The organism is Pandoraea pneumonica (assembly GCF_902459645.1).
Lineage (GTDB): Bacteria > Pseudomonadota > Gammaproteobacteria > Burkholderiales > Burkholderiaceae > Pandoraea > Pandoraea pneumonica.
Genome location: NZ_CABPSK010000004.1, coordinates 628,392 through 684,760, shown reverse-complemented (window position 1 = coordinate 684,760; position 56,369 = coordinate 628,392). Strand labels below are relative to the sequence as shown.

General features: G+C 62.7%; 54 protein-coding genes and 2 tRNA genes (2 of these 56 cut by a window edge). 32 read left to right on the top strand and 24 right to left on the bottom strand.

The window, feature by feature from the left end:
* Positions 1-51, top strand: the 3' end of a protein-coding gene (locus tag PPN31114_RS22200) for a DegQ family serine endoprotease (RefSeq protein ID WP_150681659.1). It extends 1,506 nt beyond the left edge of the window; only the last 51 of its 1,557 coding nucleotides appear in the window; the start codon falls outside the window, past its left edge; the stop codon is at positions 49-51.
* A gap of 144 nt (positions 52-195) precedes the next feature.
* Positions 196-642, top strand: a complete 447-nt coding sequence (locus tag PPN31114_RS22195; RefSeq protein ID WP_150681658.1) for a carboxypeptidase regulatory-like domain-containing protein — start codon at positions 196-198, stop codon at positions 640-642.
* A 147-nt stretch (positions 643-789) separates the two neighbouring features.
* On the opposite strand, the gene PPN31114_RS22190 is transcribed toward PPN31114_RS22195, so the two are convergent.
* Positions 790-1,812 carry an XdhC family protein gene (locus PPN31114_RS22190; RefSeq protein WP_150681657.1) on the bottom strand — a complete coding sequence of 341 codons (1,023 nt, stop codon included), beginning with the start codon at positions 1,810-1,812 and terminating at the stop codon, positions 790-792.
* Positions 1,813-2,218: 406 nt separating this feature from the next.
* On the opposite strand from PPN31114_RS22190, the gene PPN31114_RS22185 reads away from it, so the two are divergent.
* From PPN31114_RS22185 to PPN31114_RS22165, 5 genes are all read left to right on the top strand, one after another.
* Positions 2,219-2,851 (top strand): SRPBCC family protein, encoded by a 633-nt coding sequence (locus PPN31114_RS22185; RefSeq protein WP_150681656.1) that lies wholly within the window; start codon positions 2,219-2,221, stop codon positions 2,849-2,851.
* A gap of 10 nt (positions 2,852-2,861) precedes the next feature.
* On the top strand, positions 2,862-3,269 hold the full coding sequence (locus PPN31114_RS22180) for a winged helix-turn-helix domain-containing protein (RefSeq protein WP_246182689.1): 408 nt from the start codon (positions 2,862-2,864) through the stop codon (positions 3,267-3,269).
* A 113-nt stretch (positions 3,270-3,382) separates the two neighbouring features.
* Positions 3,383-4,093 (top strand): cytochrome b/b6 domain-containing protein, encoded by a 711-nt coding sequence (locus PPN31114_RS22175; protein WP_150681654.1) that lies wholly within the window; start codon positions 3,383-3,385, stop codon positions 4,091-4,093.
* 53 nt (positions 4,094-4,146) lie between these two features.
* A complete protein-coding gene (locus PPN31114_RS22170; RefSeq protein ID WP_150681653.1) occupies positions 4,147-4,965 on the top strand; it encodes a molybdopterin-dependent oxidoreductase in 819 nt (272 codons plus the stop codon).
* A 30-nt stretch (positions 4,966-4,995) separates the two neighbouring features.
* Positions 4,996-5,301 (top strand): pentapeptide MXKDX repeat protein, encoded by a 306-nt coding sequence (locus tag PPN31114_RS22165; RefSeq protein WP_150681652.1) that lies wholly within the window; start codon positions 4,996-4,998, stop codon positions 5,299-5,301.
* 55 nt (positions 5,302-5,356) lie between these two features.
* Here the strand turns inward: PPN31114_RS22165 and modC are convergent, their stop codons facing one another.
* The 4 genes from modC to PPN31114_RS22145 all read right to left on the bottom strand — a co-directional run bounded on the left by modC (position 5,357) and on the right by PPN31114_RS22145 (position 9,297).
* Positions 5,357-6,454, bottom strand: coding sequence for a molybdenum ABC transporter ATP-binding protein (gene modC / locus PPN31114_RS22160; RefSeq protein ID WP_150681651.1), 1,098 nt, complete (start codon positions 6,452-6,454; stop codon positions 5,357-5,359).
* A complete protein-coding gene (gene modB / locus PPN31114_RS22155; RefSeq protein ID WP_150681650.1) occupies positions 6,444-7,142 on the bottom strand; it encodes a molybdate ABC transporter permease subunit in 699 nt (232 codons plus the stop codon). Before modB ends, modC begins: the two co-directional genes overlap by 11 nt.
* Before the next feature lie 167 nt (positions 7,143-7,309).
* Positions 7,310-8,122 (bottom strand): molybdate ABC transporter substrate-binding protein, encoded by an 813-nt coding sequence (modA, locus tag PPN31114_RS22150; protein WP_246182688.1) that lies wholly within the window; start codon positions 8,120-8,122, stop codon positions 7,310-7,312.
* A 509-nt stretch (positions 8,123-8,631) separates the two neighbouring features.
* On the bottom strand, positions 8,632-9,297 hold the full coding sequence (locus tag PPN31114_RS22145; protein ID WP_150681649.1) for a TetR family transcriptional regulator: 666 nt from the start codon (positions 9,295-9,297) through the stop codon (positions 8,632-8,634).
* A gap of 492 nt (positions 9,298-9,789) precedes the next feature.
* Here PPN31114_RS22145 and PPN31114_RS22140 point away from each other — a divergent pair, with 492 nt between their 5' ends.
* From PPN31114_RS22140 to PPN31114_RS22110, 8 genes are all read left to right on the top strand, one after another.
* Positions 9,790-11,022: an efflux RND transporter periplasmic adaptor subunit gene (locus tag PPN31114_RS22140; protein ID WP_150681648.1), complete on the top strand. Its 1,233-nt coding sequence runs from the start codon at positions 9,790-9,792 to the stop codon at positions 11,020-11,022.
* A 15-nt stretch (positions 11,023-11,037) separates the two neighbouring features.
* Complete coding sequence (locus tag PPN31114_RS22135) at positions 11,038-14,217, top strand: efflux RND transporter permease subunit (protein WP_150681647.1); 3,180 nt, start codon at positions 11,038-11,040, stop codon at positions 14,215-14,217.
* A 3-nt stretch (positions 14,218-14,220) separates the two neighbouring features.
* Positions 14,221-15,711, top strand: coding sequence for an AdeC/AdeK/OprM family multidrug efflux complex outer membrane factor (gene adeC, locus PPN31114_RS22130; RefSeq protein WP_150681646.1), 1,491 nt, complete (start codon positions 14,221-14,223; stop codon positions 15,709-15,711).
* Between the two features lie 397 nt (positions 15,712-16,108).
* A complete protein-coding gene (locus PPN31114_RS22125) occupies positions 16,109-16,369 on the top strand; it encodes an acyl-CoA-binding protein (RefSeq protein WP_150681645.1) in 261 nt (86 codons plus the stop codon).
* Between the two features lie 438 nt (positions 16,370-16,807).
* Entirely contained in the window at positions 16,808-16,984 is a 177-nt protein-coding gene (locus PPN31114_RS26250; protein ID WP_174988344.1) for a hypothetical protein, read from the top strand.
* Positions 16,981-17,934 carry a PilW family protein gene (locus PPN31114_RS22120; RefSeq protein ID WP_150681644.1) on the top strand — a complete coding sequence of 318 codons (954 nt, stop codon included), beginning with the start codon at positions 16,981-16,983 and terminating at the stop codon, positions 17,932-17,934. The genes PPN31114_RS26250 and PPN31114_RS22120 overlap by 4 nt, the downstream gene beginning before the upstream one ends.
* Positions 17,931-18,593, top strand: a complete 663-nt coding sequence (locus tag PPN31114_RS22115) for a pilus assembly PilX family protein (protein WP_150681643.1) — start codon at positions 17,931-17,933, stop codon at positions 18,591-18,593. The genes PPN31114_RS22120 and PPN31114_RS22115 overlap by 4 nt, the downstream gene beginning before the upstream one ends.
* Complete coding sequence (locus PPN31114_RS22110; protein ID WP_150681642.1) at positions 18,577-19,104, top strand: GspH/FimT family pseudopilin; 528 nt, start codon at positions 18,577-18,579, stop codon at positions 19,102-19,104. Before PPN31114_RS22115 ends, PPN31114_RS22110 begins: the two co-directional genes overlap by 17 nt.
* Here the strand turns inward: PPN31114_RS22110 and PPN31114_RS22105 are convergent.
* The 3 genes from PPN31114_RS22105 to PPN31114_RS22095 all read right to left on the bottom strand — a co-directional run bounded on the left by PPN31114_RS22105 (position 19,097) and on the right by PPN31114_RS22095 (position 20,449).
* Entirely contained in the window at positions 19,097-19,606 is a 510-nt protein-coding gene (locus PPN31114_RS22105) for a DUF3318 domain-containing protein (RefSeq protein WP_150681641.1), read from the bottom strand. The genes PPN31114_RS22110 and PPN31114_RS22105 overlap by 8 nt on opposite strands.
* 12 nt (positions 19,607-19,618) lie before the next feature.
* Positions 19,619-20,002 (bottom strand): phage holin family protein, encoded by a 384-nt coding sequence (locus PPN31114_RS22100; RefSeq protein ID WP_150681640.1) that lies wholly within the window; start codon positions 20,000-20,002, stop codon positions 19,619-19,621.
* A 147-nt stretch (positions 20,003-20,149) separates the two neighbouring features.
* A complete protein-coding gene (locus PPN31114_RS22095) occupies positions 20,150-20,449 on the bottom strand; it encodes an ElaB/YgaM/YqjD family protein (protein WP_150681763.1) in 300 nt (99 codons plus the stop codon).
* A 226-nt stretch (positions 20,450-20,675) separates the two neighbouring features.
* Between PPN31114_RS22095 and PPN31114_RS22090 the strand changes: the two genes are divergently transcribed.
* On the top strand, positions 20,676-21,314 hold the full coding sequence (locus tag PPN31114_RS22090; protein WP_150681639.1) for a peroxiredoxin: 639 nt from the start codon (positions 20,676-20,678) through the stop codon (positions 21,312-21,314).
* Between the two features lie 357 nt (positions 21,315-21,671).
* Here PPN31114_RS22090 and PPN31114_RS22085 read toward each other — a convergent pair whose 3' ends face one another.
* Positions 21,672-22,865 (bottom strand): acyl-CoA dehydrogenase, encoded by a 1,194-nt coding sequence (locus PPN31114_RS22085; RefSeq protein ID WP_150681638.1) that lies wholly within the window; start codon positions 22,863-22,865, stop codon positions 21,672-21,674.
* Positions 22,866-23,067: 202 nt separating this feature from the next.
* Between PPN31114_RS22085 and PPN31114_RS22080 the strand changes: the two genes are divergently transcribed.
* Entirely contained in the window at positions 23,068-23,916 is an 849-nt protein-coding gene (locus PPN31114_RS22080) for an IclR family transcriptional regulator (RefSeq protein WP_150681637.1), read from the top strand.
* An 83-nt stretch (positions 23,917-23,999) separates the two neighbouring features.
* Here the strand turns inward: PPN31114_RS22080 and kynA are convergent, their stop codons facing one another.
* From kynA to PPN31114_RS22055, 5 genes are all read right to left on the bottom strand, one after another.
* On the bottom strand, positions 24,000-24,995 hold the full coding sequence (gene kynA / locus PPN31114_RS22075) for a tryptophan 2,3-dioxygenase (protein ID WP_150681636.1): 996 nt from the start codon (positions 24,993-24,995) through the stop codon (positions 24,000-24,002).
* Between the two features lie 15 nt (positions 24,996-25,010).
* Positions 25,011-26,264, bottom strand: coding sequence for a kynureninase (gene kynU, locus PPN31114_RS22070; protein WP_150681635.1), 1,254 nt, complete (start codon positions 26,262-26,264; stop codon positions 25,011-25,013).
* Between the two features lie 250 nt (positions 26,265-26,514).
* On the bottom strand, positions 26,515-27,171 hold the full coding sequence (gene kynB, locus PPN31114_RS22065) for an arylformamidase (RefSeq protein ID WP_150681634.1): 657 nt from the start codon (positions 27,169-27,171) through the stop codon (positions 26,515-26,517).
* A gap of 222 nt (positions 27,172-27,393) precedes the next feature.
* Positions 27,394-27,843 (bottom strand): MarR family winged helix-turn-helix transcriptional regulator, encoded by a 450-nt coding sequence (locus PPN31114_RS22060; protein WP_150681633.1) that lies wholly within the window; start codon positions 27,841-27,843, stop codon positions 27,394-27,396.
* A 9-nt stretch (positions 27,844-27,852) separates the two neighbouring features.
* Entirely contained in the window at positions 27,853-28,371 is a 519-nt protein-coding gene (locus PPN31114_RS22055; protein WP_150681632.1) for a flavin reductase family protein, read from the bottom strand.
* Positions 28,372-28,531: 160 nt separating this feature from the next.
* Here PPN31114_RS22055 and PPN31114_RS22050 point away from each other — a divergent pair, with 160 nt between their 5' ends.
* The 10 genes from PPN31114_RS22050 (at position 28,532) to msrA (ending at position 38,312) form a co-directional block, all read left to right on the top strand.
* Positions 28,532-29,578, top strand: coding sequence for a 2,5-dihydroxypyridine 5,6-dioxygenase NicX family protein (locus PPN31114_RS22050; protein WP_150681631.1), 1,047 nt, complete (start codon positions 28,532-28,534; stop codon positions 29,576-29,578).
* Complete coding sequence (locus tag PPN31114_RS22045) at positions 29,575-30,408, top strand: alpha/beta fold hydrolase (protein ID WP_150681630.1); 834 nt, start codon at positions 29,575-29,577, stop codon at positions 30,406-30,408. Before PPN31114_RS22050 ends, PPN31114_RS22045 begins: the two co-directional genes overlap by 4 nt.
* Positions 30,409-30,424: 16 nt before the next feature.
* Positions 30,425-31,669: an acyl-CoA dehydrogenase family protein gene (locus PPN31114_RS22040; protein ID WP_150681629.1), complete on the top strand. Its 1,245-nt coding sequence runs from the start codon at positions 30,425-30,427 to the stop codon at positions 31,667-31,669.
* Between the two features lie 39 nt (positions 31,670-31,708).
* A complete protein-coding gene (locus PPN31114_RS22035; RefSeq protein ID WP_150681628.1) occupies positions 31,709-33,259 on the top strand; it encodes a class I adenylate-forming enzyme family protein in 1,551 nt (516 codons plus the stop codon).
* Between the two features lie 244 nt (positions 33,260-33,503).
* Positions 33,504-34,250, top strand: a complete 747-nt coding sequence (locus PPN31114_RS22030) for an IclR family transcriptional regulator (protein WP_150681627.1) — start codon at positions 33,504-33,506, stop codon at positions 34,248-34,250.
* A gap of 37 nt (positions 34,251-34,287) precedes the next feature.
* Complete coding sequence (locus tag PPN31114_RS22025) at positions 34,288-35,025, top strand: transporter substrate-binding domain-containing protein (protein ID WP_058377681.1); 738 nt, start codon at positions 34,288-34,290, stop codon at positions 35,023-35,025.
* Between the two features lie 137 nt (positions 35,026-35,162).
* Positions 35,163-35,831 (top strand): amino acid ABC transporter permease, encoded by a 669-nt coding sequence (locus PPN31114_RS22020; protein WP_150681626.1) that lies wholly within the window; start codon positions 35,163-35,165, stop codon positions 35,829-35,831.
* Positions 35,828-36,604, top strand: a complete 777-nt coding sequence (locus tag PPN31114_RS22015) for an amino acid ABC transporter ATP-binding protein (protein WP_150681625.1) — start codon at positions 35,828-35,830, stop codon at positions 36,602-36,604. Before PPN31114_RS22020 ends, PPN31114_RS22015 begins: the two co-directional genes overlap by 4 nt.
* 19 nt (positions 36,605-36,623) lie before the next feature.
* On the top strand, positions 36,624-37,571 hold the full coding sequence (gene hutG, locus PPN31114_RS22010) for a formimidoylglutamase (protein ID WP_150681624.1): 948 nt from the start codon (positions 36,624-36,626) through the stop codon (positions 37,569-37,571).
* Positions 37,572-37,742: 171 nt separating this feature from the next.
* Positions 37,743-38,312 carry a peptide-methionine (S)-S-oxide reductase MsrA gene (gene msrA, locus PPN31114_RS22005; RefSeq protein ID WP_150681623.1) on the top strand — a complete coding sequence of 190 codons (570 nt, stop codon included), beginning with the start codon at positions 37,743-37,745 and terminating at the stop codon, positions 38,310-38,312.
* Between the two features lie 150 nt (positions 38,313-38,462).
* On the opposite strand, the gene PPN31114_RS22000 is transcribed toward msrA, so the two are convergent.
* Both PPN31114_RS22000 and PPN31114_RS21995 read right to left on the bottom strand, forming a co-directional pair.
* On the bottom strand, positions 38,463-39,152 hold the full coding sequence (locus tag PPN31114_RS22000; RefSeq protein ID WP_217426975.1) for a hypothetical protein: 690 nt from the start codon (positions 39,150-39,152) through the stop codon (positions 38,463-38,465).
* A gap of 230 nt (positions 39,153-39,382) precedes the next feature.
* Positions 39,383-39,730 (bottom strand): hypothetical protein, encoded by a 348-nt coding sequence (locus PPN31114_RS21995; RefSeq protein ID WP_150681621.1) that lies wholly within the window; start codon positions 39,728-39,730, stop codon positions 39,383-39,385.
* A gap of 451 nt (positions 39,731-40,181) precedes the next feature.
* On the opposite strand from PPN31114_RS21995, the gene PPN31114_RS21990 reads away from it, so the two are divergent.
* Entirely contained in the window at positions 40,182-41,720 is a 1,539-nt protein-coding gene (locus tag PPN31114_RS21990; protein WP_150681762.1) for an MFS transporter, read from the top strand.
* A gap of 204 nt (positions 41,721-41,924) precedes the next feature.
* Entirely contained in the window at positions 41,925-43,118 is a 1,194-nt protein-coding gene (gene fabV, locus PPN31114_RS21985) for an enoyl-ACP reductase FabV (RefSeq protein ID WP_150681620.1), read from the top strand.
* A 62-nt stretch (positions 43,119-43,180) separates the two neighbouring features.
* Here fabV and PPN31114_RS21980 read toward each other — a convergent pair whose 3' ends face one another.
* The 4 genes from PPN31114_RS21980 to PPN31114_RS21965 form a co-directional block, all read right to left on the bottom strand.
* A complete protein-coding gene (locus tag PPN31114_RS21980; protein WP_150681619.1) occupies positions 43,181-44,356 on the bottom strand; it encodes a DUF72 domain-containing protein in 1,176 nt (391 codons plus the stop codon).
* A gap of 75 nt (positions 44,357-44,431) precedes the next feature.
* Complete coding sequence (locus PPN31114_RS21975; protein ID WP_150681618.1) at positions 44,432-45,649, bottom strand: SAM-dependent methyltransferase; 1,218 nt, start codon at positions 45,647-45,649, stop codon at positions 44,432-44,434.
* A gap of 114 nt (positions 45,650-45,763) precedes the next feature.
* Positions 45,764-46,411: a pyridoxamine 5'-phosphate oxidase gene (gene pdxH, locus PPN31114_RS21970; protein WP_150681617.1), complete on the bottom strand. Its 648-nt coding sequence runs from the start codon at positions 46,409-46,411 to the stop codon at positions 45,764-45,766.
* A gap of 263 nt (positions 46,412-46,674) precedes the next feature.
* Positions 46,675-48,741, bottom strand: coding sequence for an AsmA family protein (locus tag PPN31114_RS21965; protein ID WP_246182687.1), 2,067 nt, complete (start codon positions 48,739-48,741; stop codon positions 46,675-46,677).
* 19 nt (positions 48,742-48,760) lie between these two features.
* Between PPN31114_RS21965 and tcdA the strand changes: the two genes are divergently transcribed.
* The gene (gene tcdA, locus PPN31114_RS21960; protein WP_150681616.1) at positions 48,761-49,618 is read left to right on the top strand and encodes a tRNA cyclic N6-threonylcarbamoyladenosine(37) synthase TcdA; all 858 of its coding nucleotides are present in this window, start codon (positions 48,761-48,763) and stop codon (positions 49,616-49,618) included.
* Positions 49,619-49,822: 204 nt separating this feature from the next.
* On the opposite strand, the gene PPN31114_RS21955 is transcribed toward tcdA, so the two are convergent.
* A complete protein-coding gene (locus PPN31114_RS21955) occupies positions 49,823-51,475 on the bottom strand; it encodes an AMP-binding protein (RefSeq protein WP_150681615.1) in 1,653 nt (550 codons plus the stop codon).
* 418 nt (positions 51,476-51,893) lie between these two features.
* Here PPN31114_RS21955 and PPN31114_RS21950 point away from each other — a divergent pair.
* Positions 51,894-51,970: transfer RNA gene (locus tag PPN31114_RS21950), tRNA-Arg, on the top strand.
* A gap of 120 nt (positions 51,971-52,090) precedes the next feature.
* Positions 52,091-52,167, top strand: a tRNA-Arg gene (locus PPN31114_RS21945).
* Positions 52,168-52,327: 160 nt separating this feature from the next.
* Here PPN31114_RS21945 and PPN31114_RS21940 read toward each other — a convergent pair.
* From PPN31114_RS21940 to PPN31114_RS21930, 3 genes are all read right to left on the bottom strand, one after another.
* Entirely contained in the window at positions 52,328-53,767 is a 1,440-nt protein-coding gene (locus PPN31114_RS21940) for an efflux transporter outer membrane subunit (RefSeq protein ID WP_150681614.1), read from the bottom strand.
* Between the two features lie 2 nt (positions 53,768-53,769).
* A complete protein-coding gene (locus tag PPN31114_RS21935) occupies positions 53,770-55,263 on the bottom strand; it encodes an MDR family MFS transporter (protein WP_150681760.1) in 1,494 nt (497 codons plus the stop codon).
* Positions 55,264-55,354: 91 nt separating this feature from the next.
* Positions 55,355-56,369, bottom strand: the 3' portion of a protein-coding gene (locus tag PPN31114_RS21930) for an HlyD family secretion protein (protein ID WP_150681613.1). 338 nt of this gene lie beyond the right edge of the window; only the last 1,015 of its 1,353 coding nucleotides appear in the window; its start codon lies beyond the right edge, outside the window — the gene reads right to left on this strand; it ends in the stop codon at positions 55,355-55,357.

Genomic DNA, 56,369 nt, shown 5'->3' with positions numbered 1-56,369 from the left:
CTGGTGCAGCGCGACGGGCAACAGATTTTCATCCCGGTCGATCTCGGCTAAGGCGAGTACCTGCCGTCGAGGGCGGCACGCACGGGATGCCACGCACTACCTTGTGTGCTGGCGCGGCTGCGGTGTCATCGCAGAGATATCGCAGTCGTTCCGGCACGATCCGGCATCGTGAAGTCATGAAACGGGAGGTCGAACATGTGGCAACAATGGCAACGCTGGTCAGTGGCAGGTGCCACGGCCGCAGTGCTGGCGGGCAGTCTCGGCGGTATCGGATTGGCGCACGCACAGGGCGGCAATTTGCCCAAGGAGATGCAGCAGGGCGACGTGACGTATGTGTCCGGCGGCATCGATAGCGACGAATCTGGCGCGTTCAAGCGCTCGGCAGGCGGCTGGCCGCTGTCGATCGAGATGGCAGCGCGCGGCGACGGCGCCAACGAATACGTGGCCGATGCGCAAGTGCAGATCATGCGTGGCGGTGCCACGGTGCTCGATGCGCATTCGCGGGGGCCGTTCATGCTGGTGAAGTTGCCTGCGGGCGACTACACCGTGAAGGCGACTTACAACGGCAAGCCCATGACGCGGGAAGTGAAGGTGCCCGCCAAGGGGCATGCGACAGCAACATTCTTGTGGCCGCACGATTGATGTGCCGATCGATCCGCAGCCACGGATGAGGGCGTAACCCAGGTAGTACCCGCAGTACCCGCAGTACTTGTAGTACCCGTAGCAACGAGTGAGCGAGTTGCGCCGCCGAAAGGCGGCGCTTTTTTTATGGGTGAACGAATCCTTCGCTCACGCCGCCGTGCGGCACTCCGACGCAGGCGAGGCGCCGTCCAGATCGTCAGGCGAGCGCACGGCAAACGTTTGCGTGACCGTGATGCCGTTCTTGATGGCGGTCATCTCAGCGAGAATTGCCACGGCAATCTCGGCTGGGGTGCGCGCGCCGAGGTGCATACCGACCGGCCCGTGCAGCCGCTCGATTTCTTCCTGACTCAGATCGAATAGCGACAGCCGCTCGCGCCGCCGCGCATTATTCACGCGCGAGCCAATGGCGCCGATGTAGAACGCCGGCGATTTGAGCGCTTCGAGCAGCGCCATGTCGTCGAGCTTCGGATCGTGCGTGAGCGTCAACACCGCGCTGTGCGAGTCGAGTTGCAGTCGCACGATCAGATCGTCGGGCATTTCGCGCGAGAGTTCGGTGCCCGGCACCTGCCACTCGTCCGCGTACTCCGTGCGCGGGTCGCACACGATCACGTGATAGTCGAGCGCGTTGGCCATGCTCGCCACGTACTTCGACAACTGTCCCGCGCCAATCACCACCAACCGGTGACGCGGACCATGCGACGTGATGAGGTGCTCCCCGTCGAACTCGACGGACGGTGTGCGATGCCCGGGCGCGATTTGCACCGCGCCGGTGGTCATGTCCAACTCGCGCACCACGAGGCGGAACTGCGAGATGGCGTCGAGCAAATCGGGAATGCGCGACGACGCGCGCACCGGCTCGAGCACTAATTGCAGCGTGCCGCCGCACGGCAAACCAAAACGATGGGCTTCTTCGGCCGTCACGCCATAGCTCGTGAGTTGCGGACGGTCTTGCGGCCAGTCACCGGCACGAATACGCGCGATGAGGTCGTCTTCGACGCAACCGCCGGAGACGGAGCCGACCAGATGGCCGTCTTCACGAATTGCGAGCATCGAGCCCACGGGGCGCGGGGCCGAGCCCCACGTACGCACGACAGTGCCCAGCGTGACGAAAAAGCCCGCGCGGGTCCACTGTACGGCGGACTTCAGCACTTCCAGATCGACACTGTCCATTGCACGGTTCCTTCGCCTATACGCGAGCGGCGGCCCGGATGGGCCAAGGCACCGAAGACACGGTCACACGGCAATGCACGCAAGCTGGCGCCATGTCTCGCGCTAGGCGCGGAGGCAGTGCCGATGCAGGCAGCCGAGGGACCGGCTGTTGCCGAAGAGAAACCGCTCGATGTGATGCGGCGAGTATATCGCGCCTGCGCCCGGCTTGCCTTGCGCTGTATTCGAGCGGATATTCGGCACGGCGGCGGCCTCGGACCCAATGTCGCAGGAGACGCTTCGGGCGGTAACTCGTGTCACAATACTTCGATGTTCGAGACGAACCGGAAAGCAGCCGCATCAGACAGATCCGTAGACCCGCAACACCGGCACGTTTTTCGTGTGGCCTGACGGCAAAGGGGAAAGGGCAATGGAACTTCAGAATCGCCGGCAATTGCCGATGGCGCGGGATGTTGCGTGGATTGCGCTGAACGATCCCGGCGTGCTGCGCCAGTGCATTCCCGGGTGCGAATCGCTCGATCGTATCGACGACACCACCTGGTCGATCGTGATGGCGGCTTCGGCCGGGCCCGTCAAAGGGCGCTTCACCGGGCGGATGACGCTCACCGACGTGATCGCGCCCACGTCTTACACACTCCATTTCGACGGGCTGGGCCCGTCTGCCGGGTTCGGGCGCGGCACTGCCGCCATTACGCTCCAACCGCAAGGACCGATGACTACCGTATTGACCTACGACGCGCGCGCCCAGATCGGCGGCGAACTCGCGCATCTCGACAGTTCTCTCATTGACGACGCGGCACGCCGCTTTGCCGACGAATTTCTCACGCGCTTTATTGCCGTTGTTGCGCCGCATCATGCCGTGGGCGAGCCGGTGGCCGCCGACGGTGAGGTGGCCGCGGCAATGGCCGCAGGGGCCGCAGGGGGGGCGACGCGCGTCGCGCCTGGTACGGCGCGTCGCAGCGGACTGGCGCGCTGGTGGCCTTGGGTCGTGGCCGTGGTGATCCTGATACTTATCGTGATGTGGGGCAACCATGCCAGTTGAGGAGCCGTTGTTGGAAACCACCGAAAAAACGCTTGTGCCGCCCGGCGTGGCCGGTTACGACGTGCGGGTGCGCATTCGCGACGGCGAGACGCCCGTGTTCGGCCCCGGGCGTCTGTCGCTGTTGCGCGCCATCGACGCCACAGGTTCGATCTCGGCGGCAGCCCGGCAAATGGGCATGTCGTATCGGCGCGCGTGGCTGCTCGTCGAGGCGATGAATCACGAGTTTCGTGAGCCGCTGGTAACCCGCCACATCGGCGGCGTGTCGGGCGGCGGGGCCCAGCTCACGCCGTTCGCCCAGAACCTCACCGCGCACTACGACACCCTCATCCGGGAGATTCGGTCGCTGCTCGACGCCCACGTCCCCACCTTCGATGCCTACCTCAAAGGGGCCTCCGAACAGGACCCCGACGACGTGTAATTCCGTAAGTCCTGACCAAATCTCACAAAATGCTTATCTTTTTGACAGGACTTTGTGACTGAAAGTGAACAACACTGTCTCCATCGACGCCAACAACAAGCGATGGAGACGTCATGCGAGCCCCTCAAAAATCCGCTGTCTTAGCCGTACCGGCCTCATCCGCTACGGCCGATCCGCGAGCCAAGCGCGCGTCTGATCCGTCGGACCCGTTCGGTGCACCGTCTCCGGTGCGTACCCCCTCCCCAGTCGTTCAGCCGGGCTGGCTGCGCATCACCCACTGGGTGAACGTGGTGGCGGTGCTCGTGATGATCACGAGCGGCTGGCGTATTTACAACGCCTCGCCGCTGTTCGATTTCCGGTTTCCCAACGACATCACCCTCGGCGGCTGGCTGGGCGGCGCACTGCGCTGGCACTTCGCCGCGATGTGGCTGCTGGTGGCCAATGGGCTCGTCTATCTGCTGGTGAATCTGGCGAGCGGGCGCATGGGACGCCGTTTCTTCCCGCTGTCCATCAAAGGCGTGGTGCGCGACGCGCTTGCCGCGCTGCGTGGCCGCCTCACGCATGAGGATCCGCGTCATTACAACTACGTGCAACGCGCCGCGTACCTGTTTGCAGTCCTCGATCTGGTGTTGCTCGTCGCGTCAGGGCTGGCGATCTGGAAACCCGTGCAACTCGGTTGGCTGTGCGACCTCTTCGGCGGTTTCCAAGGCGCGCGCTGGGTGCACTTTCTCGCGATGTCAGGGTTGGTCGCGTTCATCGTGGTGCACGTGGTCATGGTGGCGCTCGTGCCCCGCACGCTGCGCACGATGATTACCGGCCGCTAAGCGTTCCGTCGCTATCCCATCGATACCTCACAGACTCACGACGAGACACTGCCATGGCTCTCTTTAAACGTAGCGGCAACGACGATGGTCAGTCGCTGATCGTGCGCGACGGCGACGCGATTCTCAAGGAGGCGCGCGCGCTGGTGACACGCCGGGTGAGCGAGCCGTCGCGCCGCGCATTTCTCTCGCGCACCTTGACGCTCGGCGGCGTAGCGCTGCTCTCGGGCTGCTCGCTTGACGACAACCCGAGCGTGGAATCGGCGCTCGACAAGATGTCGCGCTGGAACGACCGGGTGCAGGCGGCGCTGTTTCGCGGCGACGTGCTGGCACCGACGTTTAAGGCGTCGCAGATCACGCGGCCGTTTCCGTTCAACGCGTTCTATTCGATGGACGAGGCCCCCGTGGTCGACCCGGCCGAGTATCAACTGGAGTTGTCGGGCCTGATCGCCGACAAAGCCCCGTGGCGGCTCGACACGCTAACCACGTTTGCTCAGGCGCGTGCGGCCGAGCAGATCACGCGCCACGTGTGCGTGGAGGGGTGGAGCGCGATTGGGCGCTGGGGCGGCGTGACGTTTGCCGATTTTCTCAAGCGCATCGGTGCCGACACCACGGCGCGTTACGTCGGCTTCAAGTGCGCCGACGACTACTACACGAGTATCGATATGCCGACGGCACTGCATCCGCAGACGCTGCTCGCGCTGACTTACGACGGCCAGACGCTGCCGAGGGAGTACGGCTTTCCGATGAAGCTGCGCATCCCGACGAAGCTCGGCTACAAGAATCCCAAACATATCCGCGCGATTTTCGTGACGAACACCTACCCGGGCGGGTACTGGGAAGACCAGGGCTACAACTGGTTTGGCGGCAGTTGATTTTTTCACTCACTTCATGGAGCAACGACAATGAAAATGCGATATCTGGCAGTGATGGCGATGGGTCTGGCACTCGGCACCGGCGCAGCGTTTGCGCAGGACGCGATGAGCAAAGGCGATGCCATGGGCAAGGGCGACGCTATGAGCAAGCAAATGGACAAGAGCGGTTCGATGTCCAAGGACGGCATGGCCAAGCACGACGCGATGGGCAAGGGCGACGCCATGAGCAAGGGCGGTGCGATGTCCAAGGGCGATGCCATGAGCAAGGGCGGCGCAATGTCCAAGGGCGATGCCATGGGCAAGGGCGATGCGATGAGCAAGCCGCAGGGGCAGTGAGATGTCGCCGGGCGCGGCGGCTAGCGGTTGCCGCCACGCCCGGGGTATCGGTGCATCAACGCGTGAGCGCCACCGATTTGATCAGCAGGAAAACCTCGCGCTCGGGCGCGAGTTTCAGTTGATCGGCTGAGAAGCGGGTAATACGCGCATGTAACGCGGTGCCGTCGTGCAATGCGGCTTGTACTTCCACCGAATCGCCTAAATCGCGCAACGCCGTCACGCGCGCGGGCAACACATTGAGCACGCTCGTGTCCGTCGGCGGCGCCGTCGCGACAGCCACATCGCGCGCGCGCACCAGAATCCGGCAGGCGTCCCCCGTCTCGCCGCTCACACGCGGCACGCGCAGGCGAATCGTGCCGCCGCCGTTCACCGCAAGCTCCGTCAGCCCATACGCGGCGTCGTGTGCAACCACCTTCGTCTCAAGCACCGTCCCCGGCGCTTCGGCCGTGCCATCCAGCGCATCGCGATGCACGTTGAGCACGTCGGCTGGATTGCCTTGCGAGATCGTGCGGCCTTCACGGAACAACACCACCTGATCGGCCAAACGCATGACCTCGTCGAGCGAGTGCGTGACGTAGAGCACTGGCAGCTTCAACTCGTGTCGGATGCGGTTCAGGTAATCGAGCACTTCCATGCGACGCGAATGATCGAGCGACGCGAGCGGCTCGTCCATGAGCAGCAAACGCGGGCACGACAACAGGGCGCGGCCGATCCCGACACGTTGCTTTTCCCCGCCCGAGAGCGCACCGGGCCGACGGGCGAGCAGATGCCCGAGGTTCAGCACTTCCACCACGTGATCGAAGGCGATGGCCCCGGTGCCTGCCGCGCTGACATCGCGTCGACGCAGCCACCGGCCGAACAACAGGTTCTGGCGCACGGTCAGGTGCGGCAGCAAACGTGCGTCCTGAAACACATAGCCGATGCGCCGCCGCCACGTCGGCAGCGCGATACCCGCGGCGCTGTCGAAGAGTACGTCGTCGCCGACGACGATGCGCCCAGCCTCGGGTTTGAGCAGGCCGGAGACGGCATTGACGACCGTACTTTTACCGCTGCCGGACGGGCCGAAGAGGGCGGTCACGCCCATCCCGGCGGCGAATTCGGCGTCGAGTTCGAACGCGCCGAAACGATGTTGGAGCCGAACTTCAACCGTCATAGCCAAGCGCCTTGCGATTGCCGAAGCGAATCAGAATTTCAGAGAAGATGAGCGTGGCGACCGCCAGCACGACCGAAATCGCGCACATGCGCCAGACCATCGCATCGCCATTGGGCACCTGCGTTGCGGTGTAGATCGCCAACGGCAGCGTTTGCGTTTGTCCCGGAATATTCGAGACGAAGGTAATCGTGGCACCGAACTCGCCGAGCGCCCGGGCGAAGGCCAGCACGAAGCCGTGCAGCACGCCGGTGGCGGTCAGCGGCAGCGTCACGGTCAGAAACGTGAGCCACGGCCCGGCGCCGAGCGTTTGCGCGGCTTGTTCGAGCTTCGTGTCGGAGGCTTCGAGCGCCTGACGGATCGCGCGCACGAGCAGCGGGAAACCCATCACCCCGGCGGCGAGCGCAGCGCCCGTCCAGCGAAAGGCGAGGGTGATGTTGAACCACTCCTTCAGCAGTTTGCCGATAGCGCCCTGCGTGCCGAACAGCACCAGCAGCGCAAAACCGACGACCACCGGCGGCAGCACGAGCGGCAAGTGAAGGATGGCATCGAGCAGCGCCTTGCCGGGGAAGTGACGGCGCGCGAGCAGCCACGCCGCCGCGTAGGCGAAGGGCAGGCTGCACAGCGTGCCCCACAGGCCCACGCGCAGGCTGAGTTCGACGATGCCCCATTCTTCCGGGGTAAGACTCATGGACATACGGCGAGAAAACCTTGAAAGGATCGATGGGCCATCGTGCACGAAGACGGGCGCCCATGGCAAAGCCGGGACTGTCGAGGACAGTCCCGGCCATGTGTGAAGTCATTCGTGACTTCAATCGCGAGGTCAATCGCGACTTCAATCCGTCATGCTATTCGCAATTACGGACGCGTAAAGCCGTAACGCTCGAACGTGGCGAGTGCCGCCGGCGTGGTGATGAATTTGTAGAACGGATCGGCCGCGGCGCGATCGGCCTGCTTGGTCACGGCGACCGGGTAGACGATCGGAGCGTGGCTGTCAGCCGGGAACGTGCCAGCGATACGCACGCGCTTCTCGGCGTTCGCATCGGTCTTGTACACGATGCCGTACGGCGCTTCGCCACGGGCCACCAGCAACAGCGCATTACGCACGTTGTCGGCTGCCGCAACCTTGCCTTGCACCTTCGACCAGACGCCGAGCTTTTCCAGCGCTGCCTTGCCGTAGAGACCGGCCGGCACGTGCGCGGGGTCGCCCATAGCGAGCTTGCCGCCGCCCAACTTGCCGTCGAGGTCGACGCCCGGCTTCAGGTCGACCTTATCCGAGGTGGTGGCCGGTGCGATCAGCACGAGCTCGTTGCCGAGCAGGTTGCGGCGCGATGCGGTGTCGATCAGATCGTGCTTCTGCGCGTAGTCCATCCAGTCCTGATCGGCCGAGATGAAGACGTCGGCGGGCGCGCCTTTCTCGATTTGGCGAGCGAGCGTGGAGCTTGCGCCGTACACGAGCACCGGCTTCTTGCCGGTTTCCTTGGTGTAGGCAGCGGACAGGTCGTCGAGCGCGTCCTTCATGCTCGCGGCGGCAAACACTTGTTGCGCGGCGGCCTGACCGGCAAACAGCAGGCTTGCGCCGATGGCGGCGGCACCGAAAACACGGCGCAGCGTCACGCGCGAACGGGTGGCTTGGGACTTGTTGGGCGTAGCAGTAACGACAGCTTTCACAGGGTGGTCTCCCGCATGTAGTGGCTTGATAGTCTTGCGAAGTCGTGCGAAATCCGCGCGGTGCTCAGAGGCAATCACTTACGCCGCAGCAAGCACGCCCTCATGTCGCAGAATTGCAACGGTTTGTCGGCAAGGGGGCAGTGGTCTTGCTGCGAAACCACGGTGGCGTTGCGGCCAAGCCGCAGCGAAATCGGCGTGATGTTGGTGCGTCGCGTTGTGTAGGATTATATATAACGGTGCGACGCTGTACAGGTATACGAAGTATCACGGCGTCCGAATGGTTTTCGGCGCGGCAACGCCGCATACGGATCGCGAATATTCGGGACGGTGGATGAAACGACGCGGCGGCGCGCGTCTCGTTGCGCGTCACCGACGGGCCACCGACAGTCAGCCGACAGGCAGGCGACAAAAAGCAGGCATCGACGACGATGCCTGCTAATTAATATATGCAGTAATTCGTGAGCGGCGGGATTTCGGCGGCCTTCAGCGGCTGCCAGGTGATCGTTTCGTCACACTGTCGCCGGTGTCGCCGCCGGGGTGCCCGGCCGGAGCATGGCCGGGCTCGTACGCAGCATGTCGAAAAAGCCGTCGACGATGGCGTCGCATTCGGCACCGAGATCGTAGTCGGGCAGGAATAACCAGTCCGACATCATGCCCACGACCAGCGCGTGAAGCATGATGGCCGCGCGCCGCGTATCGAGCCGTGCGGGCAACTGACCGCGTTCAATGGCCCGTTCCATATCGCGCATGATTCGCTGCTTGCCGTCCGCGCAGGCTTCGCGCTGACGCTCGAGCACCGAGAGCATCTCGTTGGTGTATTCGCACTTGTGGAAAAGAATGTCGAGCACGCGGCGGCGGCGCTCGTTGCGCGCCGTTTCCTTGAGCACCAGCTTGCAGATGTCGTGCATGCGCACCATCGGATCGCCGTCTTCGGGCTCGGCGCACTCTTCGTCGATCATGCGCTCCATCGGCAGACGGATACGGTCCGTCATCGCGTTGAAGAGATCGATCTTGTTCTTGAAGTGCCAATAAATTGCGCCGCGGGTGAGGCCGGCGGCTTCGGCGATGTCGGCCAGCGACGTGCGCGACACGCCCTTCTGTGCGAACACCGTCTCTGCGGTGTCGAGCAACAGATTGCGCGTCTCAATCGCTTCCTCTTTGGTTCTGCGGGCCATCGTCGTGTCACGGGAACAGCGAAAAATGTGAAATGTCATGTAAACCGCGTTGCCATATGGTGCGACGCAATGCGATTTACATACATTCATGAATGTATCTATAATAGCAGCCGCTTGCTCTATTGCACAGGGACCATTTAAGCTCCTTCGACTACGGGAAACACCTGAAGGGGCCCGAGGGGCGATTCGACAGAGGAGAGCCGCTCGCGGTTGTTATCTGTCACCCGGTGTCCCGGAGCCTGTTCGACGATCCACACGAGTGCCAGCAGCGGCGGTGTATGCCATGCTGGGGCGCGCTGCCGAAGGCCATCCGGGCTGCTATCCTGCGACCCGTATATCCGCCTTTTCGGTAGCCGGCCTTCCGGTGACCCGTTGCCTGACACTCGCTTGCCCGCTTATGTGCGATGGGATTGCGGACCGGCCTTCGCCGTCGCAATCGTCGCAACGTACTTGTCATTTTGTTTGACCGCATTCCATTTATCGGGGGCGTATATGCACGTCAAGAGAAGTTCACTGGGGATGGTCACTGCCGTCGCACTCGCGGTATTGACCCTGGCCGCGTGCGGCAAGAAGCCGCAGCAGCCGCAGGGCATGGTGCCGGAAGTCGGCGTCGTGACGCTGCAACCCCAGAACGTAACACTGACGACCGACCTGCCCGGACGCACCTCGCCCTATCGCGTCGCCGACGTGCGTGCGCGCGTCGACGGCATCGTGCTCAAGCGCGACTTCACTGAAGGCGGCGAGGTCAAGGCAGGTCAGCGTCTGTACAAGATCGATCCGGCGACCTACCAGGCTGCCTTCGAAAACGCCAAGGCGACGCTCGCCAAGGCTGTCGCGAATCAAGCCTCCACCAAGCTGCTGGCCGACCGGTACAAGTCGCTCGTGGCCGTCGAGGCCGTGTCGAAGCAGGATTACGACAACGCCGTGGCTGCCGCACTGCAAGCCGACGCCGACGTTGCTGCCGGTAAGGCCGCCGTCGACACCGCGCGCATCAACTTGGGCTACACCGATGTGCCGGCGCCGATCACGGGCCGTACGGGTCTGTCGCAGGTGACCGAAGGCGCGTATGTGCAAGCGGGCGCCGCCACGCTGATGACCACGGTGCAGCAGATCGATCCAATGTACGTGGACGTGACGCAATCGGCCGCCGATGGCCTGCGCCTGCGCCGTGCACTGGCCGACGGCAAGCTGCAAAGCGCCGGCCCGAACGCCGCTAAGGTGCAACTGACGCTGGAAGACGGCACGCAGTATCCGCTCGACGGCAAGCTCCAGTTCTCGGACATCACCGTCGACCAGACGACCGGCTCGGTGACCGTGCGCGCGATCTTCCCGAACCCCAATCGCGAGTTGCTGCCGGGCATGTTCGTGCACGCCAAGCTGGCCGAGGGTGTGAAGGAAGGCGGGTTGCTGGTGCCGCAACAAGGCGTTACGCGTGACCAGAAGGGCCAACCGACCGCGCTCGTCGTGAACAAGGAAGGCAAGGTCGAACTGCGTCAGTTGGTGACCGATCGTGCCATCGGCGACAAGTGGCTGGTGACGTCGGGTCTGGCAGCGGGCGATCAGGTGATCGTGCAGGGTCTGCAAAAGATTCGTCCGGGCGCACCGGTGAAGGCTGTGCCGGCGCAACAACCGGGTGCCGCTGCGGCACCGGCGGGTGCCAGCGCACCGGCCGCCGCCGCACCTGCCTCGCAGGCAAGTGCAGCCTCGGCCGCCAAAGCTCAATAACGCGGAGCCTTATTCATGGCAAAGTTTTTTATCGATCGCCCGATTTTTGCGTGGGTGATCGCGATTGTCATCATGCTGGCCGGTGCGCTTTCGATTCTGAAGCTCCCGGTCTCGCAATATCCGCCCATCGCACCGCCTTCGGTGCAGATCACCGCGACCTACCCGGGCGCTTCGGCGCAGACCGTGCAGGATACGGTTACGCAGGTGATCGAGCAGCAGATGAACGGTATCGACAACCTCGAGTACATGTCGTCGACGTCTGACGGCTCGGGTACGGCACAGATCACGCTGACCTTCTCGCAGGGCACGAACCCGGACATCGCACAGGTGCAGGTGCAGAACAAGCTGCAACTCGCCACACCGCTGCTGCCGCAGCAGGTGCAACAGCAGGGTATCAAGGTGGCCAAGGCGACCAAGAACTTCTTGCTGGTGATCGGTGCGTATTCCGACGACGGCACGCTGAGCGACATCGACTTGTCGAACTACATCGCCGCCAACGTGCAGGACCCGATCAGCCGTGTGAACGGTGTCGGTCAGGTGCAGCTCTTCGGTTCGCAGTACGCCATGCGGGTCTGGGTCGATCCGCAGAAGCTCAACGGCTATAACCTGACGGTCCTCGACGTCTCGAACGCCATTCAGGCGCAGAACGTGCAGATCTCGGCGGGTGAATTGGGCGGCGCACCGGCGGTAAAGGGCCAGCAGCTCAATGCCACTGTGACGGCCCAAAGCCGTCTGCAAACGCCGGAGCAGTTCCGCAAGATTCTGCTCAAGGTCAACAAGGACGGCTCGCAAGTTCGTCTGGGCGATGTGGCTCGCGTTGAACTCGGCGGCGAATCGTATCAAGTAGTCGCTCGCTACAACGGCAAGCCCGCCGCCGGTCTGGCCATTACGCTGGCCACCGGTGCCAACGCGCTGCAAACGGCTACCGCCGTGAAGCAGGCCGTCACTGAGCTCGAGCCGTACTTCCCGGCAGGCATGAAGGTCGACTATCCGTACGACACCACGCCGTTCGTGAAGATCTCGATCGAGGAAGTGATCAAGACCCTCATCGAAGGTATCGTGCTGGTGTTCTTGGTGATGTATCTGTTCCTGCAAAACCTGCGGGCAACGATCATCCCGACGATTGCCGTGCCGGTCGTGTTGCTCGGTACGTTCGGCATCATGGGCGCGGCAGGGTTCTCGATCAATACGCTATCGATGTTCGGGTTGGTGCTCGCTATTGGTCTGCTCGTCGACGATGCCATCGTGGTGGTGGAAAACGTCGAGCGGGTGATGGCCGAAGAGGGGCTGAGTCCGAAGGAAGCGACCAAGAAGGCGATGGATCAGATCGTCGGCGCGCTGGTCGGTGTGGCGCTCGTGCTCTCGGCGGTGTTCGTGCCGATGGCGTTCTTCGGTGGCTCGACCGGTGCTATTTATCGCCAGTTCTCGCTGACGATCGTGGCGGCCATGGCGTTGTCGGTGCTTGTGGCTATCGTGCTCACGCCGGCCATGTGCGCGACGATTCTCAAGCCGATCAAGAAGGGCGAAGTGCACGAGAAGCGCGGCTTCTTCGGCTGGTTCAACCGCACGTTCGACAAGGGTTCGAAGAAGTATCAAGGCCAGGTCGAGCGCATTCTCAAGCGCAGCGCGCCGCTGTTGATCGTCTACGTGGTGATCGTCGCTGCGGTGGGCTTCCTGTTCGTGCGCATGCCGACGGCTTTCTTGCCGGATGAAGATCAGGGCTACTTCTTCAACCTGGTGCAGTTGCCGCCGGGCGCGACGCAAGAGCGCACGCTCGAAGTCATGAAGCAGGTCGAGAAGCATTACCTCGAGAAGGAAAAGGACGCTGTGCGTTCGATCTTCACGGTGACGGGCTTCGGCTTTAACGGCCGCGGTCAGAACGTGGGTCTGGCGTTCACGATGCTGCGTCCGTGGGAAGACCGTCAGTCGTCCGATCTCAAGGTGCAGGCGGTGATTGCGCGCTCCTATCAGGCTTTCGCGAGCGTGAAGGACGCCATGATCTTCGCCATCAACCCGCCGTCGGTGCCTGAACTGGGTAACGCGGGCGGTATCGACTTCGAGTTGCAGGATCGCGCAGGCCTCGGCCACGACGCGCTGATTGCAGCACGTAACCAGTTGCTGGCCGCAGCGGCGAAGAACCCGAACCTCGCGAACATGCGTCCGAACGGTCTCGACGATACGCCGCAGTACAAGGTGGACGTCGACGAAGAAAAGGCGTCTGCGCTGGGCCTGTCGATTGCCGACGTGTACGGCACGCTCTCGGCGTCGTGGGGTTCGTCCTACGTGAACGACTTCATCGACCGTGGTCGTGTGAAGAAGGTCTACGTGATGGCGGAAGCGAAGGACCGCATGCTGCCGCAGGACATCAACAAGCTGTTCGTGCGTAATGCCAGCGGGACGATGGTGCCGTTCTCGGCCTTCGCTACCGGCAAGTGGACTTACGGCTCGCCGCGTCTGGAACGCTACAACGGTGTGCCAGCCGTGGAAATTCAGGGCATGCCTGCGCCGGGTAAGTCGAGCGGTGACGCGATGAAGGCGGTCGAGGAAATCGCGAAGGATCTGCCGACGGGTATCGGTCTGGAATGGACGGGGCTGTCGTTCGAAGAGCGCATTTCCGGCTCGCAGGCACCGGCGCTGTACGCGATTTCGATCTTGATCGTGTTCTTGTGTCTGGCCGCGCTGTACGAAAGCTGGTCGATTCCGTTCTCGGTGATTCTGGTGGTGCCGCTGGGCGTGTTGGGTGCACTGCTGGCGGCGACGCTGCGCGGGTTGTCCAACGACGTGTACTTCCAGGTGGGTCTGTTGACGACAGTGGGTCTGTCGGCGAAGAACGCGATTCTTATCGTGGAATTCGCCAAGGATCTGCAAATGCAGGGCCGCACCTTGATGGAAGCGACGATGGAAGCGGTGCGACTGCGTCTGCGCCCGATTCTGATGACGTCGATGGCGTTCATTCTCGGGGTGCTGCCGCTCGCGATTTCGAACGGTGCCGGCTCGGCTTCGCAGCACGCTATCGGTACCGGCGTGATCGGCGGTATGCTGGCGGCGACGTTCCTCGCGATCTACTACGTGCCGGTGTTCTTCGTGCTGGTGCGCAAGCGCTTCGCACACGAGAACCTGGACACCGTGGAACATCCGGAAGCCCGTCATGAGGCACCGGGCGCGCCCGAAGGCCCCGCCAAGGAAGGAAACTGACCTATGAAGCACAAAGCATTGCCGATTGCCTTGGCGGCAGCGTTCCTGGCAGGCTGTACCCTCGCGCCGCACTATGAGCGGCCCGAGGCACCGGTTGCCAATTCGTTCCCCACGGGCCCGGCTTATAAAACGCCTGGTGCAGCCAACCAGAACGGCACGGCTGACCGCAATGCGGTCATCGCCGCCGAACTGGGCTGGCGCGATTTCTTCACCGACCCGCGTTTGCAGAAGCTGATCGAGATCGCGTTGGAGAACAACCGCGATCTGCGCGTCTCGATGCTCAACGTCGATGCTGCGCGTGCGCAGTATCAGATCCAGCGTTCGGCATTGCTGCCGAACATCGGCGTCGCAGGTCAGGGCTCGGTGCAGCGCTCGCCGGCCGACTTGTCGTCGAGCGGACGTGCCGGCATCAGCCGCAGCTATCAAGTGGGCGTGGGTTTCACGTCGTATGAACTCGATCTGTTCGGTCGTATCCAGAGCCTGAGAGATCAGGCGTTGGAATCGTACTTCGCGACCGAAGATAACGCGAAGGCAGCCCAAATCACGCTGGTCTCGGAAGTCGCTTCGGCGTATCTGACGTGGCTGGCCGATCAGGAACTGCTCAAGCTGACGCAAGACACGCTCAAGAGCCAGCAATCGTCCTACGACCTGACCAAGCGCAGCTTCGATGTCGGTACGGCCTCCGGGCTGGATCTGCGTCAGGCGCAAACGCCGGTCGATACGGCGCGCGCGAACTATGCGCAGTACACGCGTCAGGTGGCACAGGACGAGAACGCGCTGGCACTGCTCATCGGCCAGCCGTTGCCGGCCGATCTGCCGGCCGGGCGTCCGCTCGACGGGCAGGGCCTGTTGGCCGATCTGCCCGCTGGGTTGCCGTCCGACCTGCTGCTGCGCCGTCCGGATATCACGGCGGCCGAGCACACGCTCAAGGGTGCTAACGCCAATATCGGCGCAGCGCGTGCGGCGTTCTTCCCGTCGATCTCGCTCACCGCGAGTGCGGGGACGGCGAGCGCGTCGCTGAGCAACTTGTTCAAGGGCGGGCAGGGTGCCTGGTCGTTCGCACCGACCATCACGCTGCCGATCTTCGCGGGCGGGCAGAACATCGCCAACCTCGAATTGGCCAAGGTGCAAAAGCGTATCGACGTCGCGCAGTACGAGAAGTCGATTCAGACGGCATTCCGCGAAGTGTCGGACGGGCTGGCAGCACGCGGCACGCTCGACGATCAGGTGGCCGCGCAAGAGTCGCTCGTCAAGGCGAGCGACGAGAGCTACAAGCTCTCGGATCTGCGCTACCGCAACGGCGTGGACAGCTATCTGAACGCGCTCGTCTCGCAGCGCTCGTTGTACACCGCGCAGCAGTCGCTGATCGCGACGCGTCTGGCACGCTGGACTAACCTCGTGACGCTGTATAAGGCGCTCGGCGGCGGTTGGGAAGAGCGTACGGTGCCGGCGAACGCGAACGCCGCATCGGCACCCGCCGCTTCGTCGTCGTGATGGCTTCGCGAGACATCGCGCCGATGTAAATTCGGTGCGCGATTGTCTTGCGAGCTTGCAAGAAATGCAGTGTGAGACGCCCGGCAAATTGCCGGGCGTTTTTCATTAGGCGACGTGCGATGCACTTGAAAAAGTGCTACCTGTAGCGGTTTTTTCGCGCGGTGCGATGGCGGCTGCGATTGCCGCGTGTTGAAACGGCGTGCGAGAAAATGCTCGTAGTTCCCGAGAGGTTTAGACGCAGGGTTCTACGCTGGCCTCTACCTCGCGCGAGGCTTCGTCGTTATCCTTGCCCCAGTTGTATCCGCAACACACCGAGCGTCGACGCAAAGGCCAATTCGCTTTGCCGATCGCCGCACGGTTCACTTATAAGCTGACCGTTTTTCCAGGGAGAGACACCATGAGCGATCTTCAAGCCCGTTTCGACGAGGCAGTGGCCCAGTCCAAGACGCTGCCCGAACGTCCCGACAATCTCACGCTGCTGCGCATTTATGCGCTGTACAAGCAAGGCACGGAAGGCGACGTGTCGGGTGCACGTCCGGGCGCGATGGATTTCGTCGGCCGCGCCAAGTTCGACGCGTGGGAAATGCTCAAGGGCAAGTCGAAAGAAGACGTGCAACAAGCGTACGTCGAGCTGATCGAGACGCTCAAGCAAGGCTGATCGAAGTTCGATCATGAAGAAACGGCGACCCAGGGTCGCCGTTTTTTTTGCTGTGTTCAAGGAGTGCGGGCGCTTATGGAGTGGTGGGTTTTGCGGTGATGTCCGATTGGCGCGAGGCGTGTGCGGAGCGACGATGAGCTCGTTATCTTTGAGACGAGGAATCGAAGCATGCAACAAGATCGTAGGCATCAAAAACGGCGTTCCGATCGCAAGACGCAACGAGATAGTGCTCGTGGCAACGCTCGCAGGGTGGTCGTGCCGACATTGTTAGAAGCGTCACGGAGTGCGTTGGGGCGGTTGGCGCAAGTCACGCGGCTGGGCCACGCTTCACATGACGGTACCCGTGTTGCCAATCTGTCGCCCACATTGCAGCAGGTATCAGCACCGTCGTTGGCGAAATCTACCCGGCCGCGCCGCTCACCCGGTGGGCGAGGTCGAATGCGTGGTGCCGCGTTGATGGAGATCGTGCTTACCGTCGCGGCGCTGGCGACGGGGGCGCAGGGTTTTGCACACTGGCAGTCGGTCGATGGCGTGTCGCTCAAGAGGCCGCTCATCGCCAACGATGTGCCCACCGATGTGACTCCCGATGTGTTTCTCGATGGGCGGCTGTCATGAGGCGATGGGTTGGCGGCTATCGCCGTGGCTCGCTGGGTGCCCGGCGAGCTCGCGGGTTCACCCTGCTGGAACTGACGCTCGCCATGCCGCTTGGCCTGTTAGTGGTGATGGCGGCCATCGCCATCTATCTTGCGGGCCTGAGGCTCTGGCGCGTTCAAGCGGCACGTCTCGACGTGCAGGAGCGCGCCGTATTCGCCCTCACGCAACTCACGCGGGCGGTCCACATGGCTGGGTATCGAAACTGGGACCCGATGGAGGGCGTTGCAAAAGCGCCATCGCAAGGCAAGCGCGACTGGACATCATTGCGTGCGAGTGCCGAATGTGCGGGCAATGTCGATACGTGCCCTAGCCGGGGCTGGCAAGGGAGTGCACTGATTGAAGTGCAGTACCACGGCGCAGGCGTGATCCAAGGCAACGGGGCCGTACAGAACTGCGGCGGGCGGCGCGTCGGCTCGACCCACTACACCGCAGACACGCATCGCAACGTCTTCTATGTGGGCAAAGGCGAGGATGGCATTCCCTCGTTGTTCTGCCGCTATAGCGAGCTAGGACAAGTGCCGCCGAGGTTGCAGCCTGCGCAGGTGTTGGTGGGCGGCGTGGAGGCGATGTATGTGCGACTCGGCGTTCGCAGCGGCAGCGGCGGGACATTGCGTTGGATCGACCCCGTGAAAAGTGCGCGCGGTAAGCCGCCGGTGTCGCCTGCAGGTGTACGTGATTGGGAGAACGTGGCGGCAGTGGCCTTCTCGCTCGTACTGCGCGGAGCGCCCCGAGCGGGGGGCAAGCCTGGCATGGCGCGCGTGGTCGAAGTGTTCGATGCGGCATCGGGCGGGAGAGCGTACCAGCGCCTGACCAATGCCGGTCAGTTCCATCTGCACGTGATGACGGCCATCGCGCATCGCCGTAACGATGGTGGCTTCGGTCGGGAGGCAGCGTGGTTGGCGTCTTCATGATGATGTGGCTGGCGGCGCTGATGACGTTGGCGGCTTCGGGCTCTCACCATCGCCAGTTGGCGGTTCGTTTTGTGGCCTTCACGAATGATCGGGCGCGGGCATTCTCGGCCGCTGAACATGCGCTGTCGGATGCCCGGCGCTGGCTCACCGAGGGGGCGCAGGCGGCAGATATTGCAGCGGCACGTGAGGACATGGCAGGTCCGTACGGCGTATTGGGGCCGGAGAATCGTGTCGATTGGCCGCTGCACCGGATGCGACGGTGGCAAACGATGCGTTGGGGCAATCGCGATGCTGCGAACGTGACAGGCGATTCGACGGGCAGTGTTCCGATGCGCGCGCTCACGGACGCGACGATGGGCGCACGGACCGCCACGACTTCGCGGGGGCAATACTTCATCGAGCGGATTGCCTACAGCGCGGAGGCGTTCGACGGTTCGGCAGGACCGACGAAGCGCGATCCGTCGACCCGTCTGTACCGTGTGAGTGCGGTGGGGTATGCGGACCTGCCGGGCACGAATGTGTACTTGCAAGCGATCTACGAGATCAGACCGATGCCTGTGCCTGTTGGCGTGTCCCGCAACAGCGCGCCCAGATGGATGTCGCGACGATTGAATTGGCGTGAAGTGGTGATCTGGCACAGCGATGCGCAAGATGACTGAGCGCTCGATGCGGGCGCGTGGCGTCACGATGCTGGAGTGCCTCGTCGTCATGGCCGTGCTGGCGATTGCCGCGGTGGCGGCGGCACCTTCGATACAGGCAGTGCGTCATCGGGTGGCCGTCGAAATGACAGCGAGAGCGCTGCTGGCCGCGATAAACACGGCGCGCGCCGAAGCGCTGGGACGGCATCGCCGCGTGGCCATTGCGCCCGATGACAGTGCCAACTGGAATAGCGGGTGGATCACGTTCGTTGACGACAACCTCAACGATACCTACGACGCGGGAGAGTTGCGCCTCGCCCGCTACGCGCCATTGCCATCGGGGGTGCAGGTGATCACGAACTGGGGACTTTACGCGCAGCCGGTGATGGCATTCGCGGAAAATGGCTTCTTACGTACGAAGAAGCGCGGCTGGCTCTCCGGAAACGTCACCATCGAGGGACACGGCCGACGCATCTGCATCACGATCAATGCCTATGGGCGGCCGCGGGTGGAGCGGGTGTGTGCTAAATGAGCGGCGGCGGGCCGCCATCGGTGGAGCTCGGTTTGCTCGCCTGTGTGCTCGTGCTGGCGCTTGTGTCGGCTGTCTCGGTGGGTGCCTTCGACGACTGTTGCCACATCTTGAGGCCTTGATAGGCCAGCACACCGAGACCGCCCCATTTGAGGCCACGGCGCACCACGCGGCCAACGGGCGTATGCGACAAACCGGTGAGCGCGATCGACGCCACGGAGCTGACAAGCGGGTAGCGTTCGAGCAGGCCACCGAGCTTGAGCCCCGAACCGGCGAGCCCGCCGAGGCCACCGAGGCCGGAGAGCTTCGACAGGCCACCGGGGAGCAGATAGCGCACCCAGCGGAAGTTGCGCAGGCGTTCACGCGTGTTGTGCGTCACCTGAATCAACTCGGCACGCTCGACGGCGATACGCGTGAGCACCAATTCCTTGCGAATCGCCAGCAGGTCGTGGCGCGAGCGCCGCGAGGGACGTTGGCGGCGGGAACGATTGGGTTCTAGCGGCACGGGAGGTCTCCTTCAGTCCGGACGCAATGCGTCGCGGTCCTTTTCGAACTCGGCCAAGGTCGCCTCGAACGGCATCGGGGCATCGCGCAGAATATTGCGTGCGCGTATCGCACACCACGCGGCAAGCAGCAGATACACGATGAAAATGCCGGTCATCGCCTGGAGACGATACGTGTCCCAGAACACCACGATCACCAAAGCGGTGAGCGAGACGAGGGCGAGAACGCCGAAGAGCATCGCGGCAAGGCCGAGGAAGGCCACACCCATCAGGCGCTCTTTTTCCTCGGTGAGTTCGATGCCGATCAGTTCGATGCGCGACTGGACGATCTCGAGCAACGCGCCGGCGATGCGCCGCAGCGAAGGCCGCGGCGGGGTCGTGCGATCATTGTCGGTCATGGGCTGGACTCAGCGGGCGCCTGAACCTTCGTGCCTTGGCGCGGGTCAGGCGGGCTCCGCTTCAGGCTGAGTGGGCGAAGCATCAGTGTGCGCATCCTGCGCCGGCAAGCACCGGCGCAAGGCAGACTGACAGTAGCTTACTTGTGCTTACTTGCGGTTGAGCAACAGGCCGACCACCACGCCGATGCCAGCAGCGATGCCCACGGCTTGCCACGGATGATCGTGCACGTAGTCGTCGGTCACGCGAGCCGCTTGCTTGCTCTTCTCCACCACGACGACTTGCACGTCGGAGGCTTTTTCCTTGGCTTGCTTGAGCAATGCCAGCGCCTTGTCGCTCAGCTCGGAGGCCCGTTCGCCGGTCGTGTTCGCGGCTTGCTTGAGCAGGTCTTCGGCGTCGGCCAATACGGTTTTGATATCCGTCATAAACTTCTCCTTGTTGGTTTGCATTTGCGACATGATCGTCACCCCGTTGTGCTGGGGAGGAAATGCGAGGGGGTAAGGTTGGATATGGGGGTTATCGTAACGCTTTCAACGTGTCGTTGCCAGAAAACAACAACCGTTGCGCCGCTATATTTCCAATACTTATTTGCAACCAATTTTTTATTCGTTCTTGCAAAGCTTAGCATCCTTTAGTCTTTGTCCACTCAGTTGAAGGATCTCAAGGAGACCGTAAATGACTTTGCGTTTGGGTGACATCGCTCCCGACTTCGAGCAGGATTCGTCGGTCGGCACTATCAAGTTTCACGAATTCCTCGGCGATGGCTGGGGCGTGCTGTTCTCGCATCCGGCCGACTACACGCCGGTGTGCACAACTGAGCTGGGTCTGACCGCCAAACTGAAGGGCGAGTTCGAGAAGCGTAACGTTAAGGCCATCGCACTGTCGGTGGACGACGCTGAGTCGCACAAGGGCTGGATCAGCGACATCAACGAAACGCAGAACACCTCGGTCAACTTCCCGATTCTGGCTGACGGCGACCGCAAGGTTTCGCAGCTGTACGACATGATCCACCCGAACGCCAGCGAAACCGTGACGGTGCGCTCGCTGTTCGTGATCGATCCGAAGAAGAAAGTGCGTCTGATCATTACGTACCCGGCAAGCACGGGCCGTAACTTCGACGAAATCCTGCGCGTCATCGACTCGCTGCAACTGACCGACAACTACTCGGTCGCCACCCCGGGCAACTGGAAAGATGGCGAAGACGTGGTGATCGTGCCGTCGCTCAAGGACGAAGCCGTGCTCAAGGAAAAATTCCCGAAGGGCTATAAGGCCGTGCGCCCGTACCTGCGCCTGACGCCGCAGCCGAACAAGTAATCGGCCACGCGTATCCGGTGACTACGTCGCCGGAGGACACAAAAAAGCCAGCTCGCGAGAGCTGGCTTTTTGTTTGGCCATCCCGATGGCATGGGGTGGCACGGAATGACGGGGGTGGCGAGGGCGATGCGAAGAAGAGAAGAAGCGAATGCGACGTTAGCTATCGCAGGCTTGTCGGGTACGCGCCGTTGCTCGGGGGATTGACGGCCCGCAACACGCGGCCTGAGAACGACGCGTACCCGACAAGTCCAACAATGCCAAAAACGCTGACAAGCCCGGCGAAGCGCAAACCAAGACGGCACCGATGACCGATGCCGCCCGGCTCGCCCTTGCGTCCGGGCCTACCGGGCTACCGGATCAGAAGAACGCCTGAATGCCGGTTTGTGCGCGTCCGAGAATCAGCGCGTGGATATCGTGCGTGCCTTCGTACGTGTTGACCACTTCGAGGTTCACGAGGTGGCGCGCGATCCCGAACTCGTCCGAGATACCGTTGCCGCCGAGCATGTCGCGCGCGAGACGGGCCACGTCGAGTGCCTTGCCGCACGAATTACGTTTCATGATCGACGTGATCTCGACGGCGGCGGTCCCTCCGTCCTTCATGCGGCCGAGGCGCAGGCAGCCTTGCAGACCCAGCGTGATTTCCGTCTGCATGTCGGCGAGCTTTTTCTGAATCAGCTGATTGGCGGCGAGCGGACGGCCGAATTGTTGACGATCGAGCACGTATTGACGTGCCGTATGCCAGCAGTATTCGGCGGCACCGAGCGCCCCCCAGGCGATACCGTAACGCGCCGAGTTCAGGCACGTGAACGGACCCTTCAAGCCCGAAGCGCCCGGCATCAGGTTTTCTTCCGGCACGAACACCTGATCCAGCACGATTTCGCCGGTGATCGATGCACGCAGGCCCACCTTGCCGTGGATCGCAGGCGCCGACAGTCCCTTCCAGCCCTTTTCCAGAATGAAGCCGCGGATCTTCTCTTCGCCGTTGTCGTCGGCGAGCTTCGCCCACACCACGAAAACGTCGGCGATCGGCGAGTTGGTGATCCACATCTTGCTGCCGCTCAGTTCGAAGCCGCCCGCGACCTTCTTGGCGCGCGTAATCATGCCGGCGGGGTCGGAGCCATGGTTCGGTTCGGTCAGGCCGAAGCAACCGATCCATTCGCCGCTGGCCAGCTTCGGCAGGTATTTCTGTTTCTGCGCTTCAGTGCCGAATTCATAGATCGGCACCATCACGAGCGACGACTGCACCGACATCATCGAGCGGTAACCCGAATCGACACGCTCCACTTCGCGCGCGATCAGACCGTAGGCCACGTAGCTCAGGCCGGGGCCGCCGTATTCCTCGGGAATGGTCGGGCCGAGTAGGCCGATTTCACCCATCTCGCGGAAGATCGCAGCGTCGGTGCGTTCGTGACGGAATGCCTCGAGCACGCGCGGCATGAGCTTGTCGTTCGAGTAAGCAGCGGCGGCATCGCGAATCATGCGCTCGTCGCTAGTGAGCTGTGCGTCGAGCAGCAGCGGATCTTCCCAATGAAACTGTGCGTTGCCTGCCATGACCTATCTCCTCCGATGTCCTCGTGAAACAGTCTTGCGACCTGTGTCGATTCTGCGGAATGCCGAAATCGACGTCTTGACGAAAGTTCCGCAATGCGGAACAATGTTCTGAAATCGAAGTTAGTTTAGCACTAAAGTTTTTTGTTCGGCAACGGCCAGTGCGTGCACTGGCCGTCCTTCATTTCTTGACGCGGGGTGCGCGATGGCTGTGGTCAAAACTTCTCTGTCTGCCTTTGCTGGTGCGCCGGCGCACGGCGTGCCGCCCTCGCACGACGAGCGCAAGTTCGTGACGGCGCTCGCGCGGGGGCTCGAATTGTTGCGTGCCTTCGGTCCCGACGACGCTCTGTTGGGCAACCGTGACTTCGCGGCACGCACCGGTTTGCCCAAGGCAACCGTGAGCCGTCTGGCCTACACGCTCACCGAACTCGGCTATCTGCGCTACGACGTGGACCTCGGTAAATATGCGCTCGACGCCGGGGTCTTGGCGCTGGGCTACGCATTCCTGAACGGCACCGACATGCTCACGCTTGCCCGCCCGCACATGCGCGCACTGGCGAAGGAAATGGGCTGTTCGATTTCGCTCGGCTGCCGCGAGGGCCTCGACATGATGTATCTCGAAACCATTCGCAGCGACGCCGCGCACCTCACGCTGGGGCTCACGGCAGGGTCGCGTCTTTCTATGCTGACGAGTTCGATGGGGCGCGTCTACTTGGCGGTGATGACGCCCACCGAGCGCGAGATGATGCTCGCCGACCTGCGCGACGCGTACGACGCAAACCCCGCCGCATTACGCAATATCGGCTGGGATGCGCTGGAGAAGAGCGTGGATCGGGGGCTGGAGACTTACAAACGCGAAGGGTGCTGCTACTCGTTTCGCGAATGGCACGAGGGCGTGAATGCGGTCGCCGTGCCGCTGCGCGATGTGCGTCAGAATCGTTGGCTGGCGATCAGTTGCAGCGGGCCGTCGTCGTCGATTCCCGACGCGGTATTTCGCGATGAGATTGGCCCGCGCTTGAAGCAATTGGCAGCGCGGCTGATCGGCCAGGCGTGAGCGTCACAGCGCAAACCAGGCCGTAGAAAGCAAAATGCCGGTGGATGAACCACCGGCATTGTCACATCAAGACATCAACCCCATCACAGCAACGTGCGCACGTGCCAAAGCTCAGGGAACAGCACCACGTCTAGCATCTTGCGCAGGTAAGGGGCGCCGTTCGTGCCGCCCGTTCCTTGCTTGAAGCCAATGATGCGCTCGACGGTCGTCACGTGGCGGAAGCGCCATTGACGGAACGCATCTTCGAGATCGACCAGTTCCTCGGCCATCTCGTACAGCTCCCAGTGCTGCGACGGATTGCGATACACCTCGAGCCATGCCGCCTCGACGCTCTTGTCGTGCGGTGTGGGCAACGTCCAGTCGCGTTCGAGCCGCTCCGGTGCAATGGCAAACCCGCGACGCGCCAGCAAGCGCACCACCTCGTCATAGAACGACGGCGCGTTCAGTGCCGCTTCCACCTGCTTGAACAAGTCCGGACGATGCTCGTGAGGCTTGAGCATCGCCGCGTTCTTGTTGCCCAGCATGAATTCAAGAATGCGGTACTGATACGACTGGAAGCCCGACGAGCTCCCCAACGAGGGCCGCATGGACGAATACTCCGACGGCGTCATTGTGGCGAGCACGCTCCACGCCTGCACCAGTTGCTCGAGAATGCGCGACACGCGCGCGAGCATCTTGAACGCTGGCGGCAACGCATCGTTATGCACGGCGGTGCGCGCCGCCTGCAACTCGTACAACGCCAGCTTCATCCACAACTCGCTCGTCTGATGCTGGATGATGAACAGCATCTCGTTGTGGTCGGTCGAGCGCGGATGCTGCGCGTTGAGAATCGGATCGAGCGACAGGTAGTCGCCATAGCTCATGCTTTTCGAGAAATCGAGCTGAGCGTCGTGCCACTGCGGGTCGCCCGCCGCAGCGGCGGCGGTCGCATCTGTGTTGGCAGAAGCACTGCCCGCCGCCGGTGCGTCGGCCGATGCGCCATGCCCGAACGGACAACCGCCCTGCGGCGTATCAGACGCTTTTGACGCCTGGCCCGGGAGATCGTGCACGTTGCTTGCGGGGGAAGATGTCTTTGTCATGCGTACTGCTCCTGCTTAGGTCACCGTGCCACGGCGATGGAATTCGGGCTTGTCCCACGAACCGGTGGTGAGTACGTCGCGCAGAATCTCGACCGAATCCCACACGTCGGCAAAGCTCGTGTACAGCGGCGTCATACCGAAGCGCATGATGCGCGGCTCACGGTAATCGCCAATCACGCCACGGGCGATCAGCGCCTGAATGACAGCGAAACCTTCCGGATGCTCGAAGCTCACCTGCGAGCCACGATCGGCGTGATTGCGCGGCGTCACGAGGTTGAGCGGGAACTCGCTGCAACGCTCTTCCACCAGCTTGATAAACAGATCGGTCAACGCGAGCGACTTGCGGCGCAGGGCGTCCATCGACGTTTGCGCGAAGATATCCAGTCCACACTGCACGAGCGCCAGCGAGACGATCGGCTGCGTGCCACAGAGATAACGGCCGATGCCGTCGTCCGGCGTGTATTCCGGCGTCATCGCGAACGGCGTGCGGTGACCCCACCAGCCCGACAGCGGTTGCCAGAACGTGTCTTGGTGACGCTTGTTCACCCACACGAACGCGGGCGAGCCCGGGCCGCCGTTCAGATACTTGTACGTGCAACCGACCGCGTAGTCGGCGTTCGCGCCGTTCAGATCGACAGGCACTGCACCGGCCGAGTGGCACAGATCCCACACCGCAAGGGCGCCGGCAGCATGAATCTCGGCAGTGCGCGCAGCCATGTCGTACATTGCGCCCGTGCGGTAGTTCACGTGCGTGAGCAGCACCACAGCGACGTCATCGCCCAATGCGCCCACCAGCTCGGCCGGCGAGTCGATCAGGCGCAGCGAGTAGCCGTCGTCGAGCAGGCGCGTGAGGCCTTGCACGATGTACAGATCGGTCGGGAAGTTGCTGCGCTCGGAGACCACCACCTTACGTTGCGGCGAACGCGTGCGTTGGGCGTCCAGCGCCGCAGCCATCACCTTGAACAGGTTGCTCGACGTGGTGTCGGTTACCACGACTTCGCCCTTACCGGCGCCGACGATCGGTGCCATCGCATCGCCCAGCGTGCGCGGCAGCGCGAACCAGTTGGCATCGTTCCAGCTGCGAATCAGGCCATTGCCCCATTCACCGGTAATCACTTCCTGTGCGCGCTTGGCAGCGGCGATCGGACGCGCGCCCAGCGAGTTGCCATCGAGATAAATCACGCCTTGCGGCAGGTCGAACTGTGCGCGCAGCGGGGCAAGCGGATCGGCCGCGTCGAGGGCCAAACAGTCATTGCGAGAAGACGTCATGGTGTCGGTTCTTGAGTAAAGACAATGCGTTAAAAATCGAAAGGGTTGGTGAAGTGCAAGGTCATCGTCGTCGCCGTCGGCTCACAAGCCGCGTACTTCCGAGATACGTCGATGCCTCTTGTACGGCCCGCGTCAGTCCAAATCAATAAATCTGTCCGATGTGGCTGCGCGTGGCTCTGTATGTTCGTTGGTGACTAGCGTCCTGATTGGCCGAAGGCGTTACGTTGCAACGCGACGCAAGTCATCGCGCTCAAAGCGAGCGCAACACGGCGCGCACAGGGCTGGCATCGAGACGCATGAACTTGAGCGGCAGCGCGATCAGTTCGTAATCGGCGGGCGCAATCGCGTCGAGCACCAGTCCTTCGAGAATGGCCATGCGATGGGCGCGAATCCGGTGGTGCGCATCCATCGTTTTGCTTTCCTGCGGATCGAGCGACGGCGTGTCGATGCCCACGAGTTTCACGCCATGCGAGGCCAGCAAATCGATGGTCTCAGGCGCGACGGCGCAGAACGCGCTGTCCCAGCGAGCGATCGGGGCACGCTCATAAGTGCGCAGCAAGACGCGCGGGGGTAAATCGTTCAGATGGGCAGCGACCATCTCCGGCGTGACCACGGGCGATGCGCCAATGCAATGAATGACGCGGCACGGTCCCAGATAGGTGTCGAGCGCTACCTCACCAATGCATGCCCCGTCCTCGTCGTAGTGACGTGGGGCATCGGCGTGGGCGCCGGTATGCGGCGAAAGCGTGATGCGCCCGACGTTGACCGGGCACCCGGGACCGATCTGCCACACCGCCTCTTCCGAAAACGCGGTGTCGCCCGGCCAGACCGGTGTGTCGGCCGAGAGCGGCGCGCTGATATCCCACACACGACGCTCGTCGCTGCGGTGGTTTTGGGGTGCGGTCATTGCCTTGCTCAAATACAAGATTCGATACAGGGCATCTTAGAAGAATTCGCGTTGCAAGTGCTTGCGTATTCGCGGGCCTTGGCGGCGCGATTTGCAATTGCACAAACATTTTCGTCGAATTATCGGCACAAAATTCGACAATATCAGGATAAGGTCGAATTTCGTACGATTCGGGCGGGGAAGTTTAGGACGTGGCTGTGAGCGATCTTGAATCGGCCCAGATCACTCGCTGTGGGGACGCGCCATCTCGTCGATGAGGCGACGCAGTGTCTCTTTGAGTTGTGCCGATTGCTCCGCACCGAAGCGCGCAAGCACCCCGGCTTCGTGGCGTCGCGCGCTGGCGAGCAGCGGCGTCACGAGTTCGCGCCCCGCCTCGGTGAGCGAGACGAGCGACTGACGCCGGTCGGTCGCGCTTTCACCGCGCACCACGTCGCCTGCCGCTTCCAGCCGGTCGATGACCTTGGTCACCGTCGGTTGTTTGGCGAGCACGATGTCCGCCAACTGATTGATGGTGCGGGCGCGGCCGTCGGAGAGCGTGGCAAGCACGCGCCACTCCGACACGCCAAGGCCCGCTGCCGCGACCTCGCGATGAAACTCATCGGACACCAGCGTACTGGCGCGTGCCAGCAAATACGCCAGATAGTCGTCGACGAAAGGTGTGCCGGCGCTCATGTGCTGCGCTTACCCGAGCGATTGCGGCTTGTGGAAGCCGCCGGCGTGAAAGACGAGCGGCATACGATTGGCCACATCGGCGTGCACACCGCAGCGCTCCACTTCACCCACGAAAATCACGTGATCGCCTTCGTCGTAACGGCTGCGGTTGTGACACTCGAACCACGCGAGCGCGCCATCGAGCACCGGCGTGCCCGAAGCCGACAGCGTGTACGGCACACCGGCAAAGCGGTCGCCCTTCATCGTGGCAAAGCGCTGGCAGATGTCGAGTTGATCGGCGGCCAACACATTCACCGCATAGTGCGAATTCTCGCGAAACACCGGCATGCTGCCGGCGCGCGTGGCCAGGCTCCACAAGATGAGCGGCGGCGTGAGCGACACCGAATTGAACGAACTGGCGGTAATGCCGATGAGCGAGCCGTCGTCGGCGCGTGTAGTAATGACCGTCACGCCCGTGGCAAATTGCCCGAGCGCTTGACGAAAAGCAGCACTGTCGAAATCTGGCGCCGTGGCGCGTTTGGCGTTCACTGTCCCTGCACTCCCGTCGAGCTAATTTGATCGGGTTGATTTGTATGAATATTCATATACTATGGCACGAACAACAGATCGACAAGACGCGTGACGGCCAACGTCGTGCCGCGGGGCAGAGCCCCTGGCGGGCGAGAGGGTCAGACGCTCAGGAGACGATATGCTGATCGAGCGAATCGAGCATAAGTGGATCGACGTATTTGCCGAGACCTTGCGGCGCTGCGACATACAACCCGGTGATGTGGTGGCGATTGTAGCCGAAACGCAATCCCGGCCTGTCAATGTGGAATTAGCCGAACTCGCCGTGCAGGCGCTCGGCGCGCGGCCTTTTCGCCTGGTGATACCGAGCCCTCGCGTGAGTGCGCCGGTGCCCGTGCGCTCCACCGGCGCGAGCGATGCGCTGGGGCAACTCGCCCCAGTCGTGGCGGCCCTCAAAGGGGCCGCGCTGGTCGTCGATTGCACCGTGGAAGGGCTGTTACACGCGCCCGAACTGCCCGAGATTCTGGGCGGTGGCGCGCGCGTGCTGATGGTCTCCAACGAACACCCCGAAATTCTCGAACGCTGCGCGACCGACCCGGCCTTGGAGCCGAAAGTGCGTGCTGCGATCAAGCGCTTGCGCAGTGCAGCAGAAATGCACGTCACGTCGCAAGCCGGTACCGATTTACGCATCAGTTTGCGCGACGCCCGCGTTGGCGGTGTCTGGGGCTGGTGTGCAAAACCGGGACAAGTAGCGCATTGGCCGGGCGGTCTGGCGTTGGCGTTTCCCGCGGCACACAGCGTGAACGGCCAACTGGTGCTGGCCCCGGGCGACATCAATCTCACTTTCAAACAGTACTTACGCGATCGCATCGCGCTGACGATCGAAGACGATTACGTCGTCGAGATCGAAGGCGAGGGCGTCGACGTGGATCTCATGCGCGAGTATTTCGCGGCGTGGGGCGATCGCGATGCGTATGCGGTGTCGCACGTCGGCTTCGGTCTGAACCAGCGGGCCCGCTGGGACGCGCTCGCCTGCTACGACAAACGCGACTGCAACGGCACCGAGCAGCGCGCGTTCGCCGGTAACTTCCTCTATTCGACTGGGGCGAACGAAGTGGCAGGGCGTCATACGCTGGGGCACTTCGATCTGCCATTGCGTCGTTGCACGATTGCACTCGACGGCAACGTCGTCGTGCGCGATGGCGTGCTGCAAGGCGAGTTCGCATGACAGCGATCCCCACGCCAGTGCCCGCCTTCCGAGCCGAAGGCGACGGCCCGCTGACACTCGTGCTGCTGCACGGCATCGGCGGCAATCGCGACGTCTGGCCGCAGCAGTTCGACACGTTCACGCGTGAAGGCCACCGCGTCGTTGCATGGGATATGCCCGGCTACGGCGAGAGCGCCATGCCCGCAGCGCCGACGATGGCGGCGCTGGCCGACAGCCTGCGGGCTTTGCTCAACGCGCTCGCCGCGCTCGACACATCAACGGCGTCCGGCGCATCGCGCTTCGTACTGGTTGGTCACAGCATGGGCGGCATGGTGGTGCAGGAGCTGATGGCGCGCGGTGAACCGTTCACGCGTGACATCGCGGCGCTGGTGCTATGCGGCACGTCGCCCGCTTTCGGCAAGCCGGATGGCGATTTTCAACGCGAATTCGTGCGACAGCGCACTGCGCCGCTCGACGCCGGTAAGACGTTGCGCGAGATGGCCGAAGCCATTGTGCCCAGCATGCTTGGCGAGCCCGACGAGGCGACGCGAACCAAAGCGCACGCCATCGCCGTCGACGCGATGGGCGCACTGACACCCGATGCGTATCGCGCGGCGTTGCAGGCACTCGTCGGCTTCGAGCAACGCGCGGCGCTGGCTCGACTTGCCGTACCTGTGCTGCTCATTGCCGGTGAGCACGACACGAATGCTCCGCCGAAGGTCATGGCGCGCATGGCGGAAGCCATCCCGAACGCGCGTTATGTCTGCCTGCCCGGCGCCGGGCATCTGATGAATCTGACGCATGCGACGTCGTTCGACGCCGAAGTGCGCGCTTTCCTCGCAACACTTTAGGATCCAGGAGACAACCGTGGCCTATCAGCCCCCATCGATCGTCGGCGAACACTATCCGCTCACCGACAAGCAACGCCGTCTGTTGGCGCTGGCCGAACAGGTCGGACGCGAGTCGCTCGCCCCGCGCGCCGCGCGCTGGGACCGCGAGGCCACGTTCCCGTTCGAGAACTACGACGATATGCGCGCTGCCGGGCTGCTCAAGCTCTGCATTCCCGAGGCGCATGGCGGGTTGGGTGCGGACTTCGCGACTTACATGATGGTGTCGGCGGAACTGGGACGGCATTGCGGTGCCACCGCGCTCACGTTCAACATGCATACGTGTTCGATGATGTGGACCGGCATCTTGGCCGACGATCTCGACATGACGGACGAGCAGCGCACCGAGCACGCTCGCTATCGTGAGCATCATTTCGCGCGCGTGACGCAAGACGGCGCGGTCTACGCGCAGCCGTTCTCCGAAGGCAGCGCGGCGGCCGCAGGCAAGGCACCGTTCGGCACGACGGCCACGAAGGTCGACGGCGGCTGGATGATCAACGGGCGCAAAATTTTCGCCTCGCTCTCGGGCGCCGCCAATTACTACGGCGTGCTTTGCACCGAAGACAAGCCCGAATTGTCGATGAAGGACACGATGTACATCGCCGTGCCAGGCGACGCGCCGGGCGTGACGGTCACCGGCGATTGGGACCCCTTGGGCATGCGCGGCACGGTCTCGCGTACGCTGCTGTTCAAAGACGTGTTCGTGCCGGATGAACTGCAACTCATGCCGCGCGGTGTCTACTATCAAGCCGCGAGCCGCTGGCCGCACATGTTCATGACGCTTGCGCCGACGTACATGGGTATCGCGCAGGCTGCGTACGACTTCACGGTGAAGTATCTGCGTGGCGAAGCCGAAGGCATGGGCGCACCGGTCAAACGCCGCATGTACCCGACCAAGCAGATTGCTGTGGCGCAGATGCACATCATGCTCGAGCAAACGCGTGCGCTGTTCCTGCGCGCATTGCAGGACGGCCGCGCCGATCCAGGCAAGGAAGCGCGTCTGCGGGCTTACGCCGCGCAGTACACGATCATGGAGAACGCCAACGAGATGTGCCGTCTGGCGATTCGCACGTGCGGCGGACAGTCGATGCTCAAGACGCTGCCACTCGAACGGATGTATCGCGACTCGCGTTGCGGCGCACTGATGCTGCCGTGGACGGCCGAGCTGTGTCTCGATCGCATCGGCCGCGAGGCGCTGTACGAACCGGGCGAACGCGACGAGTGAGCTGGGCCCGCTGAACCCCCACTTGTCGCGGAGGACAAGTTGACGCCTTTTGTAGAAGCGCTCGCCCGTCATGCGCGCGCCACGCCCAAGCGGCTGGCGCTGCGTTGCGGTGTCGGCCAGCGAGCCGAAGAGACTGACTACGCCGCGTTGTGGCGACGTATCGAACGTGTGGGCGGGCATCTGCGCGAGACCTGGCGCATCGCGCCGGGCGACCGTATTGCCTGTCTCGGCCTGAACGACGAGTTGCAGATTGCGTTGCTGTTCGCGTGCGCACGTGCCGGGGCGATTTTCCTGCCGCTGAACTTCCGGCTAGCCGTGCCGGAGCTTGCCGCCATCGTGCGCCATGCGGGCGTGCGCGTGCTGTGGTTCGACGCAGCGCATCGCGACGCCGCCCGCGAGATTCGTGACGCGCTCGAACAAGACGCCATCACCGATCTCCCGCCATCGGCTATCGCGCCCATCGAAGGGCTGATTGCTGTGCCGTCGATCAAGCCGGTCGACTATCCCGACGTGCAGCCCGACGCGCCCGTGCTGCTCGCTTACACATCGGGCACGACGGGGGAGCCGAAGGGCGCGTTGCATACGCAGTCCGGGTTGCTTGCCAACGCGGAGGCCAGTTGGTGGGCGCACGACATGCGTGCCGACGATCACGTGCTCTCGACGCTGCCGATGTTCCACGTGGGTGGGCTGTGCATTCAGACGTTGCCTGCGTTGCTGTGTGGGGCGAGCGTGACGCTGCATCCGCGTTTCGACCCGGCGGCATGGCTGGCCGACGTGGCATCGCGCCGCCCGACACTTTCGTTGATGGTCCCGGCCACCATGCGCGCGGTGCAATTGCATCCGGCATGGGCGGCGGCCGATCTGTCGTCGTTGCGCGGTGTGATGGCGGGCTCGTCCGTGGTGCCGCTCTCGGCCATCGAGGCGTTTCACGCGCGTGGCATTCCGCTGGGTCAGGTGTATGGGGCGACGGAAACCGGCCCGGTGTCGATTGCGCTTCGCTTCGGCGAGGCGCGGGAACATCCCGGTACCGTCGGCCGAGCCTGCCCCGCCGTGGAAGTGCGTCTGGCGGATGGCGCTGGTATCGACGTAGCGCCGGGCGAGGTGGGCGAAATTCTCATTCGCGCCCCGAACGTGATGCGCGAGTACTGGCGCGCGCCGCAACATACGGCGTTCGTCGACGGCTGGTTCCGCTCGGGCGACCTTGCGCGACTGCGCGACGATGGTTATTTCGAGGTGGTGGGCCGCAGCAAAGACATGATCATCTCGGGCGGCGAGAACATCTATCCGGCGGAAATCGAGAATGCGCTGGTGGACTGCCCGGGCGTGCTGGAAGCTTCAGTGGTCGGCATTGCCGATGAGCGTTGGGGCGAGGTGCCGGTAGCCGCGATCGTCGCCGCACCGTCCGTGGAAGTGACATCGCAGGCAGTGCTCGACTTTCTCGGCACTCGCATCGCGCGCTTCAAATTGCCGCGCCGTGTGGTGATCGTCGACGCGTTACCGAAGAGCGCGCTTGGGAAAGTGCAAAAACCGATTCTCACCGCATGGCTATCGAAACAGCCCGCCACATCAATCGCAACTGACAGTCGATAATCCGAAGACTCCTTCGAATCGTCTAAAAAAGCGCCGAACCCCTTGTGCATCAAGGGGTTCGGCGCTTTTGCTTTCGCGCATTGCGCACTGCATAAGGGAAAGTCCCTATGCGTAATTGCCCATTTTGTTATCATCCGCTGGGAATTTCATTTTTTACTTTGGGAATCTCATCGCAAGATACGCCCATGTCGTCATCGGCGTTCAACCACGTCGATTCTTTTGCTTTTTTCTGGTTTTTAGGACGATGGACACCACCGAAGCTCACTCGGTCTCTGAACGCGTTTTACAGGTCCTTGTGACCGTAGCGCGTCACGGACGACCGATCGCGGCACGCGAGATCGCCGCGCAGACGAGCCTGCCGCTCTCCACGGTTTACCGCCACCTCGTACCCCTGAAGAAGTGGGGCTTGGTGCAGGAACACGCCCACGAGGCGTTGTATGAACCGGGTCCGGTCGGCGTGCAACTGGCGTGGGGTTTCGACCACAACTCGCATCTTGTCACGCAGGCGCGTGAAGAAATCGATGCCCTCGTGCAACGCACCGGCGAGACCGTCGGCTTGCTCGTAGCGGCCAATGGTCAGGTGGTTTGCCTCGACATGCACGAGAGCGAGCAGTCGCTGCGTTGCTCGTTCGCAAAAGGCCGCGCCCATCCGTTGGTGCATGGCGCATCGGCCAAGGCCTTGTTGTCCTTCCTGCCGCAAGCCACTCGCGAGAGCCTGATCGGCCGCCAACTGGCGGGTCAACCGGTCGCGCAGGAGCGACTGATCGCGCAGGTCGAAGAGATTCGTAAGCAGCGCTACGCGGTGTCCGAGAGTGAAGTGGATTTCGGCGTCTGGGGCGTGTCGGCCCCGGTGTTTGCCGCGAAAGAGCGTCTGGAGGGCACCATCACGCTGATGGCGCCGGCCGTGCGCGTGGCTCAGCGCCACGAAGAGCTGATCCGCCTGACCGTGGCGGCAGCCGAGCGTATTTCGAACCGATTGCAATACTTTTAACCGGTTACCCGACCGAGACTACACGAAGGAGTACCAGATGAAATTGCGTCACATTCTGTTCACGATGGCGCTGGCCGTCACGTGTTCGAGCAAGGTTTTCGCGGCTGACGACGTGCTGCGCGTCGCCACCGATGCCACCTTCCCGCCGTTCGAATATGTGGAAAACGGTAAGCGCACCGGCTTCGACGTGGAAATGATCGAAGCGCTCGGCAAGGCAATGGGCAAGAAGGTCGAATGGACCGACATCGACTTCAAGGGCCTGATTCCGGCACTCCAATCGAAGCGTGTGGACGTCGCTGCGTCGGCCATCTACATCACCGACGAGCGTCTGAAGGTGGTGAACTTCACGCACCCGTACTACACGGGCGGTCTGGCCATCATGGTCAAGGCGGATAACAACACCATCAAAGAACCGGCCGATCTGAACGGCAAGAAGGTGTCGGTGCAGGTGGGCACGAAGTCGGTGCAGTTCCTGACGGAAAACTACCCGAAGGTGCAACGCGTGGAAGTCGAGAAGAACCAGGAAATGTTCAACCTGGTGGAAATCGGCCGTGCTGACGCCGCGGTGACCGGCAAGCCGGCAGCGCTGCTGTACGCCAAGGCACGTCCGGGCGTGAAGGTGCTCGACAAGACGCTGACGATCGAACGTTACGGTTTCGCCGTGCGTAAGAGCGATACCGAACTGACCAACGAAATGAACCAAGCGTTGGAAAAGATTCGCGCCGACGGCACCTACGCCGCGCTGGTGACGAAGTACTTCGGTACGTCGAAGTAAGTACGACGGAAGCAGTACGACGAAGTAAAAGTACGCAAGCCGCAATGATCTGAGACCGGGCAGACGCCTCGCCCGGTCGCAGGTCGGCAGCGGCAAGAAAGTCGCAATAAAGCAGTAGAGCAACTGACGGAGTACGCATGGAACTCGATTTTTCGCCGGTGTGGGCAAACTGGCAAGACCTCGCGCACGGCGCGCTTGTTACCGTCGAGGTAACGATTTGCGCACTGGCACTGGGCTGCGTGTTGGGCTTGCTGGTCGGCATGGGCCGCCTGAACCCGGCGCACCGCATCCGCTACGGCATCTGCACGATTTATGTCACGTTCATTCGTGGCACGCCGCTGCTGGTGCAGCTCTTTATCCTGTTCTTCGGTCTGCCGCAGTTCAACATTCTGCTGCCGGCGTTCCTGTGCGGTGTGCTGGGCCTTGGCATCTATAGCGGTGCCTATGTCTCGGAAATCGTGCGTGGCGCCATTCAATCGATCGAGCGCGGCCAGATGGAAGCCGCCCGCTCGCTCGGTATGCCCTACGGCATGGCGATGCGCTCGGTGATTCTGCCGCAAGCCATCGTGCGCATGATTCCGCCGCTGGGTAACGAATTCATCGCGTTGATCAAGAACTCTGCGCTCGTCTCGCTGCTCACCATTCACGACGTGATGCACGAAGGCCAGAAGATCATCAGCGTGTCGTATCGCTCGCTGGAAGTGTATCTGGCGATTGCTTTTGTTTATCTGATTCTGACCGGCACCACCACGCTGCTGTTGCAGCGCGCCGAGAAGTCCCTGCGTGCCGGAGGTGCCGTGCAATGAGCAATGTGAAGAAAGACATCGGCGCGCCGATCCTCAAGATCGAAGGGCTGGGCAAGGCTTACGGCAGCCATCAGGTGCTCAAGGGCATCGACTTCGAAGTCGATGCGCGTCAGGTGGTGGTCGTCATCGGGCCGAGCGGCTCGGGTAAGAGCACGTTCCTGCGCTGCTGCAACGGGCTGGAAACGGCCGAGCAGGGCACCATCGAGATCGTCGGCAAGAAGCTCGTCGATCACGGCAAGATGATGGGCGAGAACGCACTCAACGCACTGCGTACCGAAGTGGGCATGGTGTTCCAGTCGTTCAACCTGTTCCCGCATTTGACGGTGCTCGAGAACGTCACGCTCGCCCCGAAGAAGCTGCGCGGCATGAAGGGCGCAGACGCCGAAAAGCTCGCTCGCGAACTGCTCGCGAAAGTGGGGCTTGCCGCCAAGGCCGACGTGTTCCCGGGCACGCTGTCCGGCGGCCAGAAGCAGCGTGTGGCGATTGCCCGCGCGCTGGCGATGCAACCGCAGGTCATGCTCTTCGACGAGCCGACGTCGGCGCTCGACCCGGAACTCGTGGGCGAAGTGCTGCAAGTGATGAAGGCGCTCGCCAACGACGGCATGACCATGCTGGTGGTGACGCACGAAATGGGATTCGCGCGCGAAGTGGCCGATGTGGTGGTCGTGATGGATCAAGGCCGCATCATCGAAGCGGGCTCGCCCGAACAGATTTTCACCGCACCGCGTGAAGCGCGTACGCGTGAGTTTCTGCAAGCAGTGATCGCACGGTAAGGGCAAGGCAGGTACACGTATGACAATCGATCGAACGGTCTGGCAAGGCCGCGTAGATACCGGCGAAGCCGGACACACCCTGCGTTTGCATCAGGTGCTGCGCGACTACGACGCGGCAGCGGTTGCCGGCGGCGCGGTCGTGCTGGGTTTTTGCAGTGACGAAGGCGTGCGCCGCAATCATGGACGTCAGGGCGCGGTGGCTGGTCCCGACATGCTGCGTCGTGCATTGGCGAGCTTGCCCGTGCAGGGCACACCGGCCGTGTTCGACGGCGGCAACATCGTGTGCGCCGACGATCGCCTCGAGGCGGCGCAAGCCGCATTGGGCCATCGCGTCGCGGAAGTGCTCGCGGCGGGTGCTCGCCCGGTGGTGCTCGGTGGCGGACACGAGATCGCGTACGGCACGTTCCTTGGCGTGGCCGAGCATTTTGGCGATCGCCTGCGCGACGAGCCGATTCTCATCCTCAATTTCGATGCGCACTTCGACTTGCGCGCGCAACCGACGGCCAGCTCGGGCACGCCGTTCTGGCAAATCTCGCAGTTGCTCGCCGGTCGTCAGGCACCGTTCCATTACGCGTGTCTGGGCGTGAGCCGCTACAGCAACACCGAGGCGTTGTTCGAGCGTGCGAAGGAATTGGGCGTGGATTTCTGGATGGACGACGCGATGCTCGCGCACCGTCTGCCGGAGATGTGCGAGCAGCTCGAGAAGAAGCTCGAGCGCGTGAGCCATGTCTACCTGACGATCGATATGGACGTGTTGCCGGGCGAGAAAGCGCCGGGCGTGTCGGCACCGGCAGCGCACGGCGTGGCGCTCGAAGTCGTCGAAGCGCTGATTGGCGTGGTGCGCCGCTCGGGCAAGCTGCGCGTGGCGGACATCGCTGAGTACAACCCGACGTACGACCGCGATGGCCTGACGGCGCGCGTCGGCGCACGTCTGCTGCATCCGTTGATTACGCAATTGCAGAACTGAGGGCGGCGCAAGGTTATTTGCGCCAATCGCGGAAATTCTGCGCGACAATAGGGCGGGCGATCAGAAGTGATCGCCCGCCCTATTTGTTTGGTACGTGTTTTGGTGCGCCGCCGCAAAATCACCCGGATTTCGCAGCGGGCCCGCCGTCCGACGTCGACAAGCGAGGTCACGATGACAGAGCAGACGAATTCCCCAAACGATGCCCACACCGAAACGGCCACGCTGGCTGGCGGTTGTTTTTGGTGTCTTGAGGCTTGTTACCAGCAGCTCGACGGCGTGAAGCGCGTCGTCTCAGGCTACGAGGGCGGCCATGTCGATAACCCGAGCTACGAGCAGGTTTGCGAGGGCGAGACAGGCCATGCCGAAGTGGTCCGTCTGACTTACGATCCGGACATCGTCAGCTTCGAAGAATTGCTGATCGTGTTCTTCTCGATTCACGATCCGACCACGGTCAACCGGCAGGGGAACGACATCGGCACGCAATACCGCTCGGCGATCTTCTATCACGACGACAAGCAGAAGCAGGTGGCCGAACATCTGATCGCCGAACTGATGGCAGAGATGACGTACCCGGCACCGATCGTCACGCAGGTGGTAGCCGAGCAGACGTTCTGGCCGGCCGAGGCCTATCACCAGAACTACTTCGTGCAGCACCCCGACCAAGGGTATTGCGCGTACGTGGTCGCCCCGAAACTCAAAAAATTCCGCGAGAAGTTTTCGCGCCGCTTGAAGGCGGCTTGAGCGCTGGTGCGGCAAGCCGAATCGTCGCGAGCGTTGTCGGCTTGACCGTGCGCTCGCGCATGCCGCGGTGTGAACCCCGGTATGCGCGGGCACCCACATGCCTGAATGCACTCGCGTTCATGAGGCTGTACTAAGCAGCAAGGTATCGCATCACGTAAGCGTGCACTGGGAAGAGGGAGGCGCCGACGGACTACGTCCCTCGGTTGGCGCGTCTCTGCGTTGCTGACACGCTGCGAGATGGTCCACGAAATCTTCAATGCGCCCGAGCGATGAGGAATGCCGTCTGAGCATCCCAGGCTGCAACGTATATCCGGGCATGCCTGCTGCGGTGTAGTGAAAGCCGATGACGGTGGAATGGCGGCGAGCAACCTCGTTACGATACTGGTTTCCGTCCTTCAGAAACATCATCTCGCTCTCACCAAAAAACAAAAAATCTTCTTCGGCAGGGGCCTCACCACTCATCGAAAACAGCCCTTGTTTTAGGGCATTCACGCCCATGTCGTAGCGCAACGCCTTGAGCGTGCCGGGCGAGTAGCTTGGGTCGTCCAGCAACAGCGATGGCGCGCTGTCTTTGAGCATGGCATCCACCGAAATCGTGTCGCCTTCAGGATGCAGCGCCAGCACCTCAACCAGGGCGCGGCGCAACTGTGCGTTGCTTGCGAGGCATGGTTTCGGGCACTCGCCCGTGGTCCCCACGAGTTCCATGAGCGCTTCGAAAAAATACTTTTTGACGGGCACCAATTCGCACCGAATCGCTGAGCGTTGGAAGTGCTCGATAGTGCTGGCCGACAACGGTTCACTATTTGACGGCACCGGTGCCCCTTGGGGAGGGACGCCCATATCTGATGCCGCACTCGACTGTCTCACCACGCGGAATCCGTGAGCAAAGGACGCGTGCTGGTCAGCAAAGTAAGGTGTGGGAACGGGGGCAGAGGGGCAGGATGGCGGTGTTGCGTTGACAAGTGCAATGCTGGGCATAGGGGGAATATCGCGTTGAATTCAGATCGATGGGATGACATCGGGCCATGAGCGGTCGCTGGCCCGATGACGGCTTGCTTATGACGGCTCGCCTATCCCACCACACTCACCGGCATTCCTTCGGCTTCGGCGAAGAGAACCAGGCAGCGATCCCCGACATCGAGCGCGTGACCGTAGGCGGCGTCGAAGCTCTCGAAGACGAATGCCTCTCTCGCGTCGGGCACTTGTTGCGTCACGATCTCGAAGCGGTGGTGATCGAAACGGATATCGAGATACGTATCGCTCTCGTGAAACCAGACGACGTAGCCGCCAAACGGCAGGGCAGTGGGCGGCTCGGGCATTGTGGCCGTATCGGCGCTTGGGGCGGCCGTTGCCGGTCGAACTTGCGTTCGGGCGTCCAGCCAGCGTTGATAGTCTTCACGAAAGGGCCGATCCGTCATGGGCATATCTCCTTGGAAATTCCTTGGGAATGACGATGGCGCCTGCAAGGCGCCGGGCGATGGTGGGGCATGTGACGCGCGCCGGTTTTTGCGAATGGGCACGGTTTTGCAGAATCCGCATCGTGTCGCCAGGTGGCGCTTTGCCACCTGCGGTGCCTGCCGAACGCTGTCCGGCCGGGGCGTCACGCCCTGAACATCGGGATGGATCGATGATGCCCGGATGGGCCAGCCGGTAGTGCAAGGGACTTCCGAAAACACCCTAGGAAACGCCCTAGGAAAGCACCGCGTTCAATGAATCCGCCAATCTCCAGTCGATTTCGGCTGGAAACCCGCGTCGGCATTAAACGTTCATATCTTCATTATTTTTCGCATAGAATGGCGCTTCCCCCTCCATGAAGTCTTCAGGTAGTTAGCCGTGCGCCCCCTGCCTTTTCGCGATGCGTTGATGGCCATGATTGGCATCGCGCTCGTCAACATGCTGGTCGCTCTCGACCAGACCGTTGTCAGTACCGCCCTCCCGTCCATCGTCGCCGAACTCAAAGGTTTCGAGTATTACGCCTGGATCGCCAGCATTTATCTGCTCGCGTCCGTCGTGACCGTGCCTGTGTTCGGGCGACTAGGCGATTATTTCGGCCGTCGCCAGTTCGTCATCGCGTCGGTGGTGACTTTCACCGCCGCCTCCGTGTTGTGCGGTCTGGCCCCCAACATGCCGTTCCTCATCTTCGCGCGTGCGTTGCAAGGGCTCGGCGGGGGCATGATGGTCGGCACGGCCTTCGCCTCGGTGCCCGATCTCTTTCCCGATGCGCGCTCGCGCGTGCGCTGGCAGGTGGTGATCACCACGGCCTACGGCATCGGCACGGCGGCTGGCCCATCGCTAGGCGGGCTGCTCTCCGAACACTTCGGCTGGCGCTCCACGTTCTTCATCAACCTGCCGGTCGGCCTCGCCGCGCTGTATTTCGTATGGCGTTATCTGCCGAAATTCGCGCCCGCCCATAAGGGCGACGTGCGCGTCGACTGGCGCGGTGCGCTCTGGATCGCGGTGGTGCTGGGCGGCTTTCAGGTCTTTATCGAAAACGTCCCGGCGCACGGGGCGTCGCTCACCAACGTGCTGCTGATCGTGGCCGTCGCGGTCGGATTTTGGGTGCTGCTGCGTACCGAACGTCGCGCCACACACCCGATCGTGCCGCTCGATATGTTCCGGCACCCGCAACTGGTGGTGCTCTTCACGCTGTCGGTGCTGATCGGCTTCGTGATGTATTCGCTGATCTTCTTCGCCCCGCTGCTTCTGCAAGGTGGCTTCGGCCTGAGCCCGCAAACCGCGGGGCTGATCGCGACGCCGATTGCCGCCTGCATTGCGCTGGGCAGCTTTATCAACACGCCGATCGTCGTGCGCCTGTCGCGTCCGACCAATATGCTGATCCTCGGCTTCTGCCTGTTGGCCGTCGCCTCGGCTGGGGTGGGGCTGGCGCATCGCGAGACCTCGCACGCGCTGCTGGCGTTGATGATGGCGTTTGCGGGCATCGGCATCGGGTTCATCTTGAACAACATGAACGTGTTCGGTCAGGAGATTGCCGGTCGCGAGCGCTTCGGCATCACCACCGCGCTGCTTCAGTCGACGCGCATGGTCGGCGGCATGCTCGGTACGACCATCGTCGGCACGCTCGTCAATCACTGGTATTCGAGCGGTGTTGCGGGTGCCGTGAGCGCCTTCGACGGCACGCCCGCGTCGCATGCGGTGGCCCGTGCGCTCGATCCGCGCATTCTGATCGACCCGTCGCTGCGTGGCGACCTGCTCACCGACCTTCACGCGATGGGCATCGACGGCATGCCGCTGGTCGAAACCGCCCGCCAGACGTTGGTTAGCGCGGTTCACGCGGGTGTGCTGCTCACCGGCGTGGCGGCGATTGCCGCGGCGTTGCTGGTGCGCCGTATTCGCCAAATTCAGTTTCCGAAACGCCTCGACCGCTCGGTCGTGGTCGCGCCGGAATAAGTCGACAGGTCACCGGATTCGTCCGAGAGCACCCTAGCCGCAGACTGAAAACTAAAGCGTCCCCGAGCGAAATGGCGGCCAAAACACCGGGGGCGCACCGACCTCGTTTACAATGCGCGGTGTTCGCCAGGGGAGTCGCGTTGTCGACCGGCCTCACCCAACGGCCACCCAACGGCATTACCGAATTTTGTGAACGAGGTTTCCATGATCATCAAGCCACGCGTGCGCGGCTTCATCTGCGTCACCACCCATCCCGTCGGCTGCGAAGCCAACGTCAAGCAACAGATCGATTACGTGAAGGCGCAAGGCCCGATCGCCAACGGCCCGAAGAAGGTGCTCGTGCTGGGCGCATCGACCGGCTACGGCCTGGCTGCGCGCATCACCGCAGCGTTCGGCAGCGATGCCGCGACGCTCGGCGTGTTCTTCGAGCGCGCCGGCTCAGACACCAAGCCGGCAACGCCGGGCTGGTACAACACCGCCGCCTTCGACAAGTTCGCCACCGAAAAGGGGCTGTACGCGAAGAGCATCAACGGCGACGCGTTCTCCAAGGAAATCAAGGCCAAGACCATCGAGACGATCAAGAACGATCTCGGTCAGGTCGATCTGGTCGTCTACAGCCTGGCCGCACCGCGCCGCACCCACCCGGAAACCGGGCAGGTGTTCAACTCGGTGCTCAAGCCTATCGGTCAATCGGTGACGCTGCGTGGCATCGATACCGATAAGGAAGTGGTCAAGGAGTCGGTGCTCGAACCGGCCACGCAGGAAGAAATCGACAACACCGTGGCCGTCATGGGCGGCGAAGACTGGCAACTGTGGATCGACGCGCTGGCCGAAGCCGGTGTGCTCGCTCCGGGCGCCAAGACCACGGCGTTCACGTACCTCGGCGAGAAGATTACGCACGACATCTATTGGAACGGCTCGATCGGCGCCGCCAAGAAGGATCTCGACGACAAGGTGCTGAACATTCGCGCCAAGCTCGCCGCCAACGGTGGCGACGCCCGCGTGGCCGTGCTCAAAGCACTGGTGACGCAGGCTAGCTCGGCGATCCCGATGATGCCGCTGTACCTGTCGCTGCTGTTCAAGGTGATGAAGGCAAAGGGCACGCACGAAGGCTGTATCGAACAGATCTACGGTCTGTACAAGGACAGCCTGTACAACGCCTCGCCGCTGCTCGACGAGGAAGGCCGTGTGCGCACCGACCAGAAGGAACTGTCGCCGGAAGTGCAGTTGGAAGTGATGGCGCTGTGGGACAAGGTGACCAACGACAATCTGTACGAACTGACCGACTTCGCGGGCTACAAGCAAGAGTTTCTGCGCTTGTTCGGCTTCGAAATCGACGGCGTCGACTATGAAGCCGACGTGAACCCGGACGTGGCGATCCCGCATCTGGTCGCGTAAGCCGACGGCATCCGTTTCACAAGGTTGTCCGACGAGGGCCTGACACCAGCGAATGCGCTGGGTCAGGCCCTCGGCGTTTGTGCGTCCGGGGTATCCGTCTCAGACAGCTCGGAAATCCTCTCGGCCAACGCCAGACACGACAACGGCGACGAGCCTTCTGCCTTGTTGTTGACGATCACGTAGACCGGATGACCGGCAAGGGCGTAGTGCGTGGCCAGCGCGGCAAGCACGTCGCGCGTGGTGGGGTCGGGGTCGACGATCTTGTCGAAGGGCGCGTACTTCGCTTTGGCTTGCTCGTAACGATGGCCGCTATTCAGATTCCAACGTACGACGAGCGGCCCGGCACCCGCCTCGTCGAGCATCGCAAGCGCTGCCGCCTGCCGCTCGACGTGGGGCATTCTGGCGTGCAAACCGATGCAGTAGCGCACGCCTAACTGACCTAGCGCGCGCATGAGGCGAGGGGTGAGCAACGCGCCGTCACGAATTTCCAAGGCGTAGCAAGGGCCAGCGCTCACGTGGCTTTCGTCAGCCGCATCGTCCACGTTAGCCATTGCCGGGAATGACGGCAGCGGTGGCAACGCAGCAAAGAAAGCCTCGATACGCTGCACCAGTGCCGGAATATCGCGCAGCAAGTCCGCAGGCAGCGGCGACATCTGAAACACCAGCACTCCGGCCTTCGCGCCAAGCCCCGTCAGGCACGGGGTGACAAACTGCTCTTCAGCAATACGCGCATCGAGAAAGCAGGGGTTCGGCGACAGCCCTTCGCCTTTTTCGCCACGCACGACGGCATCCGTCACGACGCTCGGCGCTTTCACGAGAAATCGGAAGTGCTCGGGTACCTGCTCGGCGTACTTCTGATACTCGACGATCGTCATCGGTTTGTAGAACGACCGGTCGATGCCGACGCAACGCAGCACAGGATGGCTGGCGTAAGCGGTGAGTCCTTGACGCGAGAGTTTGGTGTCGCTGTAGTCGTCATCCCAGACGATGCCTTTCCAGCCGGGAAACGACCATGACGATGTCCCCAGCCGCACGTTGCCCGGCAGGGTGTTGCCTAACGTTTGGAGAGAAGGAGAGACATCGGCTGCACCGACACCGCCGCGACGGGGTGTGCCCGCGCGGCGGCCGGTGATATCGGTAGCATCGGCGGCAAGTGGGGGCTTGCCGTCGACCTGACTGGCGCGCCCGCCTGGCGCAGCATCGTCAGGCGGAGCCCCAAACAGATCGATCTGACTCATGAATGCATCGAGATGGCGATGGAAAACGCCATTAAAACATGTGACAGGCCTTCACCGCACCCATCACAGCCCACGTCACCGCGCCGTACCCTCGTACATATAGTTGCGCGACCACGGCAGCCCCTTCGCCGGTTGCCCCGCCTTGCGGCACACGATCTGATAAATCGACACATGATCGTGCTCGAACGCGTACGCGCAGCCTGCGAGGTACACACGCCACACGCGGAAGCGTTCTTCGCCAGCCAGTTCGCGCAGACGCGGCGCATTTGCCTCGAAGCGTTCCGACCAAAGGGTGAGCGTGCGCGCGTAGTGACGGCGCAGACTCTCGACGTCGCTGGCCTCGAGTCCGCCGCGCTGCATCGACTCCAGCGCAAGACTGATGTGCGGCAACTCGCCGTTCGGGAACACGTACTTGTCGATAAACTCGCCGCCGCCCATGGCGGTTTCGCCGCTGTCCGGGTCGGTCGACGTGATGCCGTGATTCATCGCAATGCCGTCGTCCTTGAGCAGCGACGCCATCTTCGCGAAGTAATCCTTGAGATTCTTACGGCCCACGTGTTCGAACATCCCCACGCTGGTGATGCGGTCGAACTGACCTTCGACGTCGCGGTAATCCTGAATGCGAATCTCGATTTGATCTTCGAGGCCCGCTTGCTTCACACGCTGCGTCGCCAGATCGTACTGATTCTGCGAGAGCGTGACGCCGACACACTTGGCGCCGAATTTCTTCGCCGCACGAATCACGAGCGCCCCCCACCCGCAGCCGATGTCGAGCAACGTCTGCCCGGGCTGCAACTGAATCTTCGTGAGGATGTGATCGATCTTCTTTTCCTGCGCCGTATCGAGGTCTTCGTCGCCGTGCTCGAAGTAGGCACACGAATAGACCATGTTCTTGTCCAGCCAGAGCTGGTAGAACTCGTTCGAGACGTCGTAGTGATATTCGATCGAGCGCTTGTCGGACTGCTTCGTGTGATTGAAGTGGCGCGTAATACGGCCGAGCGGCCCGATCGCCGTGAGACTGCTGCCGGCGAGCGCGTAACTCATGTCGATGACGTCGGCGAGCCTGCCTTCGACGTCGATTTCGCCCTTCACGTAAGCCTCGCCGAGATTGTCGAGGCTAGGGGTGAGCAAGCGCGTCATGGCCGCAGGGCCATTCACGCGCAGCGTCACGCTAGGGTTGTCGAAAGCACCGAAATCATAGTGCTGCCCGTTCCAAAGCGCGAGGCGGATCGGCAGGTTGGAGGAAGTCTTGACGCCGCTGACCCAGCTTTCGAGTTTTTTCTCCCACAACATGGATGTGCTCCAAGTGTCACCAAAAAAACTTTAAGTCCGTACCGCACGGCGCGGCGACGTCTCCTCGTCAAACGGGCGGGCAGGCGTACCGCGTCGGCCAAGCCGATGCGTGGGTCAGGGTGAGAGGCGCGCAACGCGCCACGACCCATCGGCAAGCCGGAAATACTTGATGCGATCATGCAGGCGCGACACGCGGCCCTGCCAGAATTCGATGCTCTCGGGGTTGAGGCGGTAGCCGCCCCAGTGCGGCGGGCGCGGCGGTGCGTCGCCGAACTGGCGCCGGAAATCCGCTTCACGCTGCTCGATGATGCTGCGATCGGCCACTTCGGCGCTTTGCACCGAGGCCCATGCGCCCAGACGCGAGCCGACGGGGCGCGAGTGATAGTAGGCGTCGCTTTCGGCTTCGGTCACCTTCTCGACGCGCCCCTCGATGCGCACCTGACGCTCGAGTTCGATCCAGTGGAACAGCAGACAGCCATACGGCGTCGCGGCCAGTTCCTGGCCTTTGCGCGATTCGTAATTCGTGAAGAAGGTGAAGCCGCGTTCGTCGGCGCCTTTGATGAGCACGATGCGGGCATCGGGGCGGCCGTCGGGCGTGACCGTGGCGAGCGTCATCGCATTGGGCTCGGGCAGTTCTGCCGCGAGCGCTTGCTCGAACCAGCGTTGGAATTGGTCGATCGGACTCGCGGCGACGTCGGCTTCGGACAACGAGCCGAGGGCGTAATTTTTGCGCAGGTCCGCGAGTGATGGCGTCTGGGTCACGACGATCGTTGTCCGTCAGTTGCGGTTGGGGGTTGCGACACAGTATAGCGAAGAGTCGCCGAATGTGTGCACGTGGCGATTTGTCGCGTCGCGCGCACGCCATCGCGCCGAATGCCCCGTGATACGGGCGTTACGCGCCATGTGCTTGATATTTAAGGAGTGAAGTATTTCGGCGGACTGTGGCGGCTAGCTGACGGCGCGGTCCGACGAGACGCCGCAAATCCCTGAGGCTGGCATGGGTTTTGCGGCGCTCGATCGATGGCTTAGGGGGCCTCGCGATCGGCCCCGAACGTGGGCGCCGTGCTGCGCCCGGCAGGCGTGTTACGCGGCGCGGTCCCGGCGGACGCGTTGCCGTTCGCCCCCGGCACCGCCTTGACCGCCGCCGGGTTCCGGCTTGCCGGCCGTTGCAGATTGGCGAGGAGTTCGCCACACGGGCTGTCCTTACCCGGGCCGAGTTCGAGCAGCGGCACGAGCGCGGTGTAGGGGGCCAGCACGCCCAAGGCAATGGCGCCGCCCGCGCGGGCGACCAGCGTGGGCACGTTCACGCCCACGTCGGGCTTCTTGAACGTTCCCTTCACGTACAACGGCGAGCGCAAAGACAGGAGGCCGAAGTGTTTCGGCTCGGGCCGGATCGTCAGGTCGAAATGCTCGCGCTTGAGATCGATTTTCCCGGTCACGCCAATGCTCGTGTCGTCGGTATCGATCACGAACGTGCGCGCGTCCATGACACCGTCGCGCACGGCAAAGTCGGCGGCGGCGCAACGCATCTCGATCTGTTTGTCGCCGAAGAGTTTTGTGAGCACGATATTGCCGACGTTCAAGCCAAGGTACTGGAGCAGCAGCTTGCTCACCGAGCCGCGATCGATCAGCGTCTTGATCTCGCCATTCGACGACCCCGCCAGCGCGGCGATGGAGTTGCCGGTGGCGGTGAGCGCCGCGTCGCCGTTGACTTCCCCGACGCTCGTCTTCATTAGGTCGACGTCAGGCAGCAATTGCTTCATCTTCAGGTGCCGCAACGAGACCTGCGAATCGACCTTCATCGGCTCGGCTTGGCCGTTGAGTACCAGCGTCGACGTGATGCGACCGCCGGCCACGCCGAATTCCAGCGGCTTGAGCGAGAGCACGCCGTTGTCGAGTACCACGTGCGTGACGAGATTGTCGATCGGCAGGCTCTTGTCTTTGATGATCTTGCGGCCGGTGAATTGCACGTCGGCATCGATGGCGCGCCAGCGGTCTGTCTTGAACGGATCGACCGGCAGCACCTTATCCGACGGCGGCGCTTTCGGCTTGCCCGAAAGATCGCTGCCGCCCGACGGGTTCTGGCCACCGATCACCGGGCCGAGATCGACCAGCCGCAATTGATTCGAGACCACGGCACCTTGCAGCACGTTTCGCGGCTCGCGCTGGCGGAACACGAGCGTGCCCGACAGGTCACTCTGGCCGACCTTGCCCTGAAAGCGCTCGTAACGCCACACGCCCGCGGTATGCAGCAGATGGCCGTTGGTCTCGTAGGCAGGGGTTTCGGGCAGCAGCACGCCGGTAATCGGATACAGGTCCGCCATCGTCGGCCCGGCCAAGCGCAGATGCATGTCGAGCGCGGAGAGCGTGGCGGGGTTCGTGAAAGTGCCGCGCGCGGCAATCTGCGTGCGGCCAATGCGTACGCTGGCGTCTAGCGGGTAGGGGTCTCCGGTGTCTTCGAGCGAGAGGACGTCGCCCCCGCGTGCCTTGCCCGTCACGGCGACTTTTCGGAACGTGCCTTTGAGCGCCACGCCAATGCCGTAGGGCGCCTGTCCGTCGATGGTGGCGACGTTGGCCGTCAGGTCCAGTTGCTGCGGCACGATGTTGGCGCGAATGACGCCGTCTTCGAGAATGAGCCGCCCGATGCGCAGCTTCCAAGGCGAGGGTTCGCCGTTGCTCTTGGTGAAGGTCCAGTTGTTTTGGCCGTCGGCCCGTTCCTCGACAAGAATCTTGGGGGCAGAGAGCGTGACTTCGGGCAGAACGACGCGTTTGTCGAGCAGCGGCAGCCATTCGAGTGAGAAGGTGAGACGGCCGAGCGAGATCATGTTCGGCGTGTCGCTCCACGCAACGTTGCCTAACACGATATCATTCGCGATCAGGCGAGGCCGCGGCAGCCAGCGCCCCAGCCCTGGGGCCTGCGCGTTCGGGGCGAGCCAGTGCAGTGACAAGTCGCCACGAATCTCGAACGGCCGGCCGGTCGCGGTGCTCACTTCCCGGTTGATCCAGGGCCGGGCGTAGTTCCAGTCAAACCACGTGATGAACGCCGCGAATGCCAGCACGATGGCGACCAATGTCATCGCCAGCCATTTCAAGGACGTTATCCATCGCATCATGAACAGTACCCCGTCGATCGTTGTTGCTCCGATGTCTGCCACACCATCGGAGGAAGATTTTGACGCGAACCGCCGTTTTGGCGGCATCGCGCGTTTATACGGTGACGACGGTCTCGCGCGCCTGCGTGAAGCGCACGTTGCCGTCATCGGCATCGGCGGCGTTGGCTCGTGGGTGGCCGAAGCCCTGGCGCGTAGCGCGGTGGGGCGGCTCACCCTGATCGACCTCGATAACGTCGCCGAAAGCAATACCAATCGTCAGGTGCACGCACTCGATGGCAACTATGGAAAGCCGAAAGTCGCCGCGATGGCCGAGCGCGTTCTGGCCATCAATCCTGCCTGCCAAGTTACGCTGATCGAGGACTTTGTGGAACTGGAGAACCTCGACACGATGCTCGGCGGCGGCTTCGACTGGATCATCGATGCCATCGACAGCGTGCGGGTAAAGACGGCGCTCATCGCGTGGTGCGTTGCGCACAAGCAGCGTCTTGTCACCGTCGGCGGGGCCGGCGGTCAGATCGATCCGACACGTATTCGTATCGACGATCTCGCTCGCACGATTCAGGACCCACTGCTTGCGAAAGTACGTGCGCAATTACGCAAGCAACATGGTTTTGTCCGTGGTCCCAAAGCCAAGTTCAACGTGCCCGCCGTGTACTCCGACGAGCCTTTGCAGTACCCCGAAGCGGTTTGCGCGCCGGGTGAGGCACCTGAATCGGCCGATGCGGCTGCCGGGCCTCAGGGGCTCAATTGCGCGGGTTTCGGCTCGAGCATGTGTGTCACAGCGACATTCGGCATGGCGGCTGCCGCGCACGTTCTGAAGCAAATGACGATGCGTGCCCCGCGAGCACGCACCTGACGTGCCGTTGTTGTACCAAGACGTGCGCGCCACGTCTGTAACCAAAAGTTACGAATGCGTGCCGTTGCCAGCAAAGCGCGGGGAAATAGAAAACGGCCGGGATCAGTTCAGATCACCGGCCGTTTTTTTATGGCGTGGCGTTTTACGGTGCAATCTCTCGAAGTTCGTCACGCCTGACGAGAGGGCACCGCAATCGGCCGCCGATCAGCGAAGCTCGCGGCGCAGCACCTTGCCCACGGGCGTCTTGGGCAGTTCTTTGCGGAACTCGATGACGTGCGGCACCTTGTAGTTCGTGAGGTGCTGACGGCAGAAGTCGATCACGATCTGTTCGGTCAGATCGGCAGACTTCTTGACGATCACTGCCTTGACGGCTTCGCCGGTGCGCTCGCTCGGTACGCCGACGACCGCCGATTCGAGAACGCCCGGGCACATCGCTAGTACGCCTTCCACTTCGTTCGGATACACGTTGAAGCCCGAGACGATGATCATGTCCTTCTTGCGATCGGTGATGCGCACGTAGCCTTGCTCGTCCATCGTGCCGATGTCGCCGGTGCGTAGCCAACCGTCGGGCGTGATGGTCTTGGCCGTTTCGTCGTCGCGGTGCCAGTAACCCTTCATGACTTGCGGGCCGCGCACGCAGATCTCGCCTTCCTGACCGAAGCCGAGCGCTTCGTTCGCGTCATTGCGAATGCTCACCTCGGTCGACGAAATCGGCAGCCCGATCGAGCCGTTGAACTCGCTGCCCAGCGGGTTGATACAAACGGCGGGCGACGTCTCGGTGAGACCGTAGGCTTCGATGAGCGGATGGCCGGTCACCTTCTGCCAGCGGTCGGCCACGGCGCGCTGCACGGCGGCACCGCCGCCGAGGGCGCACTTGAGAGCGCTGACGTCCAGCTTGTCGAATCCAGGTGTATTGAGCAGGCCGTTGAAAAGCGTGTTCACGCCCGTCATGAACGTGAACTTCCACTTGCCCAGTTCTTTCACGAAGCCCGGCATGTCGCGCGGGTTGGTGATGAGCAGGTTGAGCGCGCCCAGTTGCAGGAACACGAGGCAGTTCGCCGTCAAACAGAAGATGTGATACAGCGGCAGCGCCGTGACGATGATCTCCTTGCCCTCTTCGAGGCCCGAGCCGATCCACGCACGCGCTTGCAACATATTGGCGATCATGTTGCCGTGGGTGAGCATTGCGCCCTTGGCCACGCCGGTGGTGCCCCCGGTGTATTGCAGGAAGGCGATATCGTCGTGATCGAGTTGGACTTCGTTCAGCTTGGCGCGTGCGCCTTGCGAGAGTGCGTCGCGAAACGGCACGGCATGCGGAATGCTCCAGGCGGGCACCATCTTCTTCACGTGGCGCACGACGTAATTCACGATCCAGCGCTTCGGTGCGGGCACGAGGTCGCCGATGGCGGTCGTGATGATGTGCTTGACGGGCGTATCGGGGAGCGCCTTTTGCAGCGTGGCGGCGAAGTTCTCGATGACGACGATGGCGGCGCAGCCGGCGTCTTTGAGTTGGTGTTCGAGCTCACCGGCGGTGTAGAGCGGATTCACGTTCACGACGACCATGCCTGCGCGCAGGATGCCGAACACGGCAACCGGGTATTGCAGCAGGTTGGGCGACATGATGGCGACGCGCGAGCCGCGCTCGAGACCGGGCAGACTTTGGAGGTAGGCGGCGAAGTCGCGCGACTTTTTCTCGAGGTCGGCGAACGTCATCGTCACGCCGAGGTTCGAGAAGGACGGGCGATTTGCAAACTTCTGGCAACTTTGCAGAAACAGGTCGTTGAGCGAACGATATGCGTTGACGTCGATCTCGGCCGGCACGCCGGGCGGATAGCTCTTGAGCCAGACTTTTTCCATGAGCGCCTCCTTGAATATGGTTTTTATCGCATCGGCGCTAACGGGGGAAGGGGGTATCCCGTGGCGCCGTGCCTGTTTTGAATGTCGACGCGCGAAATGGTGCGCTGCCCGATGTCCCCTTGGGGGACTGTGCTCGGTGGCCTCATGCATTTTGAGCGCAGTAAGCGCAGAAAAAGCGGCGTCGCAAAAAGCCGTAGGATACCGTGCCGTTTGCGCACGTAGCACAGGGAAACCCATGATTTGGCGCGGGTTTGCGTGGAGTAATTGCTCTAGCGGCAAACACTTGCCAGTGTGGTCGATTCCGCGCTAATCCCGCATGGAATGCGCGGTGAGGCGGCGAAATCCGAGATATGACAAAAGAATTGCAAAAAACACTTGCGTGGCGGGTTGGTTTCTTACATAATTCTGTTCTCACAGCGCGGCTGTAGCTCAGTTGGATAGAGTACTTGGCTACGAACCAAGGGGTCGTGGGTTCGAATCCTGCCAGCCGCGCCACTTATTTCGAGGGTCTCCTCACGGAGACCCTTAGTTTTTCGGGAGTCTTTTCCCAGTGACGCGTCGGATGTTCTGCATCTGGCCCGCGTTGATGAGAAAAGTAACTCGCGTGCAGTACGTGCGGCTGTAGCTCAGTTGGATAGAGTACTTGGCTACGAACCAAGGGGTCGTGGGTTCGAATCCTGCCAGCCGCGCCAACCTAGTTGGCAGAAACGCTCCAGAGGCGAAAGCTTCTGGAGCGTTTTTCTTTGGTGCGACGGAAATGTTGCACGTTCGGCATCCGTCCCGATAGCAACCGTCCCGTCAGCAACCGTCCCGACAACAAGCGGCGACTCTCAGCCGCCGCTTGCTCACGCATCACCCCACCTGCCAGCCCAACCCCAGCGCCTTTTGCAGCGTCACGAACGACTTGAGCAGTTGCGCATCGCCTGCAATGCGATCCTGTTCGGCGGAGAAGCGCGTACGTTCCGCGTCGAGCCAGTCGAGCGTGCTGGCCGTGCCCGCACGATAGCGTTGACGCGTGAGCGTTGCGGCGCGCGTGGCCGAGGCTTCTACACTGCGCAGCCGGTAGACGTTCTCGCGCTGGTGCCCGTAACGGCTAAGTGCCACGTCGGCGTCACGCAGCGCGGTGAGCACTGCACTCTCGTACTTCGCCTGTGCCTGATCGCGCCCGGCTTTCGCCCCATCGACACCGGCCTGCACGCGCCCGAAGTCGAGTACATTCCATTGCAGACGCGGTAGCGCCAGCCAACTGAAGTTCTCCTTGCGAACCAGATGACCGGGGTCGAGCGCCGAGTAGCCGAGTTCGCCCATGATCGAGAGCTTCGGGAACCAGTTCGCCGTCTGCACGCCGATCTGCGCATTCTGCGACGCCAAACGTCGCTCCGCCGCGCGAATATCCGGGCGTGCCTGCAACAGCGCCGTCGGGTCGCCAATCGCCACCTTCGCGGGCACGCTCGGCAGCGCCTTGGCGGTCTTCAGCTCGGCATCGAGCGCCCCCGGCGCGCGGCCAGTGAGCAGCGCCAACTGATCGAGCGATTCGATGACGTCGGCCTCCAGAGGCAACACCCGCGATTGCGTCTGCTCCACCTGCGTCACCAGCCGTTCCACATCGAGTTCAGACGCCACGCCCCCGGCGCGTCGCTGACGCGTGAGGTCGAGCATCTCGCCTTCGATTTGCGCAGAGTCACGCACCAGCGCCAACCGGGCTTGTTGATCGCGCAACGCGACGTACGTTTGCGCCACTTCCGCGGCCAACTGAACATGCGCGTCGGCGAGGTCTTCCGACGCAGCGTCGGCATCGGCGCTTGCTGCTTCCACGGCACGACGCGTGCCGCCAAACAGATCGACTTCCCAACTGGCATCGAAACCGGCCATATAGAGATCGAGCGGCCCGCGTCCGCTCGACCCGCTGCCGCTATTTCCGCCAAGCAAGCTCAGATCGGGCGAGCGCGTGCGCAGCATCGTCACATCCACGGTGCCCTTCGGCAGCAGATCCGCCTCGTGGCTGCGCAAGCTCGCGCGCGACTGACGCACCTTCGCTTGTGCCGCGCGAATATCCGGGCTGTGGGCGATGGCATCGTCGATGAGCGCAGTGAGTTGGGCGTCGTCGAGCGCGGTCCACCAGCGCGCGACACCCGGCGTATGCGCTTCGACACCGCTACCCGCGTGCGGATAAGCGCCAGTGCGCATTGCATCGCCAGCCACTTCGGGCGCGCCGTGATAATCGGGGCCGACCGTGCAGCCCGCAACGAGAAGGGCCGAGGCAACGGCCAATGTTCGCAAATAGAGAGTCATGATTAGTGCCCGCCGGAACTGAAACCTGCGGGTTGCTTGAGCAGTAGGGCGAGCGGCACGCATAACAGCAGCGCAATGCCCAGCGCATAGAAGGTCTCGGAGAACGTGATGACGCTGGCTTGTTGCGCAATTTGCGCCGCGAGTTGAGCGGTGGCCTGCAATTGCGCATGCGCCATATCGCCTGTCTGCGCAAAGAAGCCCGCAGCATTCGCGGCCAAGTGCTCTTGTCCCAGCGAACTGTTAGCAGTGATCGTCTCGCGCAGCATGGCGTCGTGATAATCGGTGCGCCGGTCGATCAGCGTGCCGAGCAACGCCAGCCCCACCGAACCCCCGAGGTTACGCGCCATGTTGTAAAGCCCGGCAGCGTCGCCTGCGTCTTGCGCATCGACGGCGGCCATCGAGGCCTGATTGAGCGGCATCATCGCGAGCATTTGCCCCACACCGCGCAATAACTGCGACACCGTGAAGTCATGCCCCACGCTCTGCGCCGTCAGGTCGATATCGAGAATGCAACTCCCAAAGAAGCAGAGCAGCCCGAGAATCACCAGAAAGCGAATATCGACGCGGCTAATCAGTCGCGGCAAAAACGGCATCATCAAAAACGCAGGCAGTCCCGAGAGCAGCATGATGTTGCCCGACTGTTGCGCGTTGTAGCCCGCAATCGTCGCGAGAAACTGCGGCAACAGATACGACACGCCATAAAGCCCCGCGCCCACCGTGAACACGATGTAGATCACACTCGCGTAGTTCTTGTTACGCAGCAGCGAGAGCTTGACGATAGGCTTCTCCGCCGTGAACTGCGCAACGAGCATCATGCCGATGCCGACCGCCGAGAGAATCGACAGCCAGATGATCATGTGCGAGTCGAACCACCGTTCGCGTTGACCTTCTTCAAGCACCACCGTGAGCGAGCTCAGACCGATGGTCAGGCCGACGATCCCCAGCCAATCGGCTTTGACGAACGCATGCAGATTGGTTGGCTCACGTTTGAGCCCGAGCATGAGCAGCGAGACGATGGCCACCGAGATCGGCAGATTCAAGAAGAAGCACCAGCGCCAGTTCGCGTTCTCGGTGAGCCAGCCACCGACCACCGGGCCGAGCAATGGCCCCAGTAGCACGATCAGGCCGAACATCGCCATCCCCACGGCCATCTGATGCCGTGGCAAGCGCGTACGGATAATCATCTGCGCGGTCGGAATCATGGCACCACCGGCGAAGCCCTGACCGATGCGCCCGATCACCATTTCCGGAAGACTGCTGGAAATGCCACACATCATCGAAAAGATGGTGAAGAACACCGCGTTGAGTGTCAGAAAACGTCGCAGACCCAGCACGCGCGTGAGCCACGCCGCGAGCGGAATCATGACGATTTCCGACATCAGATAGCCGGTCGAGATCCAGGTGCCTTCGGTGCCTGACGCGCCGATCTGCCCTTGAATCTGCGGCAATGCCGAGTTGGTGATCGAGATGTCGAGCGTGGCGAGCAGCGCGCCCATCGCACCGGCCGCGACCGCGATCCAGTCGGACGCAGACGCGTTGCGTGGCGCGGCGCCCGGCAAACTCGCCGGTGCGGCAAGCGTAGGGGCTTCAGCCACGTTGCACTCCGGTGCCGTTGCTGGCCGGCGCGGCGTGGCCGGTCGTGTTGGTAACCGGGCCCACGCTGCTGTTCAGCGGCGCGCTAAGTGCCAGCATTGCGTTCGACCCGGATGACGGCGAGGTCTGCGCGGCCTTCGCGGGCGCCGCGCCAGCGCTTTCCTTACGCGCGTGCGTATCGACATCGGCGGTGACCGACAGTCCCGGCAGCAGCACGCTGCGCAGCGACTCGGGCACGTCCAGGCGAATGCGCACCGGCACGCGTTGCACGATCTTCGTGAAGTTACCGGTCGCGTTTTGCGCGGGCAGCAAAGCGAACTGCGCGCCCGTGCCCGGCGAGAGCGAATCGACCACACCGTGAATCGGCTCGCCCGGCAGCGCATCCACATGCACCGTCACCGGCTGGCCGGGGCGCATATGACCGACCTGCGTTTCTTTGAAGTTCGCCGTCAGATAGACGTTTTGCACCGGCACCACGGTCAGCAAACGCGTACCGGGCTGCGCGAACTGGCCGACACGTACGGCCCGGTCGCCCACGCGTCCGGCGAGTGTGCTCTTCACCACGGTATCGGCGAGATCGAGCTCTGCCTTGCGCGCGCTGGCCTGTGCCACCGACAACTGGGCCTTCGCTTGGGCGAGGGCGGCGGTGAGCGTGTCGGTCTGGCGCACGCTGGCGTCGACGCTGGCTTCATTGCTCTTGAGCGTGGCGTCCGCACGCGTACTGGCGTTACGCAATTCGGCCAAACGTTCGTCCGTCTCAGCGCCCGTGGCGACGAGCGGGGCGTAGCGCTTGACCTGTCCGGCTGAATAGGCGGCATTCGCGCGCGCACTCTCCAGTTCGGCGCGCGTCTGGGCGATGTTGGCGGCGTGCTGCGACAGTTCGGCCTGTGCGCGTGCCACATCGGCTTCGCGGGCGGCCACCGTGGCCTGCGCCTCGTCGAAGGCGGCTTGATACTGACGGCCATCGAGGCGCACCAGCGGCTGGCCGACCGTCACGGTTTCGTTGTCG

Excerpts from the sequence above, each read along its gene's own strand:
- PPN31114_RS21990 (WP_150681762.1), top strand. The coding sequence starts at position 40,182 with ATGATTGGCATCGCGCTCGTCAACATGCTGGTCGCTCTCGACCAGACC.
- PPN31114_RS22025 (WP_058377681.1), top strand. The coding sequence starts at position 34,288 with ATGAAATTGCGTCACATTCTGTTCACGATGGCGCTGGCCGTCACGTGT.
- PPN31114_RS22145 (WP_150681649.1), bottom strand. The coding sequence starts at position 9,297 with ATGGCCCGCAGAACCAAAGAGGAAGCGATTGAGACGCGCAATCTGTTG.
- PPN31114_RS21980 (WP_150681619.1), bottom strand. The coding sequence starts at position 44,356 with ATGAGTCAGATCGATCTGTTTGGGGCTCCGCCTGACGATGCTGCGCCA.
- PPN31114_RS22195 (WP_150681658.1), top strand. The coding sequence starts at position 196 with ATGTGGCAACAATGGCAACGCTGGTCAGTGGCAGGTGCCACGGCCGCA.
- tcdA (WP_150681616.1), top strand. The coding sequence starts at position 48,761 with ATGAACAGTACCCCGTCGATCGTTGTTGCTCCGATGTCTGCCACACCA.
- PPN31114_RS22190 (WP_150681657.1), bottom strand. The coding sequence starts at position 1,812 with ATGGACAGTGTCGATCTGGAAGTGCTGAAGTCCGCCGTACAGTGGACC.
- modC (WP_150681651.1), bottom strand. The coding sequence starts at position 6,454 with ATGACGGTTGAAGTTCGGCTCCAACATCGTTTCGGCGCGTTCGAACTC.
- kynA (WP_150681636.1), bottom strand. The coding sequence starts at position 24,995 with ATGACAAAGACATCTTCCCCCGCAAGCAACGTGCACGATCTCCCGGGC.
- PPN31114_RS22085 (WP_150681638.1), bottom strand. The coding sequence starts at position 22,865 with ATGGCAGGCAACGCACAGTTTCATTGGGAAGATCCGCTGCTGCTCGAC.
- fabV (WP_150681620.1), top strand. The coding sequence starts at position 41,925 with ATGATCATCAAGCCACGCGTGCGCGGCTTCATCTGCGTCACCACCCAT.
- PPN31114_RS22100 (WP_150681640.1), bottom strand. The coding sequence starts at position 20,002 with ATGACCGACAATGATCGCACGACCCCGCCGCGGCCTTCGCTGCGGCGC.
- PPN31114_RS22090 (WP_150681639.1), top strand. The coding sequence starts at position 20,676 with ATGACTTTGCGTTTGGGTGACATCGCTCCCGACTTCGAGCAGGATTCG.
- PPN31114_RS22095 (WP_150681763.1), bottom strand. The coding sequence starts at position 20,449 with ATGCAAACCAACAAGGAGAAGTTTATGACGGATATCAAAACCGTATTG.
- PPN31114_RS22125 (WP_150681645.1), top strand. The coding sequence starts at position 16,109 with ATGAGCGATCTTCAAGCCCGTTTCGACGAGGCAGTGGCCCAGTCCAAG.
- PPN31114_RS22140 (WP_150681648.1), top strand. The coding sequence starts at position 9,790 with ATGCACGTCAAGAGAAGTTCACTGGGGATGGTCACTGCCGTCGCACTC.
- PPN31114_RS22170 (WP_150681653.1), top strand. The coding sequence starts at position 4,147 with ATGGCTCTCTTTAAACGTAGCGGCAACGACGATGGTCAGTCGCTGATC.
- PPN31114_RS22000 (WP_217426975.1), bottom strand. The coding sequence starts at position 39,152 with ATGGGCGTCCCTCCCCAAGGGGCACCGGTGCCGTCAAATAGTGAACCG.
- PPN31114_RS21995 (WP_150681621.1), bottom strand. The coding sequence starts at position 39,730 with ATGACGGATCGGCCCTTTCGTGAAGACTATCAACGCTGGCTGGACGCC.
- adeC (WP_150681646.1), top strand. The coding sequence starts at position 14,221 with ATGAAGCACAAAGCATTGCCGATTGCCTTGGCGGCAGCGTTCCTGGCA.
- PPN31114_RS22050 (WP_150681631.1), top strand. The coding sequence starts at position 28,532 with ATGCTGATCGAGCGAATCGAGCATAAGTGGATCGACGTATTTGCCGAG.
- PPN31114_RS21955 (WP_150681615.1), bottom strand. The coding sequence starts at position 51,475 with ATGGAAAAAGTCTGGCTCAAGAGCTATCCGCCCGGCGTGCCGGCCGAG.
- PPN31114_RS22135 (WP_150681647.1), top strand. The coding sequence starts at position 11,038 with ATGGCAAAGTTTTTTATCGATCGCCCGATTTTTGCGTGGGTGATCGCG.
- PPN31114_RS26250 (WP_174988344.1), top strand. The coding sequence starts at position 16,808 with ATGCGTGGTGCCGCGTTGATGGAGATCGTGCTTACCGTCGCGGCGCTG.
- PPN31114_RS21940 (WP_150681614.1), bottom strand. The coding sequence starts at position 53,767 with ATGACTCTCTATTTGCGAACATTGGCCGTTGCCTCGGCCCTTCTCGTT.
- PPN31114_RS21935 (WP_150681760.1), bottom strand. The coding sequence starts at position 55,263 with ATGGGCGCGCTGCTCGCCACGCTCGACATCTCGATCACCAACTCGGCA.
- PPN31114_RS22080 (WP_150681637.1), top strand. The coding sequence starts at position 23,068 with ATGGCTGTGGTCAAAACTTCTCTGTCTGCCTTTGCTGGTGCGCCGGCG.
- PPN31114_RS22110 (WP_150681642.1), top strand. The coding sequence starts at position 18,577 with ATGCGCAAGATGACTGAGCGCTCGATGCGGGCGCGTGGCGTCACGATG.
- PPN31114_RS22045 (WP_150681630.1), top strand. The coding sequence starts at position 29,575 with ATGACAGCGATCCCCACGCCAGTGCCCGCCTTCCGAGCCGAAGGCGAC.
- kynU (WP_150681635.1), bottom strand. The coding sequence starts at position 26,264 with ATGACGTCTTCTCGCAATGACTGTTTGGCCCTCGACGCGGCCGATCCG.
- PPN31114_RS22060 (WP_150681633.1), bottom strand. The coding sequence starts at position 27,843 with ATGAGCGCCGGCACACCTTTCGTCGACGACTATCTGGCGTATTTGCTG.
- hutG (WP_150681624.1), top strand. The coding sequence starts at position 36,624 with ATGACAATCGATCGAACGGTCTGGCAAGGCCGCGTAGATACCGGCGAA.
- modB (WP_150681650.1), bottom strand. The coding sequence starts at position 7,142 with ATGAGTCTTACCCCGGAAGAATGGGGCATCGTCGAACTCAGCCTGCGC.
- PPN31114_RS22175 (WP_150681654.1), top strand. The coding sequence starts at position 3,383 with ATGCGAGCCCCTCAAAAATCCGCTGTCTTAGCCGTACCGGCCTCATCC.
- PPN31114_RS22020 (WP_150681626.1), top strand. The coding sequence starts at position 35,163 with ATGGAACTCGATTTTTCGCCGGTGTGGGCAAACTGGCAAGACCTCGCG.
- PPN31114_RS22030 (WP_150681627.1), top strand. The coding sequence starts at position 33,504 with ATGGACACCACCGAAGCTCACTCGGTCTCTGAACGCGTTTTACAGGTC.
- kynB (WP_150681634.1), bottom strand. The coding sequence starts at position 27,171 with ATGACCGCACCCCAAAACCACCGCAGCGACGAGCGTCGTGTGTGGGAT.
- PPN31114_RS22015 (WP_150681625.1), top strand. The coding sequence starts at position 35,828 with ATGAGCAATGTGAAGAAAGACATCGGCGCGCCGATCCTCAAGATCGAA.
- PPN31114_RS21975 (WP_150681618.1), bottom strand. The coding sequence starts at position 45,649 with ATGTTGTGGGAGAAAAAACTCGAAAGCTGGGTCAGCGGCGTCAAGACT.
- PPN31114_RS22115 (WP_150681643.1), top strand. The coding sequence starts at position 17,931 with ATGATGATGTGGCTGGCGGCGCTGATGACGTTGGCGGCTTCGGGCTCT.
- PPN31114_RS22185 (WP_150681656.1), top strand. The coding sequence starts at position 2,219 with ATGGAACTTCAGAATCGCCGGCAATTGCCGATGGCGCGGGATGTTGCG.
- PPN31114_RS22120 (WP_150681644.1), top strand. The coding sequence starts at position 16,981 with ATGAGGCGATGGGTTGGCGGCTATCGCCGTGGCTCGCTGGGTGCCCGG.
- PPN31114_RS22165 (WP_150681652.1), top strand. The coding sequence starts at position 4,996 with ATGAAAATGCGATATCTGGCAGTGATGGCGATGGGTCTGGCACTCGGC.
- msrA (WP_150681623.1), top strand. The coding sequence starts at position 37,743 with ATGACAGAGCAGACGAATTCCCCAAACGATGCCCACACCGAAACGGCC.